At 41.0% G+C, this 57,671-nt stretch carries 55 protein-coding genes, 4 tRNA genes and 2 other annotated features; of the genes, 7 read left to right on the top strand and 52 right to left on the bottom strand.

What is annotated here, in order from left to right; genetic code table 11:
* Window positions 1-43: 43 nt before the first annotated feature.
* Entirely contained in the window at window positions 44-682 is a 639-nt protein-coding gene (locus GT508_RS08630; RefSeq protein WP_161144037.1) for a histidine phosphatase family protein, read from the bottom strand.
* Window positions 683-854: 172 nt separating this feature from the next.
* On the opposite strand from GT508_RS08630, the gene GT508_RS08625 reads away from it, so the two are divergent.
* On the top strand, window positions 855-1,334 hold the full coding sequence (locus tag GT508_RS08625) for an S-ribosylhomocysteine lyase (RefSeq protein ID WP_138376825.1): 480 nt from the start codon (window positions 855-857) through the stop codon (window positions 1,332-1,334).
* Window positions 1,335-1,439: 105 nt separating this feature from the next.
* Here the strand turns inward: GT508_RS08625 and rplT are convergent, their stop codons facing one another.
* The 16 genes from rplT to GT508_RS08545 form a co-directional block, all read right to left on the bottom strand.
* Window positions 1,440-1,796: a 50S ribosomal protein L20 gene (gene rplT, locus GT508_RS08620; protein WP_006427929.1), complete on the bottom strand. Its 357-nt coding sequence runs from the start codon at window positions 1,794-1,796 to the stop codon at window positions 1,440-1,442.
* A gap of 36 nt (window positions 1,797-1,832) precedes the next feature.
* Complete coding sequence (gene rpmI, locus GT508_RS08615) at window positions 1,833-2,030, bottom strand: 50S ribosomal protein L35 (protein WP_006427930.1); 198 nt, start codon at window positions 2,028-2,030, stop codon at window positions 1,833-1,835.
* Window positions 2,031-2,062: 32 nt separating this feature from the next.
* Complete coding sequence (infC, locus tag GT508_RS08610; protein WP_028085973.1) at window positions 2,063-2,557, bottom strand: translation initiation factor IF-3; 495 nt, start codon at window positions 2,555-2,557, stop codon at window positions 2,063-2,065.
* Window positions 2,558-2,828: 271 nt separating this feature from the next.
* Window positions 2,829-3,494 (bottom strand): B3/B4 domain-containing protein, encoded by a 666-nt coding sequence (locus tag GT508_RS08605; protein WP_055284093.1) that lies wholly within the window; start codon window positions 3,492-3,494, stop codon window positions 2,829-2,831.
* Between the two features lie 377 nt (window positions 3,495-3,871).
* Complete coding sequence (locus tag GT508_RS08600; protein ID WP_161144036.1) at window positions 3,872-4,735, bottom strand: DegV family protein; 864 nt, start codon at window positions 4,733-4,735, stop codon at window positions 3,872-3,874.
* 64 nt (window positions 4,736-4,799) lie between these two features.
* The gene (locus GT508_RS08595; protein ID WP_172677224.1) at window positions 4,800-6,149 is read right to left on the bottom strand and encodes an MATE family efflux transporter; all 1,350 of its coding nucleotides are present in this window, start codon (window positions 6,147-6,149) and stop codon (window positions 4,800-4,802) included.
* Between the two features lie 69 nt (window positions 6,150-6,218).
* The gene (locus GT508_RS08590; RefSeq protein WP_161144035.1) at window positions 6,219-7,583 is read right to left on the bottom strand and encodes a spore germination protein; all 1,365 of its coding nucleotides are present in this window, start codon (window positions 7,581-7,583) and stop codon (window positions 6,219-6,221) included.
* A 92-nt stretch (window positions 7,584-7,675) separates the two neighbouring features.
* Window positions 7,676-8,191 (bottom strand): deoxyuridine 5'-triphosphate nucleotidohydrolase, encoded by a 516-nt coding sequence (locus tag GT508_RS08585; RefSeq protein ID WP_161144034.1) that lies wholly within the window; start codon window positions 8,189-8,191, stop codon window positions 7,676-7,678.
* A gap of 102 nt (window positions 8,192-8,293) precedes the next feature.
* A complete protein-coding gene (locus GT508_RS08580) occupies window positions 8,294-9,067 on the bottom strand; it encodes an ABC transporter ATP-binding protein (RefSeq protein ID WP_161144033.1) in 774 nt (257 codons plus the stop codon).
* On the bottom strand, window positions 9,060-9,941 hold the full coding sequence (locus tag GT508_RS08575) for an ABC transporter permease (RefSeq protein ID WP_161144032.1): 882 nt from the start codon (window positions 9,939-9,941) through the stop codon (window positions 9,060-9,062). Before GT508_RS08575 ends, GT508_RS08580 begins: the two co-directional genes overlap by 8 nt.
* A 12-nt stretch (window positions 9,942-9,953) precedes the next feature.
* Window positions 9,954-10,964, bottom strand: a complete 1,011-nt coding sequence (locus GT508_RS08570; RefSeq protein ID WP_161144031.1) for an ABC transporter substrate-binding protein — start codon at window positions 10,962-10,964, stop codon at window positions 9,954-9,956.
* Between the two features lie 152 nt (window positions 10,965-11,116).
* Window positions 11,117-11,386, bottom strand: a binding site (T-box leader).
* Between the two features lie 162 nt (window positions 11,387-11,548).
* Window positions 11,549-11,878: a nucleotidyltransferase domain-containing protein gene (locus GT508_RS08565; RefSeq protein ID WP_161144030.1), complete on the bottom strand. Its 330-nt coding sequence runs from the start codon at window positions 11,876-11,878 to the stop codon at window positions 11,549-11,551.
* Window positions 11,879-12,042: 164 nt separating this feature from the next.
* A complete protein-coding gene (locus tag GT508_RS08560; RefSeq protein WP_161144029.1) occupies window positions 12,043-12,591 on the bottom strand; it encodes a hypothetical protein in 549 nt (182 codons plus the stop codon).
* A gap of 20 nt (window positions 12,592-12,611) precedes the next feature.
* Complete coding sequence (locus GT508_RS08555) at window positions 12,612-14,507, bottom strand: hypothetical protein (RefSeq protein ID WP_161144028.1); 1,896 nt, start codon at window positions 14,505-14,507, stop codon at window positions 12,612-12,614.
* A 1-nt stretch (window position 14,508) separates the two neighbouring features.
* Window positions 14,509-17,076 (bottom strand): ATP-binding protein, encoded by a 2,568-nt coding sequence (locus GT508_RS08550; protein ID WP_161144027.1) that lies wholly within the window; start codon window positions 17,074-17,076, stop codon window positions 14,509-14,511.
* 13 nt (window positions 17,077-17,089) lie between these two features.
* Complete coding sequence (locus GT508_RS08545; RefSeq protein ID WP_161144026.1) at window positions 17,090-17,572, bottom strand: hypothetical protein; 483 nt, start codon at window positions 17,570-17,572, stop codon at window positions 17,090-17,092.
* A gap of 108 nt (window positions 17,573-17,680) precedes the next feature.
* On the opposite strand from GT508_RS08545, the gene GT508_RS08540 reads away from it, so the two are divergent.
* Entirely contained in the window at window positions 17,681-17,911 is a 231-nt protein-coding gene (locus GT508_RS08540) for a helix-turn-helix domain-containing protein (protein WP_161144025.1), read from the top strand.
* 153 nt (window positions 17,912-18,064) lie between these two features.
* On the opposite strand, the gene GT508_RS08535 is transcribed toward GT508_RS08540, so the two are convergent.
* The 10 genes from GT508_RS08535 to GT508_RS08490 form a co-directional block, all read right to left on the bottom strand.
* Window positions 18,065-18,250 (bottom strand): hypothetical protein, encoded by a 186-nt coding sequence (locus tag GT508_RS08535; RefSeq protein ID WP_161144024.1) that lies wholly within the window; start codon window positions 18,248-18,250, stop codon window positions 18,065-18,067.
* Between the two features lie 78 nt (window positions 18,251-18,328).
* Entirely contained in the window at window positions 18,329-18,511 is a 183-nt protein-coding gene (locus GT508_RS08530; protein ID WP_161144023.1) for a hypothetical protein, read from the bottom strand.
* A gap of 217 nt (window positions 18,512-18,728) precedes the next feature.
* The gene (locus GT508_RS08525) at window positions 18,729-19,034 is read right to left on the bottom strand and encodes a type II toxin-antitoxin system RelE/ParE family toxin (protein ID WP_161144022.1); all 306 of its coding nucleotides are present in this window, start codon (window positions 19,032-19,034) and stop codon (window positions 18,729-18,731) included.
* A complete protein-coding gene (locus GT508_RS08520) occupies window positions 19,024-19,290 on the bottom strand; it encodes a type II toxin-antitoxin system prevent-host-death family antitoxin (RefSeq protein WP_161144040.1) in 267 nt (88 codons plus the stop codon). The genes GT508_RS08525 and GT508_RS08520 overlap by 11 nt, the downstream gene beginning before the upstream one ends.
* Before the next feature lie 317 nt (window positions 19,291-19,607).
* Window positions 19,608-20,540, bottom strand: a complete 933-nt coding sequence (gene metA / locus GT508_RS08515) for a homoserine O-acetyltransferase MetA (RefSeq protein ID WP_161144021.1) — start codon at window positions 20,538-20,540, stop codon at window positions 19,608-19,610.
* A gap of 3 nt (window positions 20,541-20,543) precedes the next feature.
* Window positions 20,544-21,890, bottom strand: a complete 1,347-nt coding sequence (locus tag GT508_RS08510; protein WP_161144020.1) for an AI-2E family transporter — start codon at window positions 21,888-21,890, stop codon at window positions 20,544-20,546.
* Between the two features lie 192 nt (window positions 21,891-22,082).
* On the bottom strand, window positions 22,083-22,421 hold the full coding sequence (locus GT508_RS08505; protein ID WP_161144019.1) for a DUF1540 domain-containing protein: 339 nt from the start codon (window positions 22,419-22,421) through the stop codon (window positions 22,083-22,085).
* Window positions 22,422-22,495: 74 nt separating this feature from the next.
* On the bottom strand, window positions 22,496-24,424 hold the full coding sequence (thrS, locus tag GT508_RS08500; protein WP_161144018.1) for a threonine--tRNA ligase: 1,929 nt from the start codon (window positions 24,422-24,424) through the stop codon (window positions 22,496-22,498).
* A gap of 334 nt (window positions 24,425-24,758) precedes the next feature.
* Complete coding sequence (locus GT508_RS08495) at window positions 24,759-25,502, bottom strand: YdcF family protein (RefSeq protein WP_161144017.1); 744 nt, start codon at window positions 25,500-25,502, stop codon at window positions 24,759-24,761.
* Window positions 25,487-25,990: an SEC-C metal-binding domain-containing protein gene (locus GT508_RS08490; RefSeq protein WP_028086005.1), complete on the bottom strand. Its 504-nt coding sequence runs from the start codon at window positions 25,988-25,990 to the stop codon at window positions 25,487-25,489. Before GT508_RS08490 ends, GT508_RS08495 begins: the two co-directional genes overlap by 16 nt.
* A 95-nt stretch (window positions 25,991-26,085) precedes the next feature.
* Between GT508_RS08490 and GT508_RS15130 the strand changes: the two genes are divergently transcribed.
* Entirely contained in the window at window positions 26,086-26,382 is a 297-nt protein-coding gene (locus tag GT508_RS15130; protein WP_330576898.1) for a hypothetical protein, read from the top strand.
* Here GT508_RS15130 and GT508_RS08480 read toward each other — a convergent pair.
* The 3 genes from GT508_RS08480 to cls form a co-directional block, all read right to left on the bottom strand.
* The gene (locus GT508_RS08480; protein WP_022415996.1) at window positions 26,352-26,531 is read right to left on the bottom strand and encodes a hypothetical protein; all 180 of its coding nucleotides are present in this window, start codon (window positions 26,529-26,531) and stop codon (window positions 26,352-26,354) included. The genes GT508_RS15130 and GT508_RS08480 overlap by 31 nt on opposite strands.
* 254 nt (window positions 26,532-26,785) lie before the next feature.
* The gene (locus GT508_RS08475) at window positions 26,786-28,078 is read right to left on the bottom strand and encodes an adenylosuccinate synthase (RefSeq protein ID WP_161144016.1); all 1,293 of its coding nucleotides are present in this window, start codon (window positions 28,076-28,078) and stop codon (window positions 26,786-26,788) included.
* A gap of 140 nt (window positions 28,079-28,218) precedes the next feature.
* Window positions 28,219-29,781 (bottom strand): cardiolipin synthase, encoded by a 1,563-nt coding sequence (gene cls / locus GT508_RS08470; protein WP_161144015.1) that lies wholly within the window; start codon window positions 29,779-29,781, stop codon window positions 28,219-28,221.
* Window positions 29,782-29,992: 211 nt separating this feature from the next.
* Between cls and GT508_RS08465 the strand changes: the two genes are divergently transcribed.
* Window positions 29,993-30,277 carry a hypothetical protein gene (locus tag GT508_RS08465; RefSeq protein WP_161144014.1) on the top strand — a complete coding sequence of 95 codons (285 nt, stop codon included), beginning with the start codon at window positions 29,993-29,995 and terminating at the stop codon, window positions 30,275-30,277.
* Window positions 30,278-30,371: 94 nt separating this feature from the next.
* Here the strand turns inward: GT508_RS08465 and pdxR are convergent, their stop codons facing one another.
* From pdxR to GT508_RS08445, 4 genes are all read right to left on the bottom strand, one after another.
* On the bottom strand, window positions 30,372-31,769 hold the full coding sequence (gene pdxR, locus GT508_RS08460) for a MocR-like pyridoxine biosynthesis transcription factor PdxR (RefSeq protein WP_161144013.1): 1,398 nt from the start codon (window positions 31,767-31,769) through the stop codon (window positions 30,372-30,374).
* Window positions 31,770-31,787: 18 nt separating this feature from the next.
* Window positions 31,788-33,461, bottom strand: a complete 1,674-nt coding sequence (locus GT508_RS08455; protein WP_028086010.1) for a glutamine--tRNA ligase/YqeY domain fusion protein — start codon at window positions 33,459-33,461, stop codon at window positions 31,788-31,790.
* 83 nt (window positions 33,462-33,544) lie between these two features.
* Window positions 33,545-33,877 (bottom strand): sporulation initiation factor Spo0A C-terminal domain-containing protein, encoded by a 333-nt coding sequence (locus GT508_RS08450; RefSeq protein ID WP_055284130.1) that lies wholly within the window; start codon window positions 33,875-33,877, stop codon window positions 33,545-33,547.
* Between the two features lie 192 nt (window positions 33,878-34,069).
* Window positions 34,070-35,416 carry an MATE family efflux transporter gene (locus GT508_RS08445; RefSeq protein ID WP_161144012.1) on the bottom strand — a complete coding sequence of 449 codons (1,347 nt, stop codon included), beginning with the start codon at window positions 35,414-35,416 and terminating at the stop codon, window positions 34,070-34,072.
* Window positions 35,417-35,561: 145 nt separating this feature from the next.
* Here GT508_RS08445 and GT508_RS08440 point away from each other — a divergent pair.
* Window positions 35,562-35,634: transfer RNA gene (locus GT508_RS08440), tRNA-Thr, on the top strand.
* A gap of 92 nt (window positions 35,635-35,726) precedes the next feature.
* On the opposite strand, the gene sigH is transcribed toward GT508_RS08440, so the two are convergent.
* The 16 genes from sigH to GT508_RS08360 all read right to left on the bottom strand — a co-directional run bounded on the left by sigH (window position 35,727) and on the right by GT508_RS08360 (window position 51,617).
* Complete coding sequence (sigH, locus tag GT508_RS08435) at window positions 35,727-36,332, bottom strand: RNA polymerase sporulation sigma factor SigH (protein WP_055284132.1); 606 nt, start codon at window positions 36,330-36,332, stop codon at window positions 35,727-35,729.
* Complete coding sequence (gene rlmB / locus GT508_RS08430; protein ID WP_161144011.1) at window positions 36,329-37,081, bottom strand: 23S rRNA (guanosine(2251)-2'-O)-methyltransferase RlmB; 753 nt, start codon at window positions 37,079-37,081, stop codon at window positions 36,329-36,331. The genes sigH and rlmB overlap by 4 nt, the downstream gene beginning before the upstream one ends.
* A gap of 15 nt (window positions 37,082-37,096) precedes the next feature.
* Complete coding sequence (locus tag GT508_RS08425) at window positions 37,097-37,537, bottom strand: Mini-ribonuclease 3 (RefSeq protein ID WP_028086015.1); 441 nt, start codon at window positions 37,535-37,537, stop codon at window positions 37,097-37,099.
* The gene (cysS, locus tag GT508_RS08420; RefSeq protein ID WP_161144010.1) at window positions 37,522-38,928 is read right to left on the bottom strand and encodes a cysteine--tRNA ligase; all 1,407 of its coding nucleotides are present in this window, start codon (window positions 38,926-38,928) and stop codon (window positions 37,522-37,524) included. The genes GT508_RS08425 and cysS overlap by 16 nt, the downstream gene beginning before the upstream one ends.
* Window positions 38,915-39,628, bottom strand: coding sequence for a serine O-acetyltransferase EpsC (gene epsC / locus GT508_RS08415; RefSeq protein WP_028086017.1), 714 nt, complete (start codon window positions 39,626-39,628; stop codon window positions 38,915-38,917). The genes cysS and epsC overlap by 14 nt, the downstream gene beginning before the upstream one ends.
* Window positions 39,629-39,705: 77 nt before the next feature.
* Window positions 39,706-39,951: a binding site (T-box leader), on the bottom strand.
* A gap of 15 nt (window positions 39,952-39,966) precedes the next feature.
* On the bottom strand, window positions 39,967-42,078 hold the full coding sequence (locus tag GT508_RS08410) for a HAMP domain-containing sensor histidine kinase (RefSeq protein ID WP_161144009.1): 2,112 nt from the start codon (window positions 42,076-42,078) through the stop codon (window positions 39,967-39,969).
* Window positions 42,050-42,757, bottom strand: a complete 708-nt coding sequence (locus tag GT508_RS08405; protein ID WP_161144008.1) for a response regulator transcription factor — start codon at window positions 42,755-42,757, stop codon at window positions 42,050-42,052. Before GT508_RS08405 ends, GT508_RS08410 begins: the two co-directional genes overlap by 29 nt.
* 113 nt (window positions 42,758-42,870) lie before the next feature.
* On the bottom strand, window positions 42,871-43,875 hold the full coding sequence (locus GT508_RS08400) for a GNAT family N-acetyltransferase (protein ID WP_161144007.1): 1,005 nt from the start codon (window positions 43,873-43,875) through the stop codon (window positions 42,871-42,873).
* Between the two features lie 26 nt (window positions 43,876-43,901).
* Window positions 43,902-44,453 carry a 2-C-methyl-D-erythritol 2,4-cyclodiphosphate synthase gene (gene ispF / locus GT508_RS08395; RefSeq protein WP_055284137.1) on the bottom strand — a complete coding sequence of 184 codons (552 nt, stop codon included), beginning with the start codon at window positions 44,451-44,453 and terminating at the stop codon, window positions 43,902-43,904.
* 3 nt (window positions 44,454-44,456) lie between these two features.
* Window positions 44,457-44,747: a hypothetical protein gene (locus GT508_RS08390; protein WP_161144006.1), complete on the bottom strand. Its 291-nt coding sequence runs from the start codon at window positions 44,745-44,747 to the stop codon at window positions 44,457-44,459.
* A 195-nt stretch (window positions 44,748-44,942) separates the two neighbouring features.
* Window positions 44,943-45,016, bottom strand: a tRNA-Met gene (locus GT508_RS08385).
* 8 nt (window positions 45,017-45,024) lie between these two features.
* Window positions 45,025-45,098: transfer RNA gene (locus GT508_RS08380), tRNA-Met, on the bottom strand.
* Between the two features lie 22 nt (window positions 45,099-45,120).
* Window positions 45,121-45,193 (bottom strand) — tRNA-Val (locus GT508_RS08375).
* 195 nt (window positions 45,194-45,388) lie between these two features.
* Window positions 45,389-46,723 carry an NADP-specific glutamate dehydrogenase gene (gene gdhA, locus GT508_RS08370; protein WP_006427973.1) on the bottom strand — a complete coding sequence of 445 codons (1,335 nt, stop codon included), beginning with the start codon at window positions 46,721-46,723 and terminating at the stop codon, window positions 45,389-45,391.
* Between the two features lie 309 nt (window positions 46,724-47,032).
* Window positions 47,033-50,800, bottom strand: coding sequence for a phosphoribosylformylglycinamidine synthase (locus tag GT508_RS08365; protein WP_161144005.1), 3,768 nt, complete (start codon window positions 50,798-50,800; stop codon window positions 47,033-47,035).
* 109 nt (window positions 50,801-50,909) lie between these two features.
* The gene (locus GT508_RS08360) at window positions 50,910-51,617 is read right to left on the bottom strand and encodes a TIGR01906 family membrane protein (protein WP_243144096.1); all 708 of its coding nucleotides are present in this window, start codon (window positions 51,615-51,617) and stop codon (window positions 50,910-50,912) included.
* Between the two features lie 110 nt (window positions 51,618-51,727).
* Between GT508_RS08360 and GT508_RS08355 the strand changes: the two genes are divergently transcribed.
* The gene (locus tag GT508_RS08355) at window positions 51,728-52,606 is read left to right on the top strand and encodes a LysR family transcriptional regulator (RefSeq protein ID WP_055284140.1); all 879 of its coding nucleotides are present in this window, start codon (window positions 51,728-51,730) and stop codon (window positions 52,604-52,606) included.
* Window positions 52,607-52,681: 75 nt separating this feature from the next.
* Here GT508_RS08355 and GT508_RS08350 read toward each other — a convergent pair whose 3' ends face one another.
* Window positions 52,682-55,051 carry a helicase C-terminal domain-containing protein gene (locus tag GT508_RS08350; RefSeq protein WP_161144004.1) on the bottom strand — a complete coding sequence of 790 codons (2,370 nt, stop codon included), beginning with the start codon at window positions 55,049-55,051 and terminating at the stop codon, window positions 52,682-52,684.
* Window positions 55,048-55,605 (bottom strand): TetR/AcrR family transcriptional regulator, encoded by a 558-nt coding sequence (locus GT508_RS08345; RefSeq protein WP_117597817.1) that lies wholly within the window; start codon window positions 55,603-55,605, stop codon window positions 55,048-55,050. Before GT508_RS08345 ends, GT508_RS08350 begins: the two co-directional genes overlap by 4 nt.
* 179 nt (window positions 55,606-55,784) lie before the next feature.
* On the opposite strand from GT508_RS08345, the gene glgB reads away from it, so the two are divergent.
* On the top strand, window positions 55,785-57,569 hold the full coding sequence (gene glgB, locus GT508_RS08340) for a 1,4-alpha-glucan branching protein GlgB (protein WP_161144003.1): 1,785 nt from the start codon (window positions 55,785-55,787) through the stop codon (window positions 57,567-57,569).
* The last annotated feature ends 102 nt before the right edge of the window (window positions 57,570-57,671 follow it).

Below are 57,671 nucleotides of genomic sequence, written 5' to 3'. Positions count from 1 at the left end.
TTTCCGGGTATTTTCACGCTGTTACCTTGTACTCTGCCGACACTTAGTTACCAGCCCATAGTCTTACTGTTTCTTTATAATATGTAACATTTTCAGAAAGGATCTGTGCCTCCGCATTCTTTACTTCTACTTCTGTCACCGCACAGTTATTGTGCACTCCGATGCCCCAGTATTTTTCCAGCGGTTCCTTTCTAATGTTATTCAGTATACCTGCCAGCGCCGCTCCGTGTGTGGTGATCAGTACATTTCCATACACACCCTCTGCTTTTTTGTACAGACTTTCCAGAAACTCACCGGTTCTTTTCCTTACATCCGCAAATGATTCGCCACCTTTTCCCGGTCTGAATCCCACCGGATCATCGAAAAATTTCTGAAAATCTTCCGGAAGTTCCCAATGATCTCTTGCGCAGCATTTTCCCTCATATTCACCGAATGCCATTTCCCCAATTCTGGCATCCGTGATGATCGGAACATCCCTGCCTTCCAGTATGATCCTCGCTGTTTCATATGCTCTCGACAATGGACTTGAAATACACAGATCGAATGGGATATCATGCAGCCCCTCCGCCGTCTCTTCTGCCAGATGCTTGCCAAACTGATTCAGCGGAATATCCACCTGCCCCTGAATCTTTTTTACTTTATTCCAATCCGTTTCTCCATGTCTTACCAGATAAAGTTTCATTCTACCAATTCTTCCTCCTAAAACACCCTTTTTCTCCATTGACCTCTAACGCCAATATAATTGACAGTATACCATACCTTTTCATCTTTTTATAGTCAAATTCTGCTGAAAATGCTATAATATTTCTGCATAAAATTCTTTAAAATTATTGAAGTAAAAGGGAGTATCAATTATGGAAAAAATTGCAAGCTTTACAGTAGATCACCTGCGTCTTGTTCCAGGTGTATATGTTTCCCGTATCGACCAGGCAGGCGGCAATCCGATCACTACTTTTGATCTGCGTATGACCAGTCCTAACGATGAACCGGTTATGAATACTGCCGAAGTTCACACGATCGAACATCTGGCCGCCACATTCTTACGCAATCATGCAGAATATGCAGACAAGACCATTTATTTTGGACCTATGGGCTGCCGCACAGGATTCTATCTGATTCTTGCCGGAAGTTATGAATCCAAAGACATCGTACCATTATTAAAGGAAATGTACCGATTTATGGCTGATTTCGAGGGTGAAGTTCCCGGAGCTTCCGCCAAAGACTGTGGAAACTATCTGGATATGAATCTTCCGATGGCAAAATATCTGTCTGAGAAGTATCTTACGGAGGTTCTTGAAAATATCACTGAGGAGCAGTTACATTATCCTTCTTGATCGCAGTTACCGGTATCTTTCAACTATGAGTAATCTGTACTACAGGTTGCCGGGAATCAAAAAAAGCACGCAGGATTTCCTGCGTGCTGAAATTTTATTTTTAAATTAAGCTAAAGCAGCTTTTGCAGCTTCTGCAAGTGTTGCAAATCCTTCTGCATCATTTACAGCCATCTCTGCAAGCATCTTTCTGTTCATCTCGATGTTAGCTACTTTTAAACCGTGCATGAACTTGCTGTATGACAGTCCGTTCATTCTTGCTGCAGCATTGATACGAGCGATCCAAAGCTGACGCATCTGACGTTTGCGCTGTTTTCTTCCTGCGTATGAAGATGTAAGAGCTCTCATTACAGACTGTTTTGCAACTCTGTACTGTTTAGAACGTGCTCCTCTGTATCCTTTTGCTAATTTTAAAGTTCTGTTATGTCTTTTTTTAGCGTTTAATCCGCCTTTAATTCTTGCCATGTCTTATTCTTCCTCCTTCACAAATTGAACCTTATCTTAGAGATATGGTAATACCTTCTTCATGTTCTTTACATTAGTAGCATCAGCAATTGTTGCTTTTCTAAGATTTCTTTTTCTCTTTGTAGATTTCTTAGTTAAGATATGGCTCTTGTAAGCTTTATTTCTTTTTAATTTTCCTGTACCTGTCTTTTTGAAGCGCTTTGCAGCTGCTCTATTAGTTTTAATTTTTGGCATGATATGCTCCTCCTTCAACTTGTATTGTATTTTTAACGTTTTTCAGTTAAAACCATGCTCATGCTTCTGCCTTCCATCTTAGCCGGCTTTTCAATGACTGCGATGTCACCAAGCATCTGGGCAAAATCATCCAGAATGTGTTTGCTCTGCTGAACATGTGCCATCTCACGGCCTCTGAAACGCAGTGTAACCTTTACTTTGTTACCTTTACTGATGAACTTCTTAGCATTATTCACTTTGGTATTAAGATCATTCGTCTCAATATTTGGTGAAAGACGCACTTCTTTTACTTCAACGGTCTTCTGTTTCTTTTTAGCCTCTTTTTCCTTTCTTGCAAGTTCATATCTGTACTTACCGTAATCAATAATCTTGCAAACAGGTGGCTGAGCCTTTGGAGCAATCTTCACAAGATCCAGATCTGCTTCCTGAGCAAGCTTCATAGCTTCCTTCGGACTCATGATACCTAACTGATCTCCGTTTTCTCCAATCACTCGAATTTCTTTGTCTCTAATCTGCCCGTTAATCATTAAATCGCTAATTGTCGTGCACCTCCATCATAAAATAAAAATAAGTGAATAGTTCGAGACTATCCACTTGCATATCTGTATCATAAGATCTATAATCAAATCTGTATATACTCAATATCAAACCATTAGTCACCCGATTGTGCTAAGGTGAGAGTGGATACTCTACTTTCTTTTTTGCCTTACGCAACATATAATTTATCACATTATTTTTCTTATGTCAACTGTTTTTTCTCTTTTTTCATCCTTTTTTTGATTCCTGATAATTCAGCCTTTATTCCACGATCCAGCTTTCCAGATTCTGAGCCCCGGCATACTCTTCCAGATATTTTCTGCCATATTCCAATGCTTTTTCAAGACCATCATTTCCTGAAAATGAATAGATCAATGTCAATACTTCTGTCACATCCTCCGTGATCATTGCACGCTCTGAATCACTGGTTGAACTTCCAATGGCTCCGTCTTTGTCTGCGAGCACCGGAAGCGCCTCGATCTTGATCTCATCTTTTCCGATTCCCTTATAAGTCTCTCCTTTCTGTCCGATCCGGAATACCAGTTCTTCTGAGATCTGAGATACGTCATAAGATCCTACCGAAAATCCCGATTCGATGGAAATCAGGTTATTGACATCCACAACGGTATTAACTTCATATAGTCCCTTTCCCTGTCCGATCCGGCGGATCAGTGCCTCGGAAGACACACGGTATCTGCTCGGATCCTTTCCGAATGCTTTGTATGCTGCCCTGGATTCTTTCACGTTTGGGATTTCATTGATCCCGTTGTCAAAAATAGCATCTCTCGTCTTTTTGAAAATGTCTTTCTTCAGATATTTCCACAGTTCTTCGTTCTTCTTTTCCACTTTCACCCGATACTGCAGGCATCCCACTCTGGTATCCGGCCAGATTTCTTTCATCGTTTTATCAATTATCAGATGTTTCATATATATCGCTCTCCTGTATTATAAAGTGTCGAATCATCGTTCAGGCGAACCGTAAGAAATGTGCTTTGAGAATTTCCCGCATAAATACAAAAAAGATGACAATCTGCCCGTAAGCTTCTTGTCATCTTTGACTCTTCTTTATGCTGCTTTTGATCTATTTCACAGTATATTAAGCATGCTTTTCTAGGCGAAAAGACTTGTTGCTCCATATATTGCTACTACTGCAACGATTCCCCATCCGATGATACTTAACATACTCTACACCTCCTCAGGATGATTTATTTCTCTCTTTCTGATTTCAGTATAGAGCATAATTATACATTTGTTAAATGAAGCTTTTGCATGTTACTATTAGTATTCTTAATATTTCTATGTATCTATCTGTGATCTGCCATGCATACAATGGCGATCATTCCGGCGCCTGTATGACCTCCGATCACAGGACCGAGATTGTTCATCATGACATTGGTCACACCCATTTTCTTACGGACAAGTTCTGCGACATAAGCTGCATCTTCCGGACAATTGCCATGCGGGATCATCACCATATCCGGCATCTTTCCCTCGCATGCTTCGACCGCCATATCCACGATCTTATTCATGCCTTTCTTTCTGCCCCGCTCTTTCCTGATGATCTGAAGCTTTCCTTCATTATCCAGACAAATGATCGGCTTGATCTGTACCATCGTTCCGATCACTGCTGCTGTCTTCGAGATACGTCCGCCTTTCTGCAGATGATTCAGATCCTCTACCATAAAGAAATGGCAGATTTTTAATTTATTTTCTTCCACCCACTGCGCAACTTCTTCCAGACTCCTGCCTTCTTTCTGAAGTTCCAGTGCCTTATAATCAAGCAGGCCTTCTCCCATGCTTGCGCAAAGTGTATCGATCACAACAATCTTTCTCTCCGGATATTTTTCACGCAGTTCCTCTGCAGCTATACACATACTGTTATATGTACCACTAAGTCCTGATGTAAAGCTCAGATGCAAAATATCTTTTTCTTTTTTCAGGATCGGTTCCAGGATATCTATTGCAGTCTGCGGACTTGGCTGTGAAGTCACTGCCATCTCTCCGTTCTCTAACATACCATAGAATTCTTCTGCTGTCAGATCATACATATCACGGTAAGTCTTTCCACCGATCGTACAGTTCAGCGGGACTACCGGTATCTCTCTTTCCCACACCCATTCTTTTGGCAGATCAGATGTACTGTTGATCGTTATTACATATTCACTCATATCGGAAACCTCCTCATCCTCATCCTCATCCTCATCCTCAAGTCCTTTTCATCTTACCATTGTCTTACATATTACGCAAAACTTTTTTCACAGTAATGATAAATACTGCGCTGGTTGTCAGGACCGATATCACATCTGCTATCGGTTCTGCGCGGTAGATTCCCATCACGCCCATAAATTTTGGCAGAATAACCGCAAGTGGAATCAGCAGAATAATCTTCCTTAAAAGCGCAATGAATAACGATACCTTTGCCTGTCCGAGCGAAATGAATGATGTCTGGCATGCGCACTGGATTCCGAAGATGGATATTCCAAGGAAATATACCGGCATAACCTTACACGTCAGTTCCAGAAGTCCTTTATTATCCGTAAACAGCCCTGTATATATCTGCGGTGCAAAAATTGCCACACCTGCAAGCAGCAGTGTTCCTGTCAGACAGACCAGGATCATTCTTTTCATCGTTGCTTTCACACGTTCCTTATTTCCAGCACCATAATTATAGCTGATGATCGGCTGTATCCCCTGTGTGATCCCCTGCACCGGAATCGTGATCATCTGCATGACACTCATAAGGATCGACATGGATCCTACATACAGATCACCGCCATATCTCTGCAGCCCCGTATTCAGTGTGATCGTTACCAGGCTTTCCGTACTCTGCATAATAAATGGAGAGATTCCGAGTCCTGCGATCATCTTGATCACATCTTTTTTCAAATGCATATTTTTCAATGTAAGACGCATCACGCTTTTTTCCGAAACCAGGAAATGTACCACCCATATTGCACTGACCGCCTGTGACAGGACCGTTGCAACAGCCGCTCCGCGCACACCCATATGCAGTACAAAGATGAACAGCGGATCCAGGCAGATATTTAATACTGCCCCGATCAGAACGGATAACATTGCAATCTTTGCCTCCCCCTGTCCGCTGATGTAAGCATTCAGTCCAAGTGCCAGCTGTACGAAGATGGTTCCGATCAGATAGATCGATATGTAATCTCTCGCATAGACAATCGTTGCATCACTGGCTCCAAACGCATACAGGACCGGTGTCTTGAATATCGAAAAGAATGCTGTCAGGATTACAGAAAAGAGTACCAGAAGTCCCGCAGAATTCCCAAGGATCTGTTCTGCCCTCTGTCTGTTCTGTTTTCCCAGTTGAATGGAAGCAAGCGGTGCTCCGCCCATTCCCGCAAACGCACTGAATGCCGAGATCATCGTCAGGATTGGAAATGTAACCCCGACACCGGTCAGTGCTGCATTTCCGTATCCCGGAATATGACCTATATACATTCTGTCTACTATATTATAAAGCACATTGATAAGCTGTGCCGCCACAGAAGGAAGTGCCAGAGAAAACATCAGTTTTCCCAGCGGTGCACTTCCGAGTCTTTCATCTCTGTGATTCATTTCTATCTCTGCCTTTCTTTTGTATACTTATTATCCCATTTTCCTGTAATGGTCGTTTTTCACACACGGTTATTTCAGGCTTACATGAAGATAGCTTCTTCCGGAAAGTGTTTTATTAAAGCAGATACTGCACACTACCAGAACACATCCCATTACAAATCCCCACCCGTTGAATAATGCCGTCAGTATCAGCAGGGCCAGACGCATGAACTTCAGCGCATAGCCAAGTTCAAAATTCGGCTGTGTATAATTTGCAACTGCAACAAACGCCATATAGAGCATGACTTCGCTGTTAAACCATCCCGATTCCACTGAAAATTCTCCCATGACAAGACCAGCGATCACACTGAGCGGTGTACTTAGCATACTCGGAGTATTCAGAGCCGCCAGACGCAGGCCGTCAATTGCCACTTCCAGCATCAGAAGCTGAAAGATCAACGGAATATTCACCGTATCCTTCACCGCCACAAATGCAAATACTTTCGGCAGCCAGTTCGGATTCTGCATAAAAAGCAGAAATACCGGCGTCAGGAATATCGTCATCAGATTAATCAGCGTTCTGGATATCTTCAGATAGACACTGGTCAATGTCGGAAAATAATAGTCATTTGCCTCTTCGATCATATCAAAGACCGATGTCGGAAGTATCATCGCAGACGGTGAATTATCTACCAGGATCACAACTTTCCCTTCCAGCAGACATGCCGATGCCGTATCCGGCCGTTCGGTGAATTTAAACTTCGGAAACGGATTATACCACTTCCGCTTAAACAGGCATTCCGCCAGGCTCTGCTGATTCATCCGCAGATCATCTGTATCTATGCTCTGGATCTTGTCACGCACATTTTTCAGCAATGCCTTATCTGCCCGGTCACCCATATAGCAGAGTGCCACATCTGTCCTGGAACTGTCCCCTACCTCCATCATCTCCATGATCAGTGCCGGATGCCGGATTCTTCTTCTCATCATTGCCGTGTTATATACGATTGTCTCCACAAAACCATCTCTGGATCCCCGAAGTGACTTGTCTTTATCCGGCTCTTCTACACTTCTTGCCGGATACATCCTGCAGTCGATCACAATACATGCCCGGTATCCATCAATAAATACACATGTTTCCCCCGACAGCAGGCTTTTCAATATTTGATCAAAATCAAACATGACATCTACCCCAACGTATGGAATGCATGCATTTGCGAACTTCCATATATCCTCCGGCATGTCTTCTTCTTTCACTTTCAGAAGTGCATCCATGATCTTCAGCATTGTCTCTTCACTTGTAAAACCATTTACATAATAAAAAGAAGAAACCCTCCCGCCGATCAGCAGATCCCTCTGGATGAGGTCAAAGCTTTCCCGGATCGGGAGTGTTGCGTTCATATATGCTACATTTTCTTCTCTTGTCTTAAAAACCGGGATTTCCTGACGCGTCATCTTCTTATCACCTCTTACATACATAGACTGTATGTTCCAGTATGTCCCGTTTTTTTCATTCTTATACAAAAATGGAATGCTTCTCTTTCCGGTTATTTCGTCGTGCTGCCAAATCCGCCGTTACGGACTTCTTCCACATCATCATCAACCGTAATCCCATATTCCATGAAAATCCCCTGCATAAATCCTGTTCCTGCCGGGATTTCCACTATTTTTCCTTCTTTTGTGTCATTCGTGATCTTGGCAAAAATGTGTCCTTCATTGTCTGAATTATAATAATCACTGTCGATGATCCCTACTGTATTATTCAACTGCAGGCGGAATTTGAATCCAAGTCCGCTTCTCGGATAACACTGAAGTACCCAGTTTTCTTCCATCTTCGCTCGAATTCCTGTTGGAATCTTCGCTATCTCTCCCGGCTTTAATGTGATTGCCCGCGGCGCATAAAAATCGTATCCAGCCGATCCTTTTGTCGCACGTTTTGGAAGTTTCAATGCATCATAGATACTGCGGATGACTTCATCGGAGTCCTGTCCGATGGCATCCAGATACCCTTCTTTAAACTGTTCAAAGCTTACTTTTTCAAATTTTGCGATTCTCTTTGCCATATATATATCCTCTTTTCTGTTATTTATTCTATACTTCTTAAACTACAAAAACACAGCCTATAAAGCTGTGCTTTTGTTCCGGCATATCCAGTATAACATCTTTTAGTTGCCGCACTCAATACTGATTTCATTAAATAATGTCAGGATATCGTCTACCGACATCCTATCTTTTTCTTCTCCCTTTTTATCCAGGATCGTATTTCCCTGATGCATCATCACCAGGCGGTTACCATATTCGATCGCATATCTCAAATTGTGTGTAACCATGATCGTTGTAAGATTCTTCTCTTTTACGATCTTATCTGTCAGTTTCATGATCAGTTCTGCCGTCTTCGGATCCAGTGCTGCTGTATGTTCATCCAGGATCAGAAACTTGATCGGTGTCATGGTAGACATCAGAAGTGCCATTGCCTGACGCTGCCCGCCGGACAATGCGCCGACTTTTACATCCATCTTATCTTCCAGTCCCAGTCCGAGCTGGCTTAACTGCTCCCGGTAATAATCTATCCTTACTTTGTTCGTTCCTCTGGAAAGACCGAATACCTTTCCTTTATTGTCTGCCAGAGACATATTTTCCAAAATCGTCATTGTTGGACATGTTCCCATTGCCGGGTTCTGATAGACACGGCCGATTCTTTGGTTTCTCTTATATTCTTTCTGTTTTGTGATATCGGATCCATTGATCAGGATCTGTCCACCCTCCACCGGGATACTTCCGCAGATAATATTCAACATGGAAGTCTTTCCGGAACCATTACTTCCCACGACAGAGACGAATTCTCCTTTGTCGATTGTCAGATTGAAGTCCTGAAATAAGCACATCTCATTCACGGTACCCGGATTGTAATATTTATGAATTCCTTTTAACTCAAGCATTGGTGTTCACCTTCTTCTTTCTGTCCATACTGATGATAAGTACAACCAGGAACAGGACTGCCGTTACCAGTTTCATGGCCTGCGGATCGAAATTGCGTAGTGCAACGGCAACGCATGCTTTATAAATAACCGATCCGATCAGGACTGTTGTCGTTGTGTGCAGCAATGTCATCTTACGGAAAATACTGGTTCCGATAATTACACTTGCCAGTCCTATGACCATAGCTCCGGTTCCCATAGAAATTTCAAATACTCTCTCTTCCTGTGCAAATATACATCCGGCCAATGCTACCAGACCATTTGAAATTGCAAGTCCGAGGATCTTGATATTGCCCTTGTCTTTTGCGAGAGATACAACCAGTACATCATTATCCCCAACGGCTCTTAACAGGAATCCGGACTTCGTATTCAGATAGAGATCAAGCAATACTTTACAGATCAATGCAAGCACCAGAACGATGATCAATGTCGCATATGGTGCAAGTACATCCGGAATGATCTTCTCCATCAGATCATTGTTAAAAATAGTCTTCTGTGAGAATAATGGCACATTCGCCGTTCCTGCTATATACAGATTGATCGTCCACAATGCCGTCATCATTATGATTCCCGAAAGAAGATCTCTGACTTTACACTTCACGTGGATCAGTCCGGTACAGATTCCCGCAACTGCTCCGGCCAGAAACGAAAGAACCAGCGTGATGTATGGATTCATTCCTCTTGTAAGGAGGGCAGCTGTGATCGCTGCCCCCAGAGGAAAACTTCCATCCACCGTAAGATCGGGAAAGTCTAATATTTTATATGTGATATAAATCCCCAATGCCAGGATTCCATAGATCAGCCCCTGTTCTAATATCGATGTAATAAAACTCATGAAAAATGCCTCCTAATTCCCGTCCCCAAAGCTTTCTACTGCGCTATTTGCAAGATCTTCCGGTACTGTGATTCCAAGATCCTCTGCTACTTTGTTATTTACATAGAATCCAGGTTCTGTGATAGTTTCAAAATTCTGCTCAGAAGCTTTTGCTTCGCCTTTTAATACTTTCGCCGCCATCTTACCAGTCTGCTTTCCAAGTGCAATATAATCAATTCCTTCAGCTGCAAGGCATCCGATCTTCACCTGCTCGATCTCACTTCCGAATACCGGGATCTTCTTTTCATTTGCTTTATCCAGGATAGTTGGAAGTGATGCTACAACTGTGTTATCAGTCAGATTGGTAATACAGTCTACTTTGCTTAACAGATCATCCGCTGCAAGAGATACATCCGCTGTTGTTGTGATTCCCTTTTCTACCAGTTCGAAATCATATTTCTTAACCAGACTTTTGTATTCTTTGATCGCCGATACAGAATTTGCTTCGCTTGTAGTATACATGATGCCAATCTTCTTAGCATCCGGAAGCATCTCACGGATCATTTTAAGCTGTTCTTCAACCGGAAGTTTATCTGATGTTCCGGTCACTTCTCCTACCGGTTTTCCATCTTTGTCTGCGAGTTCTGCTGCTACAGGATCTGTAACTGCAGTGTAAATGACCGGAATGTCAGCTTTCATTGCTGCGTTATATGCACTCTGTGCACTTGGTGTTGCGATCGCACATACCAGGTCTACTTTATCAGATACCAGACTGTCGGAAATCTGTTTTGCAGTTCCCATATCCGCTGCCGCATTTTTGTATTTTACGGTCAGGTTATTACCTTCTTTGATTCCTTCTGCTTCCAGTCCTTTTAAGAAACCTTCCCTGCAGTTATCAAGAGAATCATGTTCTGCAAACTGTTCAATTCCGATGGTATAAGATTCTTTCTTATCACTTCCGGAATCGGATGAACTGCCACATCCTGCTGCCATTGCTGTTACCATTGCCGCTGTTAATAATACTGTTACCATTTTCTTTTTCATAATTTTTTTCTCCTCTTTTTCTGTATAAAATATTATTGTTGTCCACAGATCCCAATTGCCAGTTCTCTGTAGTTGTTAGGAGAGAAAATCTTTCACCGATTATCGTCTGCCATACCATCTTAGACAAAAAGAAAACCGCCCCAAACCTTAAGGTTTGAGACGGTAATAATATCTATTATTATCGCGGTACCACTCAAATTGACGAATCGTCCACTTTCTCATGTACTAACATACACTCCTGATTGATAACGGGTTCGGTTCCCGACAAGCCATACTCTCTCAAACGATTGATAAATACAAGTTCTTGATTTCAGACTGCCCTCAAAAGTCCATTCACTTATCAACTTCATACAGCAATCTCACCACCTGCTGCTCTCTTGGATGTCATCGTATAAGCTACTCCTCTTTTTCAACGGTTTGCTTTGTTATGGTTATACTCTACTGTATCAAAGTTGTTTTGTCAAGAAGTTTTTTACTTTTTCAAAAATGTTGTAAAGTTTAAAATGTAATTAGAGAATGAAACAACAGTTAAACAGAGTTTCTTGAATTCTATACTTACTTAAATCAATTTGTCTTTCATCCGTTTACAGCACAATCCCTTCTGCCTTTACATTATTATAAAATGGCAATGCTCCCAACCAATACTCGAACTGATCTTTATTCTTCACCACCACGCTAATATCAATTCCATAATCCATTTGGAAGTCAAATGCCAAGTCAAACAACGTTGGTTCTGCCTTTTCTATTTCTTCATCCGTCAGAGTTGTCAAAATCATTATATCTACATCCGAATGTTCGTTATAATCTCCACGAGCATACGAGCCGTGTAAAATTACTTTATCCAGTTTATTCCCAAGTATTTTCTTTACCTGTTGAGAAAACTTTAAAATGATATCATGTGTATTGTTTGGCATATAATTCACCGTCCTTCTTACTGGTTGATTATTGTAGTGTACTATTATGTCTTTGCGTTTTTCAATATTTTTTCCTAGTAGTTAATACGGCACCGACAGAATATTTTTCCATATCTGCTATCACTTTGGACTGACCGTTTTTATAGTTCTCAACAATTTTTTAATTATAAATGCACCCAATTTCCATCGCCATCTACAAAATCTTCTCCCCACCGACGATATGCTCCACTACTGTCCTTATATGTATTTCCCCAATAGATATAATTTCCATCATAATCATAAAATCCACTTCCCCATTGGCACCAATTTCCCTGACAGTCTATAAAATCCTCTCCCCATCGACGATATGCTCCTGAAGCATCTACAAAGGTTAAATTTTTCGAAACTTCAATATCAGAAATAGTATTTGTTCCCGGTCCCGATGTCCTAGAATAATTAATTTTCATGGAAGTGTTTTCCTCCAAAACATACGAAACTATATATATTCCAGCTAATATTGAACAAATCACCAACATTAACATATCATGTGCATATATCCATTCTATAATTGGTTGTTCACCTGGGTTGAAAATATCTATTATAAAACAAATTACATAAAGAAGCCATCTCAAAACCTTTCCAAAAAACACCGAACTTACTACTATTGCTATTCCAAGAAGTACCACTCCAATTATAATTATCAGTGTCTTTAAAAACTTGAAAACATTCTTCATCTATTGCTCCCCCTATTTATCTAACCATAAATATCAATATGCTCCTTTTCCTCATTAGACCATTTTTCCAGAACACTAATTATTAGATCATTTACATTTTGAATATGTCTGTTAATTCTAGGATTTTGCATCTCTTTTAATAACTTTATCTTTTGTGCACACACCTTATTCTTCTCTATTATGTTATTTTCCAGTGCAATAACATCTGTATCTAAAAGCGGAATATACAAAGTATAAATGGAAAAAGCAACTTGTTTATTGTTTATTCTTTCTCCAGTAACAAAAAATAAAATCCACGAATATCCTGTGTCTAAATCTGTTTCATCAATAAGAACTGCTTCCACATAATCCGCATAATTATCTAAAGTTTTTATATTTGTAATACCAACGTCAAAACGATCATTAAAACTTTCTTTAAATACATTCTGCATTCTAATTACCAGTTCAGTTATATCTACCTCCACATTTTTAATATTTACATCTTTATTCCATTCCCTGACAACAAACGGATATTCTACTGTAGTATTTCGTAATGATAACGATTCAAAGAATTCGTCAATCTTATGCACATCCCAATGAACGCTTCGATATTCATACATACAGCTGCCCTCTTGAAAAATCTCATCCTGCTTTATAGATTCTTCTTGCAAATATCCATTTTTCACATTACTTGTTTGCAAAAAACTTAACCTGTGTTCTTGTTCTCGGGTTCTCGGAATGCATTTTTCTACCATTGCTTCTAAAACCTTTTTTTCTTGCTCATACGCCTCGGAATAACCAAAAACTTTTTGCAATATAGAGTATTGCGAATTATCTATACGCAACCATTCACTAGTGCGACTCAGAAAAACATCCAAAAGTTCATCTACCTTTGAAAACGTTTTTGTATATGAGCCTCTTATAGTTTCTGCAATAATTTCATCTACTGAATTTACCAAACAATGTGGTTTACTGTCAAAAATAATTTTATTAACAGTATTATGCAGATTCATCAATACTGTATATTTTTTAGAGTCATTATCTGAAGCGCCTTCATTTATAGCCGAAATAATTATCCATTTCTTTAAATTAATCAAATCTGCTTCCTCTACATTAACAAGAAACAATGTATCAAGTGCTTTCTCAGTATTTCCTTCTTCCCAATATTTTTTAAGGTCAATAATTTCAAAAATACTATTCGGCACTAATTCATGCATATTTTTGATTCCCGATATTTTTTGAATATCACCAACAGGATCATCCTTATCTAAAATACTACCAATCGCATTATTCGCCATATAATAATCAAAATGTTTCATATATTTCATATAGTCATTTCTATATTCCGGGATGCTGCAAAGATCATTTAAAACAGAAAAACAACGTTCGTATCCCCATTGGTCTTCAACAAAATATTTAAGAATACAAGAAACATAATCTTCTTTGATTATTTTCATTTGATTAAAGTAAAACTCAGAATTTCTCGCTTCCTCTGACAACTGATTTAACATAGAAAAGTCCCTATTTCCGACCGAATTCTCGCATACCGATGATATTATATTCTTGATTTCTGCATTTATTTTTGACCTATGAGCACGTTCAACTAATATTTGATTATTTTTCTGTTCTTGTTCTTCATCAATTTTCCATAATAATTTATTTACAGTCCATCCCATCTTAAAATAACAATACAATCCATGATCAAATTCATCTGCATTTATTTTTAAAACTTCACTAATACTCGATATCGTTTTACCTTTATATTGGCTATCCATTTGCATATAGAATTTATGTTCTGAATAATCTAATGGAATATTAATAGTTTTTCCATTACATAATTCAGCAACCCATCGCCCATCAATATTTATTCTAAATGGAATTATCGCAGATAATAATTTACTTTCTCTTGTTAATCTTAAATACCTTACATTGTTCATTTCATATCTCTCCTTCTTTTGTTTTTTGTAATATAATTTTTGTATTTTTTATCAATTTTTCTATACTTTCTTTCATATGATCACAAAAATCACAAGCTTCACTCTCTTGATCAAAAGTAATATCTATTGTATTTTTATATTTCTTTACAACTTTTCTAAGAAATGCAATACAATTATCTAAACCCATTTGCTCTTTGACAATCATATTCATCAATATTTCATAATCCTTTATAGTATCGGCAGCTCTAATTTTTTCACAATCATTTTGTAACTGTTCAAAAATTTCCACCGCTATACGCCACTCTTTTATCCAACTCTCCTTAAGTTTCTCAAATCTTATGGCAAATGTTTTTTGCATAATATACTTATGCAAATTTCTCGCAGTCATCAACTCATACAATTTTTCTGTCGAAGGCGCATCTTTCAAATCAAATTGCGCAATTTTCATCTTAAACGGACGCACTAGACCCTCATATGATACCAGCGCATCTCCTGGCAAATATGTTGCGACTGCTTCAAGTTGTGTTTCATTTGCCGACATCATTGTTCCAAGTATCGCTCTGTCATCACCAGCAGTTAAACGATGAACAATTTTTAACCCTGTATTTTTTAACACTTCTGCCGCCATTGCAGTCGGCAATTGATCAGCAATTATGATTCCCTCACGCAATGCTCTTACTTCAGCAAGCATTTTTACAATATAATTTGTAGCAGCAACTTTTGGATTTGCATCTTCCGCAATAGTCTCTCCTGTCATGTTTGCAATCAGATTGTGGGCTTCTTCGATAAAAATAACATGTCTGACGCTTCTAGCATCGTTTCCTTTCGGATTTGCCTTTAAAACTTCTCTAATCAAAGTGCATATCATCAGTGTCATAAAATTAGACGGCCCTGTTCCCAATGATTCCATTTCTATAATAATTGGATGTCGTATTAATTCTTCCGGCTCCAAACTAGACATTTTAGAATCAAAAACATTTCCTAAATCTCTTCGTAACAATCCACCTATTCTCATTTCTAATGCAGATTTCATATTTCCTCTGACTTCCCCATCATAATCAGTGTGTTTTAATTCAAATTCCAACCGAGCATATAATTCAGAAAGTGTTGGATATTCTTTCCTTCCATCATTAATATCATCCGTATCCCAATCATGATCGCTATAAACACCTTCAATTGCCCTGTCTAATAATGCTGGCAATGGTGGTGTTAAAGGAAATGCCCCTTCAAATACATCCATTAAATTTTGTATATGTTCCGATAACGATAATCCTTTGGCAAATTCAAATGGATTCATAGCCATTGGAAACTTAGATCCTGATGACGGCGAAAAAATAATCAAATCATCCATATCTGTTTGTGCTAATGCTCTATATTCCTTTTTTGCAGGTTCTAATACCAAAAATGGCACATCACACTTTTTCCATAAACTATAACATATATGTAACATCGTATTTGTCTTTCCCGCTCCCGGGACACCACAAACAAACGCATGCTTTTTTAATAAATTCAAAGGAATGTTTATATCTTGCAAATTTTTTCCAAGATATATTTCTCCGTCTGATTCAACGGGATCAGTCTCCTTTCTCAACTCAATATGTTCTCCTTCATACAATATTGGGAATCTGAAAAAAGATTTAATTTCATCTAACGTATAGTATGTTGGCCAATAATTTAATGATTTTGGCATAATATTATGTAATTCAACATAATCATCAATCACTCCAAAAGAATCTTCTTTGAAAATCGAACTCTCCCAATTTCCTTTTTTTATGGTTTCTCCACATAATGTACTTAAAATCATATTTCCCAAAATTTCATCATTGGAATAAACAATTACATTTCCTTTAAAACATGGTGCATTAGAAATCGAACTCAAAAACTTCTCATATACCTTAAGTATTTCTCCAGAAAATGCATCTTTGTTATTAGCCACTCGAACATCCTTATTAAGTTTTATTGTATTTTCACTATCGTAAAATGATTTATTTTTCAAATATTCAATAGGTTTTTCCAAGGAAGAGTACACATCTTCATACGAATCTGCCCCTCTTAAAACCACTCGATACATGACATCTGTATCAAACATTTCCATGGTTTTAACTAAGTCAATCAGTCGTGAATCTTTATTCGTTTCCCAAGATTCAACATAAAACAAATCTACACTCTTATCATTATCTCCTATTTCACAACAACGTTTTCGTTCGCATTTCTTAAGTATAAATTTTTCTTTAAAAACATCACCTTTAAATGGATTTTCCTCTTGAAATGTTATTTTATATAACTCCGTCAATTTCGATGATCCCATTAGATTACTCAAGTATTCAACAAGCGCTCTATCTTCAAATTTAAATACTATATAACATTCCAGTTTGTTTCCTTTTTTGTTTACAGGAGTATATCTTATAATATAATTAATCTCTATTTCATAAATAGCTGATATTTTTTGCCATTGTCTCAGAAAATCATCAGTCCATTCTTTCAAACTTTCAATTCCATTTATTGCAATAACCTGATATTTTGATAATGATATATCCGGAATACTTGTCAGCTTATAAGTCATTATCATGATTTATACCTCTCTATCTATGGTTCATCAATCTATTTTTACTAGCAAGCAAATCATCTTGATATTGTTGCGTTTCCTGCCTTAAATCTATAATCTGATCAGCCTGATCTAACACTTCTTCTCCTTTAGCATCTGCAAAATTTCCCAAAATCGGAATTCCATTTAAATCCTTCAATTTATTTCCTTTTTCTTTTAAATCATCACTAATAGAATCAGCCGTATCCATTACTTCATCAGCATCTTCACTAATTTCTGAGGCTTCTTGTTCCAACTCTTCTCCTTCTTCATTCAAATCATGCCTTATGTTTTCTATAGCAGCATCAACCTGTCGTTGTATCTCATCTGGCAAGTCAGTCGGAATTCTAGATATTCCTTCTTCAATTTCATTTTTCTTTTCAATAAATTGATCTGTTTTGTCTTTATTATCCATGGCTCTAATTGCTATATCATTCTTTTTTTCAATAATCCATTTTCTGTCATTTACAAATCCCTTCATACTTGTTCCTCCATACTTATGTTTCTTCGATTTTATTTTAAAACAATTTGTTTTAAAACGCAATATAACAATTTGTTTTAGATATACTGATAAAAATGAGGTAATAATATGGCTTTAAGAACAACTCCATACAGACACATTAGAGATTTACGCGAAGATTCCAATTTAACACAAGAATATCTGGCTAAAATACTTGGATGCAGTCAGGTTGCTTATTCTTATTATGAAATTGGAAAACGCGATATTCCTACAGATATATTAATAAAACTAGCTAATTTTTATAATGTGTCAATTGACTATTTACTTGATCAAACAAATAACAAAAATCGATATCGTTAAAGTTAAAAGAGGAATGACACACTGCCATTCCTCTTTTACTTCCATAAAAATAATTATTAAATTTTGTCTCCACGAAATTTCTGGTTGTCTCCACATTGTCTCCATTTGAACGTGAAAACAAATTAAAAAAAACGAATTTAGGCTACATTAGCATTATTTTAAATTCCGCTCATAATCCCCTAAAAACGCCCTATTTCCAAGTAAAATCCGATATCCCCTCCAGCTCATACGGTGTAGCCTGCTACACGTAATAATTTTTTCTGGAATAGTATTTCTATAATTCAAAAATCCCCATTTATCAAGCTTTATTGTTCTTTTCATCTCTGCGAATTTTATCATACCACCAATTTATCTCCAGTACCTATGAATTTTACAGCTAAACTACCAATTCAAACAACGTTGCTTCTGTCTTTTCTATTATAATCCCAGTTCTTTTATAAGCTCTTCCTGTGAGCAAGATGGCTGATAATCCTCATCTCCCGATTTATACGCATTTAACGCCCAGATTTCTTCCGGATCAGGAGCAACTTTTTCTGCATTCGATAACGCAAATGTTCCACGTATTAAATCCCAAACTTTCTCTGCATCTTCTTCACTCATAATTGTAACTGCACCTAAAATTCTTTCTTTAAAAATTTAACTGCTTTCTTAGAATAAATGATTTCAAACAATATTTAACACCTTCTTTCCATTTAATGCCTATCTTTTTAATGTATCAATAGTATATCATATTTCCAATTGAAAATGCTTTTATTCTTTTTATATTATTCTTGAAACCAGAAAAAGAATATTTTGGCAAAAACGCAAAAGATTCTCTTTACCCAAACAATTTTGTATATTCCGTTTGCGTATCTGCGATATGATAAATGTATACCGTATTTTTTATCACTCTATAAATTGATACATGTTTTCCGCTTATGACCATCCTGCATCCTTGTTCATTCAGCCATTCATCAGGTATTCTTGAACCGGAATCTGGGAACTCTTCCAATCTTTCTATTCCGTCCAGAATATGATCACTCACCTTAATAGCTGTTTGAACATTAAAATTAATCACATACCAGTCTTCAATATTCTTTAAATCTTCCCATGCCGATGGAAGAATCTCTACCCTATATTTCATTTACTCTTTCTCTCAATCTTCTTCTTGCCTCTGAAACACTAACAGTTTCCTGACCTTCAATCCGTTCTTGCTCTGCTTTAAGAACTCTTTCTCTTAATTTTAGTGTCTGCTCTCTCTTCTCGAAAGCTTCTATATTCATAACTACCAAATCACCATCGCCATTCTTGGTTATATAAATTGGCTCTTTTGTTTCTTTTGCAAGATTAGATATTCCGGCATAATTGTTTCTTAGTGCTGTTGATGCTTTTATAATCATCATATCACCTCCATTTATTATGATATAATTTTACTATAATTATGATAGATTGTAAAGACTATAGCTTCACTAATCATTGGATCATACTACCAATGCATTACCCGGAAATGTAATGACATCATTTTTCATTTTAATAATCCTCATCCTCTACTTCCGATATTCCAAATAACACTCTCGTATAATCCTTTTTTTCATTCAAAATACGGATAATAAAAATCGATATTGTTATAGTTAAAAGAGGAATGACACACTGCCATTCCTCTTTTACTTCAATAAAAATAAATATTAAATTTCGCTCACAATCCCCTGAAAACGCCCTATTTCCAGGTAAAATCCGGTGTCCCCTCAAGGTCATACGGCGTAGCCTGATATACGTAATAATTCAACCAATTCGTATACAGGTTATTCGCTGTCGCTCTCCATGTAAGCAGCGGTCCTTTCTCCGGATCATCATCCTGATAATAATTCTTCGGGAGTTCGATCGGAAGTCCCTTACTTTTGTCCCGTTTATACTCACCATCCAATGTTATACGGTCATATTCCGGATGTCCCATCACAAAGATCTGGCGCCCATTCTGTGCCATAGCAAGGAACAGACCTACTTCGTCAGATTCCGCCAGAACCGTAATCCTCTCATCCGCATGCACTTTATCCAGTGGTGTCTCTGTATGACGGGAATGTGGTGCCAGAAATACATCATCAAATCCACGTACCAGCGGAATTTTCCGGTTCAGCACTTTATGCCAGAAGAGACCGAACGCCTTCTTATCTAATTGGACCTTGTCAATTCCGTAATGATAATACATGCCTGCCTGCGCTCCCCAGCAAAGATGCAGTGTAGATACTACATTCGTCTTGGTCCAGTCCATAATACGGGTCAGTTCATCCCAGTAATCCACTTCTTCGAACGGCATCTGCTCTACCGGTGCTCCGGTAATGATAAATCCGTCAAATTTTTTATCCTTGATCTCATCAAATTTCTGATAGAATTTGTTCAGGTGACTCATTGAAGTGTTCTTCGACTGATGTGAAGCAACCGTAACAAATGTCACATCTACCTGAAGCGGTGTATTAGACAACGAACGTAATATCTGCAGTTCTGTCTCCTCTTTTAATGGCATCAGGTTCAGAAGTCCGATCTTGATCGGACGGATATCCTGATGCATTGCACGGTGTTCATCCATCACAAATATATTTTCACTCTCTAATATCTCCTTGACCGGGAGATCATTCTGCACTCTGATCGGCATAATTTATTCCTCTTTTTCCTTTTTATTTTCTTCTGTCTTCTGTTCTTCATTCTCGGTCATATTATCTTTTTTCTGAAAATATGTCCCATCATTATCTACATAACTATCTCCGTTATAGCATTCTGACTCTGTCGGCAATTTCTTTTTCTCCAATTGATTATCCAGAAAAAGTTTTACAATATAATAAATGACTGCAAACGCCGGCACTCCGAATAACATTCCGAGAATTCCAAATAAGCCTCCCCCGAGAAGGATCGATACGATTACCCAGAATGCGGACAGCCCGGTAGAATTTCCAAGAATCTTCGGTCCCAGTATATTTCCGTCAAACTGCTGCAGCAACAAGATGAAGATCAGGAAATAGACTCCTTTCATCGGATCTGCAAGTGCGATCAGAACCGCACTCGGAATTGCTCCGATATATGGTCCGAAGAACGGAATTACATTCGTCACACCTACGATCACGCTGACAAGCATTGCATACGGCATATTCAAAAGTGATGTACCAATAAAGCACAGGATTCCGATAATGATAGAATCGATGATCTTACCAATGATAAATCCCCCGAATATCTCATTTGTCTTTACTGCAATATGAATCAACAGGTTGGCGCGTTCTGTCGGAAAGATCGCATATGTTGCTTTCTTACTCTGATTAATAAATGTCTCTTTGCCGAACAAAATATACACAGATACGATCACTCCGATTACCGCATGGAACAATTCCATAACCAGTGTATATAATCCAACCGTCAGATGGGTCATCACTTCATTTACTTTGTCCAGAAGATCCGTACGCATCCAGTTCTGAAGGCTTGTGGATGCCTCGTTCATCGCATTCTTCAACATTGTCGTCATTGCCGAGTCATCCAGTTGTATATGATTCACCTGCTTCACCAGCTGGTTGATCTGAGCCGGAAGCGTAAAGATAAGATTCCGGATACTTGCGATCAGTTCCGGGATCAGCATATTGATAAGCGTTGTCACAACGGTGATCAGTACGACCAATGCCAGGATCACTCCTACACATCTTGATACCGTCTTCGCTTTTTCTTTCTTCTTCATATGTTTTTCCAGAACCGGCACCAGATATGCATCTACCGTTCTCACGATCGGATTCAACAGATATGCAATTCCGCATCCATACAGCACCGGCTTCAGGATAGACAGTATCTTTAATACCGTATCTGAAATTGCTGTCACACGCAGCATTGCAAAATAGACCAGAATACATGCAACGATTACCAGGAAATATGTCATTCCGCGGTTGAACTGCTGCCTTAATTTGGATGGACCCTTTCTCCCAAAACTGGGACGGTCTTTATAATATGTATTTTCTTCTTTGCTCATAAACTCCTCTTCTTTCCTGCCTGTTTCGCATATAAAATCATTATACCCTTGCCGTAAATTTACGTCAACCGACAAAAAAGGATCAGAACAATTGTTTCTATAAAACTTTTATAAAAACTTATGTTCTGATCTTTTTTATTTCCGCCCCGGCCGCTCTATCCGTCAAAGCCGGTATCCGCCATCCGCCTTATCTTATGCACATCCACACTTGAATGTTGCACACTCTGTCTCGCCACAATGACAGGCATTTCCGCCTTCTACACTGATCTTTCCGGCGTGACACTGACATTCTTTATTATACATGCATTCTGTTGCCTTACAGTCTACACTGCTCTTTGCCGATGCCTCTTTCCCTTCCATATCCGAGTATGCATCCGCATAGGCGCTTCCGCCTTTTCTCTCTTCAAAGCTGTCACAGCTTGTCTCAGCAGCTTTCTTTGCAGAATTTCCTCCTACCACGATACTGTCAAGATTACAGTAATAATTCTGATTGTGTGTACAAGTCTGTACGGTACATCGTAAATCTGGCATAATATATCCTCCTTTCAAATACAAGATATATTATGCCAGTTCTTTTTATTTCTTATACATTTTGTAAAAATAAATTAGTTTTCTTCTTTTACAACTTCTCGTCTTTCTCTTGTTGCGATCTCATCTGCAACAGATGCTACGAACGCATCCAGACTCTTCTGGCCTTCATCTCCTGCAAATCTGCTTCTTACGGATACCAGATTTTCTTCTTCTTCTTTTGCTCCTACTACAAGCATGTATGGAATCTTCTGCATCTGAGCCTCACGGATCTTATAACCGATCTTTTCCGCACGTGTATCAATCTCTGCACGGATACCTGCCGCATTTAATGTCTCCATTACTTTCTGTCCGTATTCCAAATGTTTATCCGAGATTGGAAGCACCTTAACCTGTACCGGTGCGAGCCATGTAGGGAATGCTCCCGCAAAATGTTCGATCAGGATTCCGATAAATCTCTCGATGGATCCAAATGCTACACGGTGGATCATGATCGGACGATGTTTCTCTCCGTCTGCACCTGTATATTCCAGTTCAAATCTCTGTGGAAGCTGCATATCAAGCTGAATTGTTCCGCACTGCCATGTTCTTCCGATAGAGTCTGTCAGATGGAAATCAATCTTTGGTCCGTAGAATGCTCCGTCTCCTTCATTTACTACATAATCAAGACCAAGATCATTCAGTGCGCCGCGAAGACCTTCTGTTGCAAGTTCCCAATCTTCGTCACTTCCCATACTGTCTTCCGGACGTGTAGAAAGTTCTACATGATACTTGAATCCGAACAGCTGATATACTTCATCGATCAGTGCTACAACACCTTTGATCTCATCACGGATCTGTTCCGGCATCATAAAGATATGTGCATCATCCTGTGTAAAGCAGCGCACACGCATCAGACCATGTAACTGTCCTGATTTTTCATGACGATGAACCAGTCCGAGTTCTCCGACACGAAGCGGGAGATCTTTATATGAACGTGGCTCAGCTTTATATACGAGCATTCCACCCGGACAGTTCATTGGCTTAATCGCAAAGTCCTCTCCGTCAATCTGTGTTGTATACATATTTTCTTTATAGTGATCCCAGTGACCGGATGTCTCCCAGAGGTGTCTGCTTAAGATTACCGGCGTAGATACTTCTACATAACCTGCTTTTTTGTGAAGTTCTCTCCAATAATCAAGCAATGTATTCTTAAGCACCATTCCCTTTGGAAGGAAGAACGGGAATCCCGGACCTTCTTCGCACATCATGAAAAGTCCAAGTTCTTTGCCGAGTTTTCTATGGTCACGTTTTTTTGCTTCTTCAAGCATTGTCAGATATTCATCTAACTGTGCTTTCTTAGGATAAGAGATACCGTAGATTCTTGTGAGCATCTTGTTCTTCTCGCTGCCTCTCCAGTAAGCACCTGCAAGGCTTGTAAGCTTGAATGCTTTTACCGGCTTTGTTGTCATCAGGTGTGGTCCGGCACATAAATCAACGAATTCTCCCTGCTGATAAAAGCTGATCTCTTCTCCTTCCGGAAGGTCTTCGATCAATTCAACTTTATATGGTTCATCTTTTTCTTTGAAATATGCGATTGCATCTTCTCTTGTCTTTGTAAATCGTTCGATCGGAAGAGCTTCTTTGACGATCTTCTTCATCTCTTTTTCAATCTTTTCGAGATCTTCTGCTACGAATGGTGTCTCACGGTCTACATCATAGTAGAATCCATTCTCGATCGACGGTCCGATCGCAAGCTTTGTATCCGGATACAGACGTTTGATTGCCTGTGCCATAATATGAGATGTGGTATGCCAGAAAGCACCCTTTCCTTCTTCGTTATCAAATGTAAGGATCTCCAGTTCACAATCTTCATCCACAACATGTCTGAGATCTACTACTTCACCATTTACTCTTGCGGAAGTTGCCACCCTTGCCAGACCTTCGCTGATATCTTTTGTAATATCCAGCACTGACATACTTCCTTCATACTCTTTGAAAGATCCATCTTTTAATGTGATTTTCATAATTATCATGTCCTCTCTTTTTGTTTTTTACATAGTGATAAAAAAAGTCCCTTACAGGCAATTGCTGTAAGGGACGAATTATCTCGCGGTTCCACCCTGTTTGAACTGACACTTCAAATTCTCTACTTTCAAGACTTCTTATGTCAGAACCTCTTAATTATGACGATAACGGAATCACCGGACTGTTTTTCAGCCACTCAGAGGTAGTTTTCAGAAGGTTCCAAAATAAGAAGCTTTCAGCCTGTGACTTCTTTCTCTGGTATTTCTTTCCCAGCTTACTCTTCTCTTCAACGTGTTTTCATACGCTCTCATTATAACACGCGGTTTTACTTTGTCAATATTTTTTCAACCACAGTTTCCAGACTGCAAAACATTCCCGCACAAAATAATTCGGAAATAATAACGGATGGCAGCTCGCCGCTATCGGAAACGGATTCTTAAATCCTGCATGTTTTGCATACCTGCATCCGCGGTATACATGAAAATTATTCGAGACGATCCCGACCGGTGTATCCGCATCTTCAATAAGTTTTCCGGAAAATTTCAGATTCTCCAGTGTATTTACCGACACATCTTCCTGCACGATCCGTCCACGGTCAATCCCGGCATTCTCCAGATACTGTGCCATCGCATATGCTTCTGTGACTTCTTCACCTTTCCCCTGTCCGCCGGAGACGATCACATGCACATCCGGATGTTCTGTCAGATAGGCTAATGCGCAATCCAGTCTTCGTTTCAATGAATCCGTAATTTTCCTTCCTCTCACCTGTGCTCCCAGTACAATAATCCATCTTCTACCGGTTCCCGTCGCTCCTTTTTCCAAAGGTTTTCCGCACATTCCTGTTATGATCTTCATCTCTGCAAGCAAAAGAAGGCACACCGTGATACCGATCAGCAATTCTACTATCCACGGCATTCCATATAAACGGATCAGAACGCTTCCTGCAATTCCGATACTTCCGCATACCAGCCAAAATCTGGAAAAAGTAGAGTCCCATTTTTTCAGTGCGATACAGATCGCACCGTAATAAATGAGACTCAGAATACCTGCTGCCAGAAAAATTATCTGCCACAGCATTTTTTGTATTTTTTACCTGATCCGCACGGACATGGATCATTTCTTCCGATTTTTTTCGGTTTACGAATTGTTGTAGATTCTTTCTGCTCTTTATAGAATTTCTTCAATTCTTCTTCAGAGAAGATTTCTTTCCACTGTGGAAGCTCATACAGCCAGTCAGCTTTCGCTGCTACCATGTTCTTGTACAGTCTTTCTTTATCAAATGCAAGGCTTACCACCGTATCTTCTTCTACTGCATCCAGATCCTGTTCGATCAGAAGACTTTCATTGATTCCATCGAGGAAACCAATCATAGTCAGAACTTCCTGTCCGAATTTCTCAGCCAGTTCTTTTACGGTCCCTTTCACTGCTTCATCCGGATTAGAAAGAAGCTTTTCGTAAATCTCTTTCTCAATCTGGAAATATGTTCCCCAAAATTTTTCCAACTGACTTCTGTCTGCAGTCTCATCATAAGCGATGTTCTGCCACTGCTGATATAATGTGCTCATATTTCTATACTCCTTTGTACGATATTCATTTGCAATTTTTCACTGCTCTCTATATAATATACTAAAGTCTTGATTCATTGTAAAGGATGATTATTATGAAAAATGCAAAACGTATCCTGGCACTCATTGCTGCGGTTTTATTATTCGGTATGTATCTTAGTACATTAATATTTGCCTTGATCGGAAGTCCTCATTCCATTGATCTTCTCTGGGCATCTGTCGCATGTACGATCGTGTTGCCGGTATTGCTCTATGGTTACATGCTTGTGTTCAGACTCACACAGCATGATATTCCATCTGATGATCCGACAGACAGCCTCCGCAGGCACATCCCGGACAACGCATCCAAGTCTTCTTCGTCTCACGACCATGCAAGCGATGATACCATGTAGAACTCAAAGGGCATCAGACTTTCTTCGCGATCGTCTGAGCCTTTTTTCTTATGTTTTCTTTCATCTTCTCTGATTTTCTTTCTTTTTGCAAGGTATTCTTCCATTGAAATAACTTCTGCTTCCTCTTTTGTCCAGTCTCTTGTATTCATAGTGCATACCTCCATCTTGATTATTTTTCCCCTCTTGCGTCTTTGGTATCTGATTACACCGACGTTATTATTATATTTACGATGGTTTCATTATATGCATGGAATGTGTCGTCGTTGTGGAAAATTTCTGAATAAACCATAAGATTTTTCTTAAAGAAAACATAATTTACGCTACAAAAAGACAGGGATAAAACACTTTTGTGTTCTGTCCCTGTCTTTATCCTGCTTATCTGTATTTTCTTAAATACTCTATTCTATTTTGAAAGTTCAGACTCTCTGTAGATGATATCGTGTCTTTCCGGACCATTGGATACCATTGTGATCGGGTATCCGATCTGTTCTTCTATAAACTCGATATAATTTCTGCAGTTTTCCGGAAGGTCTTCGTATTTCTTGATTCCACGGATATCGCATTTCCATCCCGGAAGTGTCTTAAGAACCGGTTTTGCCTTCTCTAACAGATGTGTAGTAGGGAAGTCTGTTGTTACTTCTCCATTGATATCATATCCTACACATACCGGAATCTCATCCAGATATCCGAGTACATCTAATACTGTAAATGCAACGTCTGTTGCTCCCTGCATTCTGCATCCGTACTTGGAAGCCACGCAGTCGAACCATCCCATTCTTCTCGGACGTCCGGTTGTTGCTCCGAATTCTCCGCCATCACCACCGCGGCGTCTTAATTCGTCTGCTTCGTCACCAAAGATCTCGCTTACGAATGCTCCGGCTCCTACTGCACTTGAATATGCTTTACATACTGTTACGATCTTCTTGATCTCATACGGAGGGATTCCTGCTCCGATCGCTCCGTATCCTGCCAGTGTAGAAGATGAAGTAACCATTGGGTAGATTCCGTGATCCGGATCCTTCAGTGATCCAAGCTGTCCCTCTAACAATACTTCTTTTCCTTCTTTGAGCGCATTATTCAGGAAAAGAGAAGTATCACATACGAATGGCTCAACCATCTTCTTATATTCTTGAAGTTCATTATATAAATCATCAGGATTGATCAATGGTTTATGATAAAGATGCTCCAGCAATACATTCTTCTGCTCTGCTACGCGAACAACTTTTTCTTTTAACAGTTCATCATCAAACAGCTCACTGACCTGGAATCCGATCTTTGCATATTTGTCTGAGTAGAATGGTGCGATACCTGATTTTGTAGAACCGAAAGATTTTCCTCCCAGTCTTTCCTCTTCGTATGCATCAAAATTCTTATGATAAGACATTACCATCTGAGCTCTGTCAGATACCAGAATCTTCGGCATCGGAACTCCCTGATCGATGATAGACTGTACTTCTTTAAATAATACCGGCACATCCAGTGCTACACCATTTCCGATAATACTTGTCGTATGATCGTAAAATACTCCTGATGGAAGTGTGTGTAATGCAAACTTTCCATAATCATTGATAATTGTATGACCTGCATTCGCGCCTCCCTGGAATCTTACGATAATATCAGCCTGTTCAGCCAGCATATCTGTAATCTTACCTTTTCCTTCGTCGCCCCAGTTGGCACCGACTACTGCTTTAACCATATCCATTCCTCCTGCGATATTAACATGACTTATCAGTCTTCTTTAGCGGATCTAATCAAACCACCCTAAGCATTATACTATACATTTTACCTTGGTTCAACAATATTTTTACATAAAATCCACAGGATTTCCTGTATTTTCTACATTAGCGGCGCAACCAGTCTTAATACCTGCCCCGCCGTCTTCATCAGAATTCCTCTGTTTCTCACTTCCGTCACTGTAACCTTATGACATTTTGCCAGCGTATTCTGAAAATCTTCTTCTACTTTCTGCACTTCAGGATTATCGTAGATAAACACACCATTCTCAAAATGCAGATACAGACTTCTGAAATCCAGATTGATACTTCCTACCGTTGCCGTATCATCATCGGATACAAATATTTTTGCATGTACAAATCCAGGTGTATACTCATAGATCTGTACCCCGCCCTCGATCAGTTCCTTATAGTAGGTCTTTGCCACAGCAAATGCATACCACTTATCCGGAATATGCGGCATGATGATGATCACCTCAATACCACTTTTCGCTGCACGGATCAGTGTAGTAAGCATCTCATTGTCCAGGATCAGATACGGGGTCATGATATGCACATATTTTTTTGCATGGTTCAAAATATGGAAATATACTTCTTCTCCTACATTTTCATGATCAAACGGGCTGTCTGCATATGGAATCACATATCCCAGTTTTTCATTCAATGTATCCTCTTTTTTGGTCAGATATTTTCCATAAGGCTCCACGCCCCGCATATCCACATCCCACATCTGCAGAAATATCATCGTCAGGCTCTGGACAGCATCACCTCTTAACAGTACCGCCGTATCCTTCCAGTGTCCGAACCGTTCCTTCTCATTGATATACTCATCAGCAAGATTCACACCCCCTACATATCCCACCTGTCCATCGATCACGCAGATCTTTCTGTGGTCGCGATTGTTCTGTATCGTCGAGACAAATGGCCGGATCTTATTCGACATCTTGCAGTTGATACCGTATTTCTGAAGTTTCTTCGGATAGCTGTAGGGCAGCAGGTCAAATGCACACATTCCGTCATACATGAACCGGACTTCCACACCTTCCGCTGCTTTCCGCTTCAGGATCTCAAGGATCGTATTCCACATGATACCTTCTTCTACGATGAAGTACTCCATGAAAATAAACTTTTCCGCCTTTTCCAGTTCTTTTATCATGGATGCAAATTTGGCTTCTCCAACCGGAAAATATTCGGCTTCTGTATTCCTGTAAGTCGGGAATCCCAGTTGATGCGACAGATAATACGACAGCTGTGCATTTGCAGATTTTCCCTCCCATAGTGCATCCGTGATCTTCTGATCCTGATCCATGTAAGGTTCCGTCTCCATACGCAATGCCGCCAGGCGGTTCTGTACAAACCGTGTTTCCAGCTGCAGATGCACATAGATGTAAAATATCGTCCCGACAACCGGTACTGCCATCACACACAGAATCCATGACAGCTTGAACGCCGGATTTCCCTCTGTATTAATAATATACACAAGAACTATAATCTCCATCAGAGACATCACACTGTATATAAATGTTGCATATTCTTTCAGATAGTACGGAATCCCCAGAAAAACCAGCATCTGTATCAATATCAGTATCACAAAAATTCCGGCACGGCTGAATACCATTTTAAAGAATTTCTTCTTTGCAACAGTCTTTGTGCTTTGTTCTTTCATACTTTTTCTCTCCTTTATCCAGGGCTGTACATCCACTTTGTTCCTAATATCTTACTCCGTTTTCTCAGGCTCCGTACCGCCAGGATATGTTATACAGTGTATCATATTTTCATTTTCTTCTCAACTTGCAGATAATTTATTTTAATTTAATAGAAAAATACATATAATATGTGCTATGATAAGGAAAAGAATGGAAAGGAGTCATACAATCATGGCAAAATGGATGAAAAAATTATTGGGTCTTGCTGCAATCGGCAGTGCCGCTGCAGGTCTTGTTTATTATTTTAAAAAATCTAAAAAAGATGTGGATGAAGATTTCAACGATGATTTTGAAGATGAAGACTTCGATCTTGACAATGATCTTCAACCGGTCGACCGGGGATACGTTGATCTGAACGCAGGAAAAGCTTCTCCGGAAGAAGCAGACGATGCAGAAGAAACAGAGACCGGCGAAGATATTCTGGATGCGGATGCTCACGAAGGGAAAGAAGATTAGTTCTGCTGACACAGACTGAATTCAGACTGCAGCTATACAAAAGAGCAGTAAACAATGTAAATTATTTTCTTATTTTACATTGCTTACTGCTCTTTTATCTTCTCCAACACCTATTCAAAATTCCCACTGCTTCTTTGATATCCTCTTCATTCATATTTGCATATCCCAGAAGAATCGTTGCCCGCTCATCTGTATCTTTCCTGATCCTGTAATCCGAAAGTCCATATACACGGATATCCTCTTTTTTTGCCCGTTCGATCAGCTCATTTTCGTTCCATCCCTTTTCGAATGTCAGCAGGATATGTACTCCCGCATGCTCTCCCGATATCGCACAGATATCTGCCAGAGGCTTCAGTGCATCGATCAGAACATCATGCCTGTTTTTATACAGAGCTCTTGTCTTATTCAAATGACGTTCGTAATAACCATCTTCGATAAAATGTTGTACGATCATCTGATCCACCTTTGAAACGGTTGAGTTGATAAAGTTCACTTTTGTCCGATACACATCCAGGAGAGATTTCGGCAGTACCATATAACTCAGACGAATAGCCGGTGCAATGGATTTTGAAAAAGTTCCCAGATAGATAACTTTATCTTCTGCATCATATCCCTGCAGAGCCGGGATCGGTTTCCCTTTGTAGCGGAATTCACTGTCATAGTCGTCTTCTATGATATATCTGCCTTCCTTCCCGTATGCCCACTTCAGAAGCTCCATTCTTCTTTTGATCGGCATAACGATTCCTGTCGGATACTGATGCGACGGTGTGACATATGCAATATCTGCCTCTGAATCTTCCAGCTCTGATATTCTCATTCCATTGTGATCCATTGTAACCGGCACAGTCTCATATCCAAGTGTCTGAATCACTCTATATGCCTGCTTATATGTAGGATCTTCAAATGCAATAGTATGTTCTTTTCCAAGAATCATACTAAGCAGTATCAGAATATAATCACTTCCCGCTCCGATCACGATCTGCTCCGGAGAACAGTCCACGCCTCGTGCCTGATACAGATAATTGCAGATGGCTCCCCGGAATCCATATTCACCTTGCGGATCTCCTGAACGGAACAACTCCGTCCTGTCATCCAGCAAAATGTCTTTCGAAAGTTTTCTCCAGACATTATATGGAAAACTGTTAAGATCTACTCCGTTCGGTGTGAAATCATAACGGTATATTCTTTTCTTTTCTCTCTTACGTTCCGGCTTTTTTTCTTCTTTTTTCAGTTGATATAATTCATCAATCTGAGCCACAAAAAAACCGCGGTATGGCGCAGACTCGATATATCCTTCTGATAATAACTGTTCATATGCCAGTTCAACCGTACTGCGGCTGACTTCCAGATGCTTGGACAAAGCCCTGGTAGAAGGGAGTTTCTCCCCATAGCGGAGTCTCCCGTTCTGGATATCAGACTTGATATGATCATAAATCTGCTCATACAGCGGCTTCTTCGAACGACTGTTAAGATTTATCGTTAATTCATTCATTTTTTATTTTTCACCCGGTTATTTCTTTGGCAGTTTAAAAGAACTCTTCAGAGATACAATACGGTTAAACACCAGATTTTCCGGTGTGGAGTCTTTCGAATCAATACAGAAATATCCATTTCTTACAAACTGGAAGCTGTCACACGGACCTGCTTCGTTAAAGCTGTCTTCCACATAGCACTCTTTTAAAATCTGTAAGGAATCCGGGTTCAGGTTCAGCGATCCATCTTCTTTATTATATACTCCCTTCTCTTCATCGATCAGGTTCTCATATAATCTGACTTCTGCTTTCTTAGCCTGTGGTGCACTTACCCAGTGGATCGTTCCTTTTACCTTACGTCCGGTAAACCCGGTTCCGCATTTTGTCTCCGGATCATACGTACAATGTACCACCGTTACATTTCCTTCTGCATCCGTCTCATAGCTGACACATTTCACAAAATATGCATGCATCAGACGTACTTCGTTTCCAGGGAAAAGGCGGAAATACTTCTTCGGAGGATCAATCATAAAATCATTACGCTCAATGTAAAGTTCACGTCCAAACGGCACTTTTCTCACACCAAGTTCCGGATTCTCCAGATTGTTCTCTACATCCAGATATTCCACTTCTCCTTCCGGATAGTTGTCGATCACCAGTTTGATCGGATCCAGGACTGCCATCATACGAGGCTTCTTCATCTTCAGATCTTCACGGATACAATACTCCAGCATTGCATAATCCACAGAGCTCTGGCTCTTGGATACTCCGCACATTTCAACGAACATCTTAATGGATTCCGGTGTAAATCCTCTTCTTCTGAGAGCTGCGATCGATACAAGTCTCGGATCATCCCATCCGTCTACAATACCATCCATAACAAGCTTCTTGATGTATCTCTTACCTGTAACAACATTCGTCAGATACAGCTTGGAGAATTCAATCTGTCTCGGTGCCGGATCAAATTCACACTCTTTTACAACCCAGTCATATAATGGTCTGTGGTCTTCAAATTCCAGTGTACAGATAGAATGTGTAATGTGCTCGATCGCATCTTCGATCGGATGTGCAAAATCATACATTGGATAAATACACCATTTATCTCCTGTATTGTGATGTGTCATATGCGCCACACGGTAGATGATCGGATCACGCATGTTGATATTCGGCGATGCCATATCAATCTTTGCACGCAGAACTTTCTCTCCATCCTGATACTTTCCGTCTTTCATCTCTTCGAAAAGTCTTAAATTCTCTTCTATCGGACGGTCACGATACGGACTGTTCTTTCCAGGCTCTGTCAGGGTTCCGCGGTATTCACGCATTTCTTCCGCTGTCAGGTCACAGACGAATGCCTTTCCTTTTTTGATCAGCTTTACTGCACACTCATACATCTGGTCAAAATAGTCTGATGCAAAATAAAGATGATCTCCCCAGTCGGCACCCAGCCATTTTACATCTTCTTTGATGGACTCTACGAATTCCATATCTTCTTTCATCGGGTTCGTATCGTCAAATCTCAAATGAAAGGTTCCGTTATATTTCTTTGCAAGTCCTGAATTCAGAAGAATCGACTTCGCATGTCCGATATGCAGATATCCGTTCGGTTCCGGCGGAAATCTCGTACATACTTCACTGTATACGCCTTCTGCAAGATCTTTATCTATTTCCTGTTCAATAAAATTTTTGGAAACTGTTGTTTCTTCTCCCATGGTGTCCTCCTTAGGTTTTAACTATACATTATGCTCATTATCTTATCATAAAAAATATGATGAAACAAGGGAAGATACCTCTTTTACCGGTTTTCGCAGAAAAATGTAAATGCATCCAGAAATTCAGAATTACTTGGACACTTGATCGCATGGTAACCAAGGATCTCCATCATAAGTTCTTTATCTTCTTTCCAACACTTATCAACGACTACACGTATCCCGCGTTCCACATTATAAAAACTGGTTTCGTGTTTTTCTCCTATCGGGATGTATATATCATTCTGTGTCGCAAACGGCTTTTCTTTTGTATGGAATCCACTGATGATATCTGCAGCATCCAACAGATAATAGTATCCTTTATATCCTGATGTGACTTTAAATCTTCTGAGTGTCTGTATCATAATATTCCTATTCATAAATAATCTCCCTTTTTTGGCTCTATCTAAAAAATAAATCACAACATGTCGTTTGTCAATGATTTCGATACCAAAAACCTCTTTTTTTTATTTTTTAGACCTTTATGTGTCTGATTTCTTCGAAAAAGATCAGCTAGAGGTCAAAAAAAGTTTGAAGACATCTTTTTATCTTCAAACTTTTTTTGCATTTGTCTATATCTTTTCCGTCCTTAAAACCATCCAGTTTCCTTTCCAGACATACAGAATCATCAAAAGCATGCCCAAAAGCCATGAGGTCGGATAGCACATCATCACATGGCCGAGACTCTTTACCCATGCCATGGTTCCTGCAATCCACATCACACGGAATCCGCATAATGATACCAGAAATACAATCATGGCCTGCATCGTCTTGCCGGTTCCTCTGATCGTTCCGCCAAGCACATGCAGGATTCCAAGCATCCAGTAAAACGGGCAGAAATATTTCATAATATATACACCATATTCCACCACCTTATGGTTCGTCGTAAAGACTCCGATTACCTGCGGAGCGAATATCAGCAGCACAATTCCGGTTATCACAGAATACCCGGCACCCATTGCTGTGGATATGTACATTCCTTTTCTGACCCTGTCTGCTTTCCCTGCACCAATATTCTGTCCGGCAAATGTAGTTGCCGCCATACTGATACTCAGTACCGGCAGGATATTAAATCCATCGATTTTTATATAAGCTGCAAAACCGGCCATAACTGTCGCTCCAAAACTATTCACACTTGCCTGCACGATCAGGTTTGAAAGCGAAATTACAATATTCTGGATTCCTGTCGGGATTCCGATGCGGATGATCTTCGAAAGCAGATGATCATAGCATCGGATCTCCTTAATCTTCAACTTATATACATCTTCACTTCTGATCAGAAATCCCCATATAAAAATGCATGATATCAACTGACTGATATCCGTAGCCAGTGCCGCGCCAACGATTCCAAGCTTCAGTCCGACAACCATGATCAGATCCAGGAATATATTTGAAATCGCCGCGATCATCAGGTATACCAGGGAACGTCTGGAATTGCCCACGGCATTCAGAACACCCGCCGACATATTGTAAACTACCGAAAATAAACTTCCGCCAAAATATACCTGCAGATAGATTACCGACTGTTCAAATACCTTGTCCGGTGTTCCCATCAGGCGCAGCATCGATGGTGTCACTGTAATTCCGATTACAGTCAGAAGCACTCCTGCTACCAGCGCGATCGCCATCGTAGTATGTACAGCCTTCCTCACGCCTTCTGTATTTTTGGCCCCATAAAACTGCGAGATTACAACACCTGCACCAGTCGATGCTCCTATGCAGAAACCGATCAGCAGGTTAATGATCGCACCGCTGGATCCGACTGCTGCCAGTGCGTTACTTCCCACATAGTTGCCGACAATAATCGAATCCACCGTATTATACAGCTGCTGAAACAGATTCCCCAGAATCAGTGGAATTGCAAAGAATAGTATTTCTTTCCAAATCACTCCTTCGGTCATTGTTTTCATCTTTTTCATTTTCTTCTTCCTCTCTATTACCATTTCTTTTCATATTCCTGATTTTCACAGGATTTTTCACGATTTTCAATTAATATCACGAAAATATATTGACAAATGTACTCCTTTCAGTGTATAGTATCAACGTTGCATATCACTTATGCATGCTGCCTTGGCTCAGTCGGTAGAGCGTCGCCTTGGTAAGGCGGAGGTCGGCGGTTCGATTCCGCTAGGCAGCTTACAAGAGAAGTCCCGTAAAACTTTCAAATGATTGTTTTACGGGATTTTTTTATAATTAAAAATTCAGCCGATATTTATATCCTCTTTAGATTTATTTTTCCTTTTCCAGAATCTTCTGCATCTTTCCCTTGATTCTCTGAAGTGCATTATCAATCGTCTTTGGACTCCGGTCCAGAAGCTTTGCGATCGTCTTATAATCCGTTCCCATCAGATGAAGATACAGAACTCTGCGCTCCAGTTCACTTAATTCTTTTTCCAGACGTTCTTCCAACGTCTTCGCACGTTCCTGACTGACAAGCAGTTCTTCCGGATTCGTCTCATGTCCGGATTCCATTGTATCGATCAACGAGTTTTCCCCGTCTTCTCTTTCATACAGGGAAATATAACTGTTGAGCGGACTGTGTTTCTTTCTGTTTGAAGCTTCAATTGCCGAATACAACTGTCTTGTCACACATAGCCTTGCAAAGCTGAAGAAGGATGCTTCCTGATCCACATCGTAGTCCTGAACTGCTTTAAAAAGTCCGATCATCCCCTCCTGGATCAGATCATCCGTCTCACCGCCGAGCAGATACATTGCATTGGCTTCTTTTCTGACCAGATTCTTATATTTTTCCATCAGATAATCGATAATTCCCGTTTCTCCCATCCGGAGTCTGCGGATCAGTTCTTCATCTGTTAATTTTTTATACTCTGTCATACACTCCTCTGTCTCACAATCTCATATGCAAGGACGCCCGCTGCCACCGATGCATTCAGGGAATCGATATCCCCCTTCATCGGAATTCTTGCAGTAAAGTCACAGGTGTCTTTTACCAGACGTCCCACACCTTCGCCTTCATTACCAATTACGAGTCCGATCGGTCCTTTCATATTGACATCATACATGACATCCCCGTCCATATCGGCACATACGAACCACAGACCTTTTTTCTTCAAATCTTCCATCGTCTTTACCAGATTTGTTACTTTTGCAACCGGCGTATAATTCAGGGCCCCTGCGGAAGTTCTTGCTACGGTTGCCGTCAGTCCGACTGCCCGTCTCTTTGGTATGATCACACCGTGTGCCCCTGCCTGATTCGCAGTACGGATGATCGCACCGAGATTGTGCGGATCTTCAATATTATCCAGAATGATCAGAAACGGATCTTCTCCCTTTTCTTCTGCAAGCTTTAACATATCCTCTACCTCTGCATATTCATATGCAGCAACACTTGCGATCACTCCCTGGTGTTTACCGGTCTCCGACAACTGGTTCAGACGGTCTTTTTCCACGAAATTCAATATCGTGTCATGCTTTCTTGCCTCGCGGATGATGGATCTCACTGCACCATCCTGACATCCATCCAGTACATACAGCTTGTCTACCGGTTTTCCGGAACGAAATGCTTCCATAACGGCATTTCTTCCTTCTATGATACTTTCATTTACATTCTTATCGTAACTCATATTTGACACTCCTTATTATTCTTTGATACTGTCCAGACCTATTTTAACCAGTTCCAGCATTCTTTTCCACTCTTTTTTCAGATATAGATATCCAAGCAGAGCTTCAAATCCCGTCGCACGTCTGTAATCTGTAATCGACTGGTTCTTCGCCGGCGACACGCTCTTGGCATTGCGGCCTCTTTTATAGACAGCATGTTCTTCTTCTGTCAGGTGTTCCTGCATCGTACGCATCATTTTCGACTGTGCGGACGCCTGGACATAAGAGCTGGTCTTCTGGTGCAGCTTCTGTACCTGACGGTTTCCTTCATTGATCACCAGGGATTTAATGATCAGATCATAAATGCAGTCTCCGATATATGCCAAAGTAAGAGGTGAATATTCTTTAATATCCACCTCTTTCATCTGGAAAATCTCCTGCATATAAGTGTCAAATCCCCACTCTACGCTCTTTTCCATTGTACTCCTTCTCTGGTATCCTTTAAGATGATACCCTTCTCTAACAGTTCATCACGGATTGCATCGGCTCTTGCAAAGTCTTTAGCCTTACGTGCTGCCTGACGCTCCTCGATCAGTTTCTCGATGTCTTCGTCCAGGATCTCTTCTTTCTTATCTACGATCAGTCCCAGAACTCCTGTTAACTTCACAAGCAAATCGAATAATTTCTGAAGATATTCTTTGGAACTTTCTACATCGGTTGTTGTATTGATATATTTTACAAGGTCAAAGATTGCTGCAACGGCATCTGCTGTATTGAAGTCATCGTCCATTGCCTTTTCAAATCCTGCAACAAACTCTTCTGTTTTTGTAAAGTTTTCTGCTTCTGCATCTGTGATTGCTTCTGCTTTTGCATTTCCCATAAGGAACTTCAGATTATCTGCTGCATTTACGATACGCTCCAGACCATTCTTGGATGCTTCCATCAGATCTGCACTGAAATTCAGTGGGCTTCTGTAATGTGCACTCAGCATGAAGAAACGAAGTACCTGCAGATCGTACTGTTCGCTGATCTCACGTACGGTACGGAAGTTTCCGAGAGATTTACTCATCTTTCTGTTATCAATGTTCAGGAATGCATTGTGCATCCAGTATCTTGCAAATTCCTTGCCATTTGCAGCCTCACTCTGCGCAATCTCATTTTCATGATGTGGGAATACAAGATCTTCTCCGCCGGCATGAATGTCGATCTGCTCTCCGAGATATTTCTTAGACATCTCTGAGCACTCGATGTGCCATCCCGGACGTCCTTCGCTCCACGGAGACTCCCATGCAGGCTCTCCTTCTTTCTTCGGTTTCCAAAGTACAAAATCCAGCGGATCTTCTTTCTCATCTTCTCCGGATACCAAAAGGGAACGTTCACCCGAACGAAGATCATCCAGATTCTTGTGCGAAAGCTTACCGTAATCTTTGAACTTTCTTGTACTGTAATATACGGTACCATTCTTCTCATATGCAAATCCTTTATCAATCAACGTCTGGATCATATCTACCATACCGCAGATTTCTTCCGTCGCAAGCGGATTCTTGGTTGCCGGTTTGATATTCATACCGTCCATATCTTTTTTACACTCTGCAATGTAACGTTTGGAAATCTCATCGGCTGTCACCCCTTCTTCGATGGCTTTTTTGATGATCTTATCGTCTACGTCTGTAAAATTGGATACATAATTCACATCATATCCTTTGTATTCAAAATATCTTCTGACCGTGTCGAATACGATCATTGGTCTGGCATTTCCAATATGGATAAAGTTATATACGGTAGGCCCGCATACATACATCTTTACCTTTCCTTCTTCCAAAGGTATAAATTCTTCTTTTTTCTTTGTCATTGTATTAAAAATCTTCATTTTTCGCGTTCTCCTCCTCTTTTTCTTCCGGTATCGGATTCTCTTTTAAACATTGCATGCGTTTCTCCATCTCCTGGATCTGTCTGTGCATTCTTATGTTATCTGCCTGCAGTTCTCTGATATCATTTGAAATCGGATCCGGCAGATGCACCTGATCCATATCGAGTCTCGGTATCTTCTCATCATTCATCTTAACCACTCTGCCCGGCACACCTACAACTGTACAATTCGGCGGTACTTCTTCCAGTACTACCGATCCCGCTCCAATCTTGGAATTTTCTCCGATGGTAAATGAACCAAGAACCTTTGCTCCTGCACTCACCATAACGTTATCTCTCAGGGTCGGATGTCTCTTGCCTTGTTCTTTTCCGGTTCCTCCAAGTGTGACTCCTTGATACAAGGTAATATTATCTCCCAGTTCCGCAGTCTCTCCGATGATCACTCCGCTTCCGTGGTCGATAAATAATCCTTTTCCTATTGTTGCCCCCGGATGGATCTCGATTCCGGTCTTTCTTACTGCCCGTTGCGATACCCATCTGGCAAGAAAATAATGTTTCTTCAGATAGAGCTTATGTGCGATTCTGTAATGAAGAATTGCTTTGAAACTAGAATACAGGAATACTTCCATATTCGACTTGATCGCAGGATCCCGTTCCCGTATCACCTGAATTTCTTCATTGACATATGATATGATGCCCATCTATGATCTCTCCTTTTTATAAGTTTACCGCCTGTTCTGTATGCTTTGGTACAAAAAAACTCCGTCTCCTGCTTTACACAAGAGACGAAGTATATCCGCGGTTCCACTCTTTTTAAAGAATACAGTTCTATTACCCGCATTCTTCTCTCAGTACACGTAACGTGTGTAATCCCGGATCCGGCTATGATGTTATCCTTCTTTCTCACCGGACCGACTCCCGGACGCACTTCACAAAAGCTGTAATCGGAAACTGCTTTCAGCCGGTGACAGTTTCTCTCTTTCAACACAACGCATCTGCTACTCTTTCCGTTCAAAGTCTTTCTCATATAGAATATATATTATGCGATATCATCTTTTTTGTCAACCAGTTTCCATCGGATCTCTGCTTTAAAAAGATCTGCTTCCGTCTCGATCCAGAACTTTCCTTTCTGAATTTCCACAAAGCTCTTAACAATTGCAAGTCCGAGTCCGGATCCTTCGGTATTTCTTGCCGAATCGCCTCTGACAAAACGCTCCGTAATCTCTTCCGGATTAAATGTAAGCTCGGTGGCCGATACATTCTTCATCCGGAATACCGCCTCACCCTCTTCCGCTGCAATCTTCACGTAAACTCTTGTATGAGGCATTGCATATTTCACTGCATTTCCAATCAGATTCTCGAATATCCGGTATGTCTTCTGTCCATCCAGCGCCACGATCACTTTCTCCTCCGGAATATCCAGACGGAAATCCAGATTTGCTTCCGTAATCTTTTCTTCCATTTCTAATTTCACCTGTTTAAAAAGATTCACAATATCCATCTCGATAATATTCAGGTTCACCGAACGGCTGCTCGCTTTACTGATTTCAAACAAATCTTCAATCAATGCTTTTAACCGGAGTGATTTTCTATCCAGTACATCAATGTATTCTTTCTGTCTTTCCGGATCATGTTCCATCTTCAGCAGATTCACATAGGTGATAATCGCAGTCAATGGAGTCTTCAGGTCATGCGAAACATTCGTCACCAGTTCGGTCTTCATCCGCTGGCTTTTCACTTCTTCATCCACCGCTTTCTTGAATCCGGTCTGTATCTTCTCAATCTCTTCTTTAAACGGCTCGAACACCCCCAGATTTTCATCAATCTCCACATCCAGATTTCCATCGGCAATCTCATTTGTCGCTTCTAACAGTCTGTGATAGTTTTTCTTTATTTCATTAAAATATTTCTTCAAAATAAAGTATAGAATTACCGAATATATGATCAGTGCCATAATTCCATAAAACCAGAAAATACTCGTCACTGCCAGAATGATAAAGTTCACAAGCACAATCCTCAGAATTGCCTTACTGCTTTTGTCTGTAAAGTCGATATCTGTAATGGTCTGATACAGCCTGTGTGCCATTTCTTTCACTTTCCGGTACAATCTTCCGCTGTCTCGTCCGACTCTTTCCGCTGCTGCCGGAGCTTCTTTCCTCAGCGTTTTCCACATACGCCACAACAGCGTCCGCTCTGTAACATACTTTCTGACACCAGTCTTCTGTATTTCACTGACACAGCTTGCTGCCCAGTATGTGACAGCAAATGCTGCAATCCAGATTGCGGCATCCATCGCCCCGGGCCTTCCCTTCGTCCTTGTTACAATCCAGTTCAGCTTATTGTCCAAAAGTCCCAGTCCTGTTACCGCAACGATAAAAACAATCTCAAACGGCTGTTGAAAAAGCTTTCTGCCGCCAATCCCCAGCGTATCACTTTGTGCAAGAATCCATGCTGCCACACCTACCGCTGCCATGCAGGCAAGCATCATATACCATGCATCATTCGGCGCTTCATCCCCGAACCAGTACCATTGGTTCAGATATTGTTCAATTCCATTTTTCTTCATTCCATAGATATATGTACGGTTCTTCGGCGTCTTCAATTCGCCGCCGGCGGCATCCTCAACCGTCTCACTCCAGTTATCTATAATCTTTCTGAGAGCAATACTCTGCGTTGTCTTTTCACTGCTCTTTACAACTTTTACATCCAGATCTCCGTGTTCATCATAAGTCAGTACCATACCAAATGCATATTCTTTGAAACTGTCATCTGCCAGACCCTTTCCGGTATTCGCTGTGCTTCGTCCCAGGACTGCCCCTGATCCATCCTCAATCCTGTAATCCAGATATGGATATAACGCTTCATAATCTTCCATCCATACTTCTGCAGCATCACGGATCTCCTCCTGAGACATTTTTGCTTCTCCTGTCTTGGATGATATCTCCTGATTATAAAGGACATAACTGAATTCCAGAAAACTTTCCAGATATTCCCTGTCCGAAAGTGAAGTTGTATAAGTCTTCTGCGCTTCACTGACTGCTTTTCTATATATCGTATGATAATTATATATCATGAAAAACGCTGCTCCAAGTATCGTCACAGCAGCAAGAAAAAGTCCCAGTTTACGCCTGTTTTTCAATTTTGTATCCAACGCCCCACACCACCTTTAAGTATTTTGGTTCTCTTGGATTCAACTCTATCTTTTCGCGGATATTTCTGACGTGCACCATGATCGTATCTGTATTGACCGCACGTTCATTCCATACCCTTTCGTAGATCTCCTCCGCAGAAAATACCCGTCCCGGACTCTTCACCAGAAGCAGCAGGATCTTATACTCAATCGGAGTCATCTTTACCGTTTCACCGTCAATTGTGACTTCTACATTATCCTCATTGATTTCCAGTCCGCCTATCGTATGGATCCTGGAATTTTCGTTCTTATCCTCCAGCCGTTCCATAAACCTGCGGTATCTGCGAAGCTGTGAATTGACTCTGGCAAGCAGTTCCATCGGAGTAAATGGCTTTGTCACATAATCGTCAGCCCCCATATTCAATCCCATGATCTTATCCACTTCTTCTGATTTTGCAGAAAGAAAAATCACCGGGAAATCATACTTCTCCCTGAGTTTTACGACCATAGAGATTCCATCCATTACCGGCATCATGATATCCACGATTGCCAGATGAATATCTTCCCTTTCTATAACATCCAGTCCTTCTGCACCATCAGCCGCCTGAAATACTTCATAGCCCTGACTCTTCAGATATATCTCCACGCCTTCCCTGATTTCCTTGTCGTCTTCTACGACCAGTACATGATTCATCTCCATCACATTTTTCATCCTTTTCCTGATTCCAGCTTTTTCCTCTGTTATTATCATCCTATCCGGTATTTCTTAAGGGTGACTTCAGAAAATTCTAAAGAAAAACAAAAGATTCTTCTTTATACCGTTTCATTCAGATAAATCTGTGACAATGGAATGATCTTATCTAATTCTTCTTTCATTCGATCCGACATGACCGCATCACCGTCCGCACAGATTTCTTCTGCGGTCTTCACACCGAATACAAGGCTCGTAAGCGCCGCTACGGTGAGTGTTCCTTCACTGTTTTCCGGCTTTCCATCCATCAGCATCACTCCCGAAAATTCTGTCCCCGTAATCATGACACATCGGTTATTTTCTTTGATAACCGGATCTGTCACCGTAAAACATGTTCCCATAAATGTTTTGAGTCTCAAAGACATCAGCATCCGTCTGACATCTATGATACGGATCATAATCTTAGGTTTTTCCCCATCTACTTCTTCAGCCTCTGCTGCGATCTTAATATCTGTGACCGCTCCTTCTTTTTTATATATCTTTAACGCCCCTCCGTCACTTGCATATTCTTTGATCAGACGTTCATAATAAGTTGTATTTCTTTTTGCGTAGACCTGATACGACTGCGACAGCCTGCCTTCCATATAAACAGCCATTTTTTCTGCATCTTCCACTGAGGCATCCGTCACATCTGTACCTTCTTCCACTTCCGCTTCCGGATCATAATATGCCCGATTCTGTTCATACACCGTCCGGAAATCAAATGGCAGATAGATGCTCTCCGATGCCGGCATCAGAAATGTAAATGTCTCTCCATCTGCATACATATCATTTAACGCCTGTTTCAACATTCCTGCCATAAAGCCACGTTTCCGATATGATTTTCTCGTTGCAACAGCGACAATATAATTCACGTCTTTTCTGCTGCCGTTTACTGCAAGTTCGTACGGATTCAGATGCAGCATCGCCTGTATCTCCCCGTCTTCTTCTACCACATAAATCTGATTGTCTTTTACTTTTTCTTCGTAATAATAGTCAACAAAGTCTTTGCTGTCTTCTGAAAACACTTCTTCGTACAGTTTTCTTGTATTCAGCTTTTCTCCTGTTTCCAGTTTTCTTATTTTCATTTTGATTTTCCTTCCCAACAAGTTTCTTATCTGTCCTGCGCTTTCATACATCCGCCGCATCCGGCACATCCGCCTTCTGCCGGTCCGACTCTGTAACTGTAATTAGCAATCGTATCCAGACTTGCAATTGCCTGAGAAGAAATACCTTCTCCCGTTCCGGTAAATCCAAGTCCTTCCTCCGTTGTTGCCTTAATGTTCACCTGTTCAACTTCAATGTGCAGTGCTTCTGCCACATTTTTTCTCATCTGTTCAATGTGCGGTGCCATCTTCGGACGCTGTGCGATGATCGTTGCATCGATATTGCCGATCACATATAATTTTTCATCAATTAATTTTCCTACTTCTTCCAGAAGTTTTATGCTGGACGCTCCCTTGTACGCCGGATCGGTATCCGGAAAGTGCTTTCCGATATCTCCAAGCGCCGCCGCCCCAAGAAGTGCATCCATGACCGCATGCAATAATACATCTGCATCCGAATGACCAAGAAGTCCCTTTTCATAAGGGATCTTTACTCCGCCAAGTATCAGATCTCTTCCGTCTACTAATTTATGTACATCATAACCCATACCTACACGCATATATTATTCTCCTTCCTTTGTTTCTGCTTCTTCTGTTTCTGCTTCTTCTGACTGTTCTTCCTTATCTTTTAATTGTCCCATCACACTGTCATCTTGATATTCCTTTTTTATAAGCTTTGAACCATATTTTCCAAGCCAGAAGATTCCTATGATCACAAAAACAACCCCGGCTCCCGCATAAAACACATAATTGTCTGGATGATTCTTCAGCGAATCCACTAAAAGTTTTCCTCCCAGATAAGTTATATACGCCCCTGCAAGCGAACGAATGATCAAACTGCTTCTTGGTACCATATTCCTATCCCTCCTGTTTCTATACATCACATGTAATGTATTATAGACGATTTCGCTTTTCTTGTATACTTCGATATATAAAATTAAACAACAAAAAAAGAACCGGATACTTCCGACTCTCTTGCTGTGTTACGATATATAGAAATGCAGCATACCTGCCACAGGCAGCTTGTTCCGCATACATTGGCACAAAAATAGCGGGAACTGGATTTGAACCAGCGACACCACGGGTATGAACCGTGTGCTCTAGCCAACTGAGCTATCCCGCCATAATCAGTAGCGGGAACTGGATTTGAACCAGCGACACCACGGGTATGAACCGTGTGCTCTAGCCAACTGAGCTATCCCGCCACAACCAATTTTAGAAAATGTATGGGACCAATAGGGCTCGAACCTATGACCCTCTGCTTGTAAGGCAGATGCTCTCCCAGCTGAGCTATGATCCCATATATTTTGTCGTCTCTCTCGAACCGACTTCGTTAGTATAGCATTGGTTTTTTGGAAAGTCAACTGTTTTTTTGATTTTTTCAAATTTTTTCTACAATTTCTTCTATAACCGGAATAAATCAAAATCGCTGTGCGTTAATCTGATTCAAAAAAAGCCCCGCAAACACAAGGCCTGCGGGGCATTTTTGAAAATATTATACGATTCCCTGAGCTGTCATAGCATCTACGACTTTTTCAAATCCTGCAATGTTAGCTCCGGCAACATAGTTACCTTCCATTCCGTAACGTTTTGCAGCATCATCCATGTTGTGGCAGATGTTTACCATGATGTTCTTCAGTTTTGCATCTACTTCTTCGAATGTCCAGCTAAGTCTCTCGCTGTTCTGTGACATCTCAAGTGCAGATGTAGCAACACCACCGGCATTTGCAGCCTTACCAGGTGCAAAGATCACACCATTCTCCTGCAGATACTGTGTTGCTTCTAATGTAGTAGGCATGTTAGCACCTTCGCATACAGCTACGCATCCGTTAGCAACTAACTGTTTTGCATCTTCAAGGTGAAGTTCGTTCTGTGTAGCACATGGAAGAGCAAGGTCAACCTTAACAGACCATACACCGCGTCCTTCATGATATTCTGAATTAGGACGGTAGTTCTTGTACTCTGTCAGTCTTGCACGTTTTACTTCTTTGATTTCTTTTAATGCTGCAACGTCGATTCCGTCCGGATCATATACCCATCCTGTAGAATCACTTGCTGTTACAACTTTCGCTCCAAGCTGCTGAGCTTTCTGGATTGCATAGATTGCAACGTTACCAGCTCCGGAAACTGCAACTGTCATTCCCTTGATGTCTTTTCCGTTGATCTTTAATAATTCTTCTGTTAAGTAGAGAAGTCCATATCCTGTAGCTTCTGTTCTTGCTAAAGATCCGCCGTAGCTTAATCCTTTTCCTGTCAGAACACCTTCATACAGGCCTCTGATTCTCTTGTACTGACCGAACATGTAACCAATCTCTCTTGCACCTGTTCCGATGTCTCCTGCAGGAACATCTGTGTCAGCTCCGATATATTTGCAAAGTTCTGTCATAAAGCTCTGGCAGAATGCCATTACTTCTCTGTCTGATTTTCCCTTAGGATCGAAGTCAGAACCACCTTTACCTCCGCCGATCGGAAGTCCTGTCAGTGAGTTCTTGAAGATCTGCTCAAATCCAAGGAATTTGATGATACCAAGGTTTACAGATGGGTGCAGACGTAATCCTCCTTTGTATGGTCCGATTGCGCTGTTAAACTGTACACGGTATCCTGTATTAACCTGAACCTGTCCTTTATCGTCTACCCATGGAACACGGAATTTGATCTGTCTTTCAGGTTCAACAAGTCTTTCAAGAAGAGCGTCTTTTCTGAATTTCTCCTCGTTAGCCTCTACAACAACTCTTAATGACTCTAATACCTCTTTTACTGCCTGGTGGAATTCTGGCTCTGCAGGATTCTTAGCTACTACTTTCTCTAGTACTTCATCAACATATGACATAGCTTTCTACCTCCTAAATAATATACGTATCCTTTTCAAAGGCATACTTTACTATAAAAAAACAGATGACTTACGCCATCTGTTTTTCCCTGACGCCTTTGTCCTTTACTATTGTAAAGCAAACAAGTGTATCTGGCAAGATATTTTTACAGTTTTTTGTTATTTTTGCAACTTTTTACAAAACCCTTGCAGATTTTGCAAGGGTTTTGTGCTTTTTCTTGTATTTTATTCATTTTTTTGAAACAGAACGCACTCTGAATTGCATTTATCACAATACATAGAATTCTGTTCTTCTCTCTGTCTGTTTCATTATCTGAAGTATTTTACTCCGGATTCGAAGATCTTCATATCCTGTTCTCCGTAAATGTTCATTGCCACACTTCTATTTCTTCTTTCTGAGTGTGCCATCTTGCCAAGTACACGTCCATCCGGGCTTGTAATACCTTCGATTGCACAGTAAGAACCGTTGACATTCCATTCTTCGTCCATCGTGATATTTCCTTCCGGATCACAGTACTGTGTTGCAACCTGGCCATTTGCGAATAACTTGTCCAGCCATTCTTTATTTGCAACAAATCTTCCTTCACCATGAGATGCAGGGTTGGTGTATACTCCGCCAAGTTCTGCTTCTCTGAGCCATGGAGATTTGTTCGTTACTACTTTTGTATAGACCATCTTGGAGATATGGCGGCCGATCGTGTTGTATGTAAGTGTCGGTGAATCCGGCTGCTGTCCTGTAATCTCTCCGCTTGGTACCAGACCAAGCTTGATCAGAGCCTGGAATCCGTTGCAGATACCAAGTGCCAGTCCGTCACGCTCATTCAATAATTTTTCTACCGCTTCTTTCATCTTCGCATTCTTAAATGCTGTTGCGAAGAATTTTGCTGATCCGTCCGGTTCGTCACCTGCACTGAATCCACCTGGGAACATGATGATCTGTGACTGTTCGATCGCTTTTTCAAATACTTCTACAGAATCAACGATATCAGATGCACTCATATTTCTGAATACTTTTGTGATCACCTTTGCTCCTGCTCTTTCGAATGCTTTCGCACTGTCATATTCACAGTTTGTTCCAGGCATTACCGGGATAAATACTGTTGGCTGCGCAATCTTGTGGCTGCAGATATAGATATCTGATGTATCATATAATCCTGTCTCCACCTTCTCGTCCTGTCCTTCCGCTCCGGAATTGGTCGGGAATACCTTTTCCAGCGTCTCTTCCCATGCAGATACTGCCTCTTCTAATGCGATCTTCACATCTTTATATTCGATTGCCGCATTATCTGTCACTTCACCGATCACGGTATAGGTAATTCCAAGTTCAGACACCTTATCTGCAGGTACTTCTGCAATGATATCTCCGAATGCCGGTGCAAATAAATCTCTTGCATCTACATTATGCTCAATCTTCACACCCATGCCGTTACCGAAAGCCATCTTGCTGACTGCTGCCGCGATACCATGTCTGTCTAATGCATAAGCTGCTACGATCTTGCCGCTGTGGATATCTTCAGTAAACTTACCATACTGATCCATAACCTTTCCGTATACAGGAATATCGTAATTATCCGTCTCGATGCGAAGCCATACAAGTTTATCTCCGGCTTTCTTAAGTTCCGGTGAAATAATGTCTTTCTCTTTTGCAATGTCTACTGCGAAAGATACCAGTGTCGGCGGTACGTCAATGTCTTCAAACGTTCCTGACATACTGTCTTTTCCACCAATAGAAGGAAGTCCGTATCCAAGCTGTGCACTGTAAGCACCAAGAAGTGCCGCAAACGGCTGGCTCCATCTGTGTGGATCTTCTGTCATACGACGGAAGTATTCCTGGAATGTGAAACGGATCTTGCTGTAGTCACCGCCTGCTGCTACGATCTTAGCGATAGATTCTGTCACTGCATAGATTGCTCCGTGATATGGACTCCATGTTGACAGATACGGATCGAATCCGTAACTCATCATACTTACAGTATCGCAGTCTCCTGTTAATACCGGAAGTTTTGCCACCATTGCCTGTGTCTCTGTCTTCTGATATTTTCCACCATGCGGCATGAATACAGAAGCTGCTCCGATCGATCCGTCGAACATCTCTACCAGACCTTTCTGTGAGCATACATTCAGGTCTTTTAACATGCCGAGCCATTTTTCTCTTACATCTTTCACATCTTCTCTTACAAGGATACTGTCTTTTCTGTTCGGAATGTCAACTGCTACCGTTGTCTCCTGGTGTGCTCCGTTGGTGTCAAGGAATGCACGTGAAAGATTTACAATCTCTTTTCCTCTCCATGAAAGTACCAGTCTTGGATCTTCTGTTACAACTGCTACTTTTGTTGCCTCCAGGTTCTCTTCGGATGCATATTTCATGAATTCATCTACATCTTTTGGATCTACAACAACTGCCATACGTTCCTGTGATTCAGAGATTGCGATCTCTGTTCCGTCAAGACCGGCATATTTCTTAGGTACTTTATCAAGATCGATCTGAAGTCCGTCTGCAAGTTCTCCGATAGCAACGGATACTCCACCTGCACCGAAGTCGTTACATTTCTTGATCAGCTTGCTGACTTCTTCTCTTCTAAATAATCTCTGGATCTTTCTTTCTGTCGGTGCATTACCTTTCTGCACTTCTGCCCCACATGTTTCGATGGACTCTTCTGTATGTACTTTGGAAGATCCTGTTGCTCCGCCGCAGCCGTCACGTCCGGTACGTCCGCCAAGAAGAATGATGATATCTCCAGGATCCGATGTCTCTCTGATAACCGCACGTCTCGGTGCTGCTCCAAGCACTGCTCCGATCTCCATACGTTTTGCAACATAATTCGGATGATAGATTTCTTTTACCGCTCCGGTTGCCAGGCCGATCTGGTTACCATATGAACTATATCCATGAGCTGCTTCTCTGACCAGTTTCTTCTGTGGAAGCTTTCCTTTTAATGTATCCTTTACAGATACGGTAGGATCAGCGGCTCCTGTCACGCGCATTGCCTGATATACATAAGTACGTCCTGACAATGGATCACGGATAGCTCCTCCAAGGCAGGTAGCAGCACCACCGAATGGCTCGATCTCTGTCGGATGGTTATGTGTCTCGTTCTTAAAGTTTACAAGCCACTCTTCTTCCACTCCGTCTACCTCGATCGGAACAACGATACTGCATGCATTGATCTCATCAGACTCTTCCTGATCCTGTAACTTTCCTTCACGTTTTAATTTTCTCATTGCCATCAGTGCAAGATCCATCAGGCAGACAAACTTATCTTCTCTTCCTTTGAAAATCTCACTGTGGTCAGCGATATACTGTTTATAAGTTGCTTCCATCGGCTCTCTGTAATCACCATCGCCGAACGAAACATCTGTAAGTTCTGTCGAGAATGTTGTATGACGGCAGTGATCTGACCAGTAGGTATCCAGAACACGGATCTCTGTCATAGAAGGATCTCTGTCTTCTTCTGACGCAAAATAATTCTGGATATGCTGGAAATCCTTAAATGTCATGGCAAGTCCGAGAGAATCGTATAATTCTTTCAGTTTGCTTTCTTCCATATCTTTAAATCCGTCAAAGATCTTTACATCTGCCGGCTCATCGAATACAGTAACCAGTGTCTCCGGTTTTTCTTCCTGTGCTTCTCTGGAATCTACAGGGTTAATACAATGCTCTTTGATTGCTTCGAATTCTTCATCCGAAACAGTTCCGTTTCCACCATGGATCACGTAAGTAGTCGCAGTACGGATTACCGGCTGCTCGTCTTCTTTGATAAACTGAATACACTGCACAGCGGAATCTGCTCTTTGATCAAACTGTCCCGGAAGAAATTCTACGGAAAAGATCTTGCTTCCTTCTTCTGCCTGAAATTCTTCTTTATATAATGTATCTACAGGTGGTTCAGAAAAGATGCCGTTACATGCTTTCTCAAATGTCTCATCCGATACGTTTTCCACATCGTAACGGATCAGTACACGGACGCTGTCTACGTCTTTGATTCCAAGATAGCTTCGGATCTCGGTCTTAAGTTCCTTTGCCTGTACATCAAATCCTGATTTTTTCTCCACGTACACTCTTTTTACATTGCTCATAAGTAATCCTCCACAAATGAATTTTTACACATTTTCTATTGTTAGTATAACACAACAATCATTATTTAATACAATTAATATATCTAAACACTTTTATAATTCACACTTATTAATCAACTTTTTTCTCTTCCTTTTTGCAATTATTTTTTCCAAAAAACAATACAATCCATATCAGAAGCAGCACTCCACCAAACACTTCACTGATGCGGATCACCATATCAGAAAAGAATCCTTCCGGCAGCATCCGTATCATATAATCCGTCTCCGGGTCGAATACCCACAGATTATTGGTAAAAAACAGCTTATGAAAAATCGTAAAACACGTTGTAAAATCTACACGGAATGCAATCCCCAGCAGTACGCCTATGACCAGCCAGGCACTCAGTGCGATCGAATATGTTCTGAAATACAGTCTCTTCCAGTCTTCTTCCCGTTTTCTCAGTACCGCCAGTATAACTGTTGCCACAGCCAGACAGATTACTCCGACTTTCATTCCTCCCAGGAAGAGATTCCTGACATCACGCATATGCAGCCGGTCTCTTTCATTAAAGAAATCCTGCTCTCTTCCTTCCACTGTCGTCACAACCGACAGCTCCTCCTCTTTCCCGATCAGATAATTCATCATATGTTCTGTCACATACATGACATGGTCTATGCTCATATCCAGATCTTCCGTTACTTCATAGCGTTGATATTCTTTTTTATAAAACCTGTAATTACTGTCTCCATATACGGCCAGCCATATACTAAATATCAGTGCTGCCATCACTGCACACATCATGGCCGTAACAGATATGATCGTTGTTAGCTTCTTCAAGTCTTTTTCCTCCTGCTTTTCATTATTATAACACTTCTATTTATAAATACGGTTGTAATTTTCTTTCATTTCACTTATAATACAGTTAAGATTCATTAGGAGGACTTATCATGGATATTAACTATGAATTATATAAAGTATTTTACTATGTAGCTTCCACCTTAAGCTTTTCGGAAGCCTCCAAGCAATTGTTCATCTCACAGTCGGCTGTCAGCCAGTCCATCAAGGCACTGGAGAAGAAGCTGGATCAGACCTTATTCATCCGGAGTACCAAGAAAGTCCGTCTTACTACCGAAGGTGAGATCCTTCTGCGCCACATCGAACCGGCGATCAGCCTGATCAAGCGCGGCGAAAGCCAGCTCCTCGATGTCGGCGCACGTGGAGGACAGCTTCATATCGGAGCCAGTGACACGATCTGCCGGTATTTTCTGGTACCTTATCTGGAACGTTTCCACCGGGAATTTCCCGGAGCGCATATCAAAGTTACCAATGCGACATCCATTCGCTGTGTAGAACTCCTTGAGACCGGACAGGTGGATCTGATCGTTGTCAATTCACCGAATGCTTATCTCGGGAATGTTCCGAATGTAAAAAAAATCAAAGATTTTCAGGATGTATTTATCGCAGACAAGGCATTTGAGGAATTAAAAGGAAAGAAGCTCTCTTTCAAAGAACTTCTGAACTATCCGATCCTTATGCTGGACAGAAAAAGTACAACCAGTGAATATCTGCACAATCTGTTTCTTCAGAACCAGCTGGATCTGGTTCCGGAGATTGAACTCAGCAGTAATGATCTTCTCATTGACCTTGCCCGCATCGGACTTGGAATTGCATTTATTCCGGATTTCTGCCTTTCCCAGACCTCCGATTCGGATTCGCTTTTCATTGTCGAGACAAAAGAAGTACTTCCAGAAAGGGAGCTTGTCATCGCATATAACGAAAAAGTCCCGATATCCAAAGCCGCGCAAGAATTTTTATCTTATTTTTAATACATCTTTCGGATGCATGATGGAAAATACCATAGGAGCATATGTTCCTCATGGTATTTTTCTTTTTAATGCTGCTTATTTCGTATCTGTCTGTTCTTCCGCCTTCCAGAATTTTGCAATCTTTTCTTCAATATTTTCACTGTTACAGATCTGGAAATCATTCCACTCCCTCGGGAACACCTCCTGGCACTGTCTGTCCATAAAACGGTCATCCAACAGTGTGATCACACCTCTGTCCTGATCGGTCCGGATAACTCTTCCTGCGGACTGTAACACCTTATTCATCCCCGGATACAGGTAAGCATAATCGAATCCGTTCAGATTCTTCCGGTCGAAATAATACTTTAAAAGTTCCCGTTCCAGACACACTTGCGGAAGTCCTGTCCCGATGACCATTGCTCCGATCAATTTATCTTCCGTCAGATCAATTCCTTCTGAAAAGACACCACCCATCACACAGAAACCGATCAGGCTGTGTGCTCTTTCCTGTTCGAATTTTTTCAGGAATTCTTCCCGTTCCTGCTCCGTCATATATTGGGACTGTACTACAACTTCAATCTGTTCCTGTGGCAATTCCATGAATACTTCCCAGACTTTTTCCAGGAATCGATAAGACGGAAAAAACGCAATATAATTCCCTGTTCTTCCTTTTATCACATGCATCACGTATTCTGCATACTTCCGGTACATCTCCGGTCCTCGCCTGGTATACTTCGTGCTGACATCATTTCCCAGAAGCAATAATCTTTTGCCTGGTTCAAATGGAGATTCCGCATAGATTGCATAGTCTTCCTTTGTTGTAGATAACAGTTTTTTATAATAATTGATCGGAAGAAATGTTGCCGAAAATAATATCGTACTATTTGCTTTCCCCATATATTCCTGCAGACATCCTGCCGGATTGACACAGAACAGATGCAGGTAAAACTTTCCTTCTTCACTAAGTTCTGAATAGATCATATAATTTTCATCCTGCCGGTCATGAATATATATGAAATTACGGATACCAAAGTAAAACTCCAGCACCTCTTTCCGTATCACTTCATCTCTACAGTCTTCTATAAACTCTTCCAGCTTCGTCATCAAAGACAGAAGCTTAATATACACATGTGACACACTGTTCAGTATCTGGCAGCCGTCACATTCTCTTTTCAATTCCAGAAGCTGCTTATTGCAGCTCTCCAACGCCGAGACAAGTTTCGGTTCCCCGTATTTTACCAGCTTTTTGATCTTCAGAAAATCCTCCTTGCAAATACTGCTGCTGTACATTGTCCTGCCGCGTTCTACCAGATTGTGTGCCTCATCGATCAGGAACAGGTATTCTCCTTTGACGCCGTCTCCGAAAAAGCGTTTCAGATGTGCATTTGGATCAAAAACATAATTATAATCACATATAACTGCGTCTACCCACTGTGATACATCCAGTGCCATTTCAAATGGACATACATTCCATTTTCTTGCCTGTTCTTCCAATACTTCCCGGCTCATCTCGTCTGTCGATGTGAGCAGTTCATAAACGGCATCATTTACACGGTCAAAATGCCCTTTTGCATATGGACACACATCCGGATTACAGATGGTTTCTTCACAGAAACAGATTTTTTCTTTTGCCGTCAATGTGATGACCTTCATCTTCAGATCCTGTTCTCTCAGAATCGCGAATGCCTGACTTGCCACCGTTCTGGTAATCGTCCTGGCCGTCAGATAAAAAATCTTTTCTCCCAGTTCTTCCCCGACAGCTTTCACCGCCGGAAATACGGCCGCCATCGTCTTGCCGACTCCGGTAGGTGCCTGGATGAATAATTTCTTTTTTCTTAAAATGGTCCGATATACAGACTCAACCAGTTTCTTCTGTCCATCTCTATATTCGAATGGGAATTCTACGGTTTTAATGGAAGCATTTCTCTTTGTTCTCCATGTCATCTGGTATCTTGCCCATTTTTCATATTCAGATACCAGCTTTTCGAACCATTTCTTAAGTTCTGCCCGGGTATATGTCTCCCGGAATCTACGGATCTCTTCGGTATCCAGATTACAATACGTCATCTGCACTCCGATCTCTTCCAGATTATTTTGTTCTGCATAAATATATGCATAGCATTTTGCCTGTGCCAGATGCAAAAGCTGTGGCTCTTCCAGACGTTTCAGATCTTTAAATACACCTTTGATCTCGTCGACCACCACACGCTTCGGAAGTTCTATGATTCCGTCCGCTCTTCCTTCTACACTCAGGATAAATCCATCACACGGGATCTGATATTTTAACGGAACTTCTGCACGGTACTCTGCCCCCTGCTGTCTCTGGATTTTCCGGTGTATGCGGCTGCCCTGCTGCATGGCATCCTTATCTGCCCCTCCGGTCCGGTTGTCAATATCTCCATGTCTTAATATAAATTCCACCAGATTCCGCACCGAAATGCGGATACACGGCTGTTCCAGATTCATGATCTGCTTTCCCCCAATCGTTCTTCATACATCGATCGAATCGCTCCCGTCATCCCTGCGATCACATCGATCACCGTCATGATATCTCCGCTCCGATTCTTCTGGTAAGCGTGGTAGCTTCCCTGGATACAATAGCTGAGCATCACATTCATTGCTGTATCTTCTTTCAATTCCGGGTATTTTTCAAAGATCATCTGCTTGATGCTCCGCTCGATACTATCCGCAAAATGATTCGCCTGACTGCCGGAAAATAAAATCGCCGTCAGGGAATTCTGCGATACATAAGCCATCAGAAGTTCCCGTGCAAACTCTGCCGGATGCTCCAGCAGATATTCCGGATGCTGGATACTGTTCGCAATCGACTGTACTACTTCTTCTTCCATCGCATCTGACAAATCGTAGATATCTTTATAATGCGCATAAAAGGTAGACTTATTGATTCTTGCACTTTCACATAGTTCTTTTACTGTTATCTTTTCCAAAGGTTTCCTGGAACGCAGTTCGATAAATGCGTTCTTGATTCCCCGCTCTGTTTTCTCAATTCTAAGATCCATCTTACCTCCCATTTCCCAACACTTTCTCATATTCGTCGGTTATCCATCCTTTCGTCGGTTTTGTTGGTGGATACCTCCTCGCATTTTTCTTATAATATGATTATAAATCAAAAAAGCAACTACTGTCCATTATCTTTTCGACAGTTGATCTTTTACGTTGCATTTTCACGGAGGTTAATATGGATTTTTACGGATTTTACACAGGAAAAATATTCGACGCTTATGAATTTCTCGGCGCACACCCGGACAAAGACGGAACCACATTCCGTACCTTTGCACCTGCCGCATCACGCATTACAGTCATTGGGGAATTTAACGACTGGCAGGAATGGGAACTGAACAAAACTTATGACGGCAATTTTTGGGAATGCTATGCCAGGGGAGCAAAACCGGGTATGATGTACAAATACCGTATTTACAGACAGGACGGAAGCTGCGTGGAGCACTGCGATCCTTATGGCTTCGGCATGGAACTACGCCCGGCCTTTGCTTCCATCATCCGCGATCTGTCCCACTATAAATTCAAAGACAGCAAATGGATGCAGAAGCGTTCGGTATGCAAGGACAAACCACTCAATATCTACGAACTGCATTTCGGCTCATTTAAGAAGCCTTCTGAAAAGGCAGACGACTGGTACACTTATGTAGAAATGATCGACATCCTGATTCCTTATCTGAAAGAAAATGATTACAATTATATTGAGATTATGCCGCTCAGCGAACATCCATGTGATGAATCCTGGGGATATCAGAACACTGGATTCTTCAGTCCGACCGCCCGCTACGGAACTGCCGAAGAACTGATGAAATTCATCGATGCCTGCCATAAGAATGACATCGGTGTCATCATGGATTTTGTACCGGTACATTTTGCCGTTGATCACTATGCACTGTCCGACTATGACGGAACTGCACTCTATGAATATCCACACCAGGATGTCGGTGTCAGCGAATGGGGCAGCTGTAACTTTATGCACTCCAGAGGCGAAGTCCGAAGCTTCCTTCAGTCTGCTGCAAATTACTGGCTAAGTGTCTATCACGTAGACGGAATCCGCATGGATGCCATCAGCCGTATCATCTACTGGCAGGGCGAACCTGCAAGAGGTGTTAACAATAATGCGGTGGATTTTATCCGTGAAATGAACCGCGGATTAAAGACAATGCATCCGACAGCCATGCTCTCCGCCGAAGATTCCACCTCTTTTGAAGGTGTCACAAAACCTGTAGATCAGGGCGGACTTGGATTCGATTACAAATGGGATATGGGTTGGATGAACGATACTCTCGACTACTTCCGCACAGCACCGGAGTACAGAAGCCGTGATTATCATAAGCTTACTTTCTCTATGATGTATTATTATAACGACGATTTCCTTCTTCCTCTTTCACATGACGAAGTTGTTCACGGAAAAGCAACGATCGCACAAAAAATGTATGGTGGGTACGAAGAGAAATTTCCACAGGCGCGTGCGTTCTATATGTATATGTACGCACATCCGGGAAAAAAATTGAACTTCATGGGTAACGAGATCGGTCAGCTCCGCGAATGGGATGAAAAGCGTGAGCAGGACTGGGATATCCTGAAGTATCCAATTCACGATGCATTCCATCACTTCATGCAGAAACTGAATCATCTGTATATGACAACTCCGGCTCTTTCTGCCAAAGATTATGAGAATGCAGGATTTCAGTGGCTGGACTGCCATCAGGAAGAGCGCTGTATCTATGCGTTCGAAAGAACGGATGAAAAAGATCGTATCATTGCTGTCTTTAATTTCTCGGATGAGGATCAGGAAGGATATGAGCTTCCAATAACGGATGCAAAGGAACTGGAAGTGATTCTGGCTAGTGATGATGTAACATTTGGAGGAAGTAAGAAGTATACGAAGAAGAAAGTGAAGGTTACGGATGGGAAAGCTGTGCTGGATCTTTCGGCGTATTCAGCAGTGTATTTTGAGATTTAATTTATTAACGGGGAAGCGACCTCTCAGTCCTTGAAGGAAACAATAGATAAGGCTTCTTGTTCAGGTTCCATACCATAACCATAAGAAACACTAAGAGAGTCA

The organism is Dorea sp. BIOML-A1, assembly GCF_009875615.1.
GTDB lineage: Bacteria > Bacillota > Clostridia > Lachnospirales > Lachnospiraceae > Dorea_A > Dorea_A amylophila.
Note: the sequence above shows the minus strand (reverse complement) of the source record. Positions and strands in the feature narration are given on the sequence as shown.

Excerpts from the sequence above, each read along its gene's own strand:
- sigH (WP_055284132.1), bottom strand. The coding sequence starts at position 36,332 with ATGACAGAGTATAAAAAATTAACAGATGAAGAACTGATCCGCAGACTC.
- glgB (WP_161144003.1), top strand. The coding sequence starts at position 55,785 with ATGGATTTTTACGGATTTTACACAGGAAAAATATTCGACGCTTATGAA.
- GT508_RS08530 (WP_161144023.1), bottom strand. The coding sequence starts at position 18,511 with ATGAGTGAAGAAGATGCAGAGAAAGTTTGGGATTTAATACGTGGAACA.
- GT508_RS08350 (WP_161144004.1), bottom strand. The coding sequence starts at position 55,051 with ATGAATCTGGAACAGCCGTGTATCCGCATTTCGGTGCGGAATCTGGTG.
- GT508_RS08450 (WP_055284130.1), bottom strand. The coding sequence starts at position 33,877 with ATGAATAGGAATATTATGATACAGACACTCAGAAGATTTAAAGTCACA.
- GT508_RS08525 (WP_161144022.1), bottom strand. The coding sequence starts at position 19,034 with ATGAAATATAGGGTAGAGATTCTTCCATCGGCATGGGAAGATTTAAAG.
- GT508_RS08570 (WP_161144031.1), bottom strand. The coding sequence starts at position 10,964 with ATGAAAAAGAAAATGGTAACAGTATTATTAACAGCGGCAATGGTAACA.
- rlmB (WP_161144011.1), bottom strand. The coding sequence starts at position 37,081 with ATGAGTTACGATAAGAATGTAAATGAAAGTATCATAGAAGGAAGAAAT.
- GT508_RS08625 (WP_138376825.1), top strand. The coding sequence starts at position 855 with ATGGAAAAAATTGCAAGCTTTACAGTAGATCACCTGCGTCTTGTTCCA.
- cls (WP_161144015.1), bottom strand. The coding sequence starts at position 29,781 with ATGAAAGAACAAAGCACAAAGACTGTTGCAAAGAAGAAATTCTTTAAA.
- GT508_RS08575 (WP_161144032.1), bottom strand. The coding sequence starts at position 9,941 with ATGAGTTTTATTACATCGATATTAGAACAGGGGCTGATCTATGGAATC.
- GT508_RS08345 (WP_117597817.1), bottom strand. The coding sequence starts at position 55,605 with ATGGATCTTAGAATTGAGAAAACAGAGCGGGGAATCAAGAACGCATTT.
- pdxR (WP_161144013.1), bottom strand. The coding sequence starts at position 31,769 with ATGAATGAATTAACGATAAATCTTAACAGTCGTTCGAAGAAGCCGCTG.
- GT508_RS08585 (WP_161144034.1), bottom strand. The coding sequence starts at position 8,191 with ATGGCAAAGAGAATCGCAAAATTTGAAAAAGTAAGCTTTGAACAGTTT.
- infC (WP_028085973.1), bottom strand. The coding sequence starts at position 2,557 with ATGATTAACGGGCAGATTAGAGACAAAGAAATTCGAGTGATTGGAGAA.
- cysS (WP_161144010.1), bottom strand. The coding sequence starts at position 38,928 with ATGAAGATTTTTAATACAATGACAAAGAAAAAAGAAGAATTTATACCT.
- GT508_RS08540 (WP_161144025.1), top strand. The coding sequence starts at position 17,681 with ATGGCTTTAAGAACAACTCCATACAGACACATTAGAGATTTACGCGAA.
- GT508_RS08365 (WP_161144005.1), bottom strand. The coding sequence starts at position 50,800 with ATGAGCAATGTAAAAAGAGTGTACGTGGAGAAAAAATCAGGATTTGAT.
- GT508_RS08490 (WP_028086005.1), bottom strand. The coding sequence starts at position 25,990 with ATGAGCACATTATATCAGCAGTGGCAGAACATCGCTTATGATGAGACT.
- GT508_RS08425 (WP_028086015.1), bottom strand. The coding sequence starts at position 37,537 with ATGGAAAAGAGCGTAGAGTGGGGATTTGACACTTATATGCAGGAGATT.
- GT508_RS08630 (WP_161144037.1), bottom strand. The coding sequence starts at position 682 with ATGAAACTTTATCTGGTAAGACATGGAGAAACGGATTGGAATAAAGTA.
- GT508_RS08405 (WP_161144008.1), bottom strand. The coding sequence starts at position 42,757 with ATGGAGATGAATCATGTACTGGTCGTAGAAGACGACAAGGAAATCAGG.
- epsC (WP_028086017.1), bottom strand. The coding sequence starts at position 39,628 with ATGGGCATCATATCATATGTCAATGAAGAAATTCAGGTGATACGGGAA.
- rpmI (WP_006427930.1), bottom strand. The coding sequence starts at position 2,030 with ATGCCAAAAATTAAAACTAATAGAGCAGCTGCAAAGCGCTTCAAAAAG.
- GT508_RS08400 (WP_161144007.1), bottom strand. The coding sequence starts at position 43,875 with ATGAAAATAAGAAAACTGGAAACAGGAGAAAAGCTGAATACAAGAAAA.
- GT508_RS08480 (WP_022415996.1), bottom strand. The coding sequence starts at position 26,531 with ATGAATACAAGAGACTGGACAAAAGAGGAAGCAGAAGTTATTTCAATG.
- GT508_RS08445 (WP_161144012.1), bottom strand. The coding sequence starts at position 35,416 with ATGAAAAAGATGAAAACAATGACCGAAGGAGTGATTTGGAAAGAAATA.
- GT508_RS08510 (WP_161144020.1), bottom strand. The coding sequence starts at position 21,890 with ATGAGCAAAGAAGAAAATACATATTATAAAGACCGTCCCAGTTTTGGG.
- GT508_RS08600 (WP_161144036.1), bottom strand. The coding sequence starts at position 4,735 with ATGAGTGAATATGTAATAACGATCAACAGTACATCTGATCTGCCAAAA.
- GT508_RS08565 (WP_161144030.1), bottom strand. The coding sequence starts at position 11,878 with ATGCCAAACAATACACATGATATCATTTTAAAGTTTTCTCAACAGGTA.
- GT508_RS08355 (WP_055284140.1), top strand. The coding sequence starts at position 51,728 with ATGGATATTAACTATGAATTATATAAAGTATTTTACTATGTAGCTTCC.
- GT508_RS08555 (WP_161144028.1), bottom strand. The coding sequence starts at position 14,507 with ATGAACAATGTAAGGTATTTAAGATTAACAAGAGAAAGTAAATTATTA.
- GT508_RS08455 (WP_028086010.1), bottom strand. The coding sequence starts at position 33,461 with ATGGGAGAAGAAACAACAGTTTCCAAAAATTTTATTGAACAGGAAATA.
- GT508_RS08390 (WP_161144006.1), bottom strand. The coding sequence starts at position 44,747 with ATGGTACCAAGAAGCAGTTTGATCATTCGTTCGCTTGCAGGGGCGTAT.
- GT508_RS08595 (WP_172677224.1), bottom strand. The coding sequence starts at position 6,149 with ATGAATCACAGAGATGAAAGACTCGGAAGTGCACCGCTGGGAAAACTG.
- GT508_RS08590 (WP_161144035.1), bottom strand. The coding sequence starts at position 7,583 with ATGACGCGTCAGGAAATCCCGGTTTTTAAGACAAGAGAAGAAAATGTA.
- GT508_RS08465 (WP_161144014.1), top strand. The coding sequence starts at position 29,993 with ATGGCAAAATGGATGAAAAAATTATTGGGTCTTGCTGCAATCGGCAGT.
- GT508_RS08605 (WP_055284093.1), bottom strand. The coding sequence starts at position 3,494 with ATGAAACATCTGATAATTGATAAAACGATGAAAGAAATCTGGCCGGAT.
- rplT (WP_006427929.1), bottom strand. The coding sequence starts at position 1,796 with ATGGCAAGAATTAAAGGCGGATTAAACGCTAAAAAAAGACATAACAGA.
- GT508_RS08520 (WP_161144040.1), bottom strand. The coding sequence starts at position 19,290 with ATGATTATAAAAGCATCAACAGCACTAAGAAACAATTATGCCGGAATA.
- GT508_RS08560 (WP_161144029.1), bottom strand. The coding sequence starts at position 12,591 with ATGAAGAATGTTTTCAAGTTTTTAAAGACACTGATAATTATAATTGGA.
- GT508_RS08550 (WP_161144027.1), bottom strand. The coding sequence starts at position 17,076 with ATGATAATGACTTATAAGCTGACAAGTATTCCGGATATATCATTATCA.
- GT508_RS08545 (WP_161144026.1), bottom strand. The coding sequence starts at position 17,572 with ATGAAGGGATTTGTAAATGACAGAAAATGGATTATTGAAAAAAAGAAT.
- thrS (WP_161144018.1), bottom strand. The coding sequence starts at position 24,424 with ATGAAAATCACATTAAAAGATGGATCTTTCAAAGAGTATGAAGGAAGT.
- GT508_RS15130 (WP_330576898.1), top strand. The coding sequence starts at position 26,086 with ATGAAAAATGCAAAACGTATCCTGGCACTCATTGCTGCGGTTTTATTA.
- GT508_RS08505 (WP_161144019.1), bottom strand. The coding sequence starts at position 22,421 with ATGCCAGATTTACGATGTACCGTACAGACTTGTACACACAATCAGAAT.
- GT508_RS08580 (WP_161144033.1), bottom strand. The coding sequence starts at position 9,067 with ATGCTTGAGTTAAAAGGAATTCATAAATATTACAATCCGGGTACCGTG.
- GT508_RS08535 (WP_161144024.1), bottom strand. The coding sequence starts at position 18,250 with ATGATAAAATTCGCAGAGATGAAAAGAACAATAAAGCTTGATAAATGG.
- GT508_RS08475 (WP_161144016.1), bottom strand. The coding sequence starts at position 28,078 with ATGGTTAAAGCAGTAGTCGGTGCCAACTGGGGCGACGAAGGAAAAGGT.
- metA (WP_161144021.1), bottom strand. The coding sequence starts at position 20,540 with ATGCCGATCAGAGTGCAGAATGATCTCCCGGTCAAGGAGATATTAGAG.
- GT508_RS08495 (WP_161144017.1), bottom strand. The coding sequence starts at position 25,502 with ATGCTGTGGCAGATAATTTTTCTGGCAGCAGGTATTCTGAGTCTCATT.
- ispF (WP_055284137.1), bottom strand. The coding sequence starts at position 44,453 with ATGCGTGTAGGTATGGGTTATGATGTACATAAATTAGTAGACGGAAGA.
- gdhA (WP_006427973.1), bottom strand. The coding sequence starts at position 46,723 with ATGTCATATGTTGATGAAGTACTAGAGAAAGTAGTAGCTAAGAATCCT.